Source organism: Escherichia sp. E14V7 (genome assembly GCF_004212225.1).
Lineage (GTDB): Bacteria > Pseudomonadota > Gammaproteobacteria > Enterobacterales > Enterobacteriaceae > Escherichia.
Window position 1 is genome coordinate 288,358 of record NZ_RHJJ01000001.1, and the last position, 57,671, is coordinate 346,028.

A 57,671-nucleotide genomic window follows, 5' to 3' on the forward strand; every position below is an offset into this window, starting at 1 on the left:
CGTGATGGCACTGGAGTTTGCTCCGGCACTGTTTGAACGTCTGGGCTGGAAAGTGTCGCTCAAGCGTCTGAACAAGGTGATGTTCTTCATCATCGCGCTCGGTGCGCTGCTGCCAACTATGCACCAGTCTTCAATGGGGTCGCTGATGATCTCGGCGGGCTACAAAGTGCATCCGTTGTGGCAGAGCTATGAAATGTTGCCGCTGTTCTCGCTGCTGACGGCGTTCATCATGGGCTTCTCGATTGTCATCTTTGAAGGTTCGCTGGTGCAGGCGGGTCTGCGTGGCAACGGTCCGGATGAAAAGAGCCTGTTCGTCAAGCTGACCAACACCATCAGTGTGTTGCTGGCGATTTTCATCGTGCTGCGCTTTGGCGAGCTAATCTACCGCGACAAGCTGTCGTTAGCGTTTGCCGGTGACTTCTACTCCGTGATGTTCTGGATTGAAGTCCTGCTGATGCTCTTCCCGCTGGTGGTTTTGCGTGTGGCGAAGCTGCGTAATGATTCCCGCATGCTGTTCCTGTCGGCACTGAGCGCGCTGTTAGGTTGTGCAACCTGGCGTCTGACCTATTCGCTGGTGGCATTCAACCCGGGCGGCGGTTACGCCTACTTCCCGACCTGGGAAGAACTGTTGATTTCTATTGGTTTTGTGGCTATTGAGATTTGCGCTTACATCGTACTCATTCGTCTACTGCCGATACTTCCTCCTTTAAAACAAAACGATCATAATCGTCATGAGGCGAGCAAAGCATGAGCCAGAGAATTACTATTGATCCGGTAACCCGAATTGAAGGGCATTTACGCATCGATTGCGAAATCGAAAATGGCGTCGTTTCGAAAGCATGGGCTTCCGGTACCATGTGGCGCGGCATGGAAGAGATCGTGAAAAACCGCGATCCGCGCGATGCATGGATGATTGTGCAACGTATCTGTGGCGTATGTACTACTACTCACGCGCTGTCTTCCGTCCGTGCGGCAGAAAGTGCGCTGAATATCGACGTTCCGGTTAACGCGCAATACATCCGTAACATCATTCTGGCTGCGCACACCACGCATGACCATATCGTTCATTTCTATCAGCTTTCGGCGCTGGACTGGGTGGACATCACTTCTGCATTGCAAGCTGATCCAACCAAAGCCTCCGAAATGCTGAAAGGCGTTTCGACCTGGCATCTGAACAGCCCGGAAGAGTTCACCAAAGTTCAGAACAAGATCAAAGATCTGGTTGCCAGCGGTCAGTTGGGTATTTTCGCCAATGGCTACTGGGGTCACCCGGCGATGAAACTGCCGCCGGAAGTGAACCTGATTGCGGTAGCGCACTACCTGCAAGCGCTGGAGTGCCAGCGTGACGCTAACCGCGTCGTGGCGCTGCTGGGCGGTAAAACGCCGCACATTCAGAACCTGGCGGTAGGTGGTGTCGCGAACCCGATCAACCTCGACGGTCTGGGTGTGCTGAACCTTGAGCGCCTGATGTACATCAAGTCCTTCATCGACAAGCTGAGCGACTTTGTTGAGCAGGTTTACAAGGTTGATACCGCCGTTATCGCCGCGTTCTACCCGGAATGGCTGACGCGCGGTAAAGGAGCGGTGAACTACCTGAGCGTGCCGGAATTCCCGACCGACAGTAAAAACGGCAGCTTCCTGTTCCCGGGCGGCTACATTGAGAATGCGGATCTGTCCTCGTATCGTCCGATCACTTCTCATTCCGATGAATACCTGATCAAAGGAATTCAGGAAAGCGCGAAGCACTCCTGGTATAAGGACGAAGCGCCGCAGGCTCCGTGGGAAGGTACCACCATTCCGGCTTATGATGGTTGGTCTGACGACGGTAAATATTCCTGGGTGAAATCACCGACTTTCTACGGCAAAACGGTAGAAGTGGGGCCGCTGGCTAACATGCTGGTAAAACTGGCGGCAGGTCGCGAGTCTACCCAGAACAAACTGAATGAAATCGTTGCGATTTATCAGAAACTGACTGGCAACACGCTGGAAGTGGCGCAGCTGCACTCTACGCTGGGCCGTATTATTGGTCGTACCGTTCACTGCTGCGAATTGCAGGATATCCTGCAAAACCAATACAGTGCACTGATCACCAATATCGGCAAAGGCGATCACACCACCTTTGTGAAGCCGAACATTCCGGCAACGGGTGAGTTCAAAGGTGTTGGCTTCCTCGAAGCGCCGCGCGGTATGCTCTCTCACTGGATGGTTATTAAAGACGGTATCATCAGCAACTACCAGGCGGTTGTTCCATCAACCTGGAACTCTGGTCCGCGTAACTTCAATGATGACGTCGGTCCGTACGAGCAGTCGCTGGTGGGTACACCGGTTGCCGATCCGAATAAACCGCTGGAAGTGGTGCGCACCATTCACTCCTTCGACCCGTGCATGGCCTGTGCGGTACACGTAGTGGATGCCGACGGCAACGAAGTGGTTTCAGTGAAGGTTCTGTAATGCGTATTTTAGTCTTAGGGGTCGGCAATATTTTGCTGACCGATGAAGCCATCGGTGTGCGGATTGTTGAAGCGTTAGAGCAACGATACATTCTGCCGGATTATGTTGAGATCCTCGATGGCGGCACGGCGGGAATGGAGCTGCTTGGTGACATGGCAAATCGCGATCATCTGATTATCGCCGATGCCATTGTCTCGAAAAAGAACGCGCCGGGAACGATGATGATCCTGCGGGATGAAGAAGTTCCGGCGTTGTTTACCAACAAAATCTCTCCGCATCAGCTTGGCCTGGCCGACGTCTTGTCGGCCCTGCGCTTCACCGGTGAGTTTCCGAAAAAGCTGACCCTGGTCGGCGTGATCCCGGAATCACTGGAGCCGCACATCGGCTTAACGCCGACGGTTGAAGCAATGATTGAACCTGCGCTTGAGCAGGTTCTGGCTGCGCTGCGCGAATCAGGCGTGGAAGCCATCCCACGGGAGGCGACTCATGACTGAAGAGATAGCAGGTTTCCAGACCTCCCCGAAGGCGCAAGTACAGGCAGCGTTTGAAGAAATTGCCCGGCGTTCGATGCACGATCTCTCTTTTCTGCATCCTTCAATGCCGGTGTATGTTTCCGACTTTACGCTGTTCGAAGGTCAGTGGACGGGGTGTGTGATCACCCCGTGGATGCTGAGTGCAGTTATCTTCCCCGGCCCGGATCAACTCTGGCCGCTGCGCAAAGTGAGTGAAAAAATCGGTCTGCAACTGCCGTATGGCACTATGACCTTTACCGTTGGCGAACTGGACGGTGTTTCTCAATATCTCTCCTGTTCGCTGATGTCGCCGCTTTCGCACAGCATGTCGATTGAAGAGGGCCAACGCCTGACGGATGACTGCGCGCGAATGATCCTTTCGCTGCCAGTCACTAATCCGGATGTACCACATGCAGGGCGTCGCGCCCTGCTGTTTGGTCGCAGGAGTGGCGAAAATGCATGAGTTGTCGCTTTGCCAGAGCGCCGTTGAGATTATCCAACGGCAGGCGGAGCAGCACGATGTTAAGCGCGTCACCGCCGTGTGGCTGGAAATTGGCGCGCTCTCCTGCGTTGAGGAGAGCGCCGTCCGTTTTAGTTTTGAAATTGTCTGCCAGGGAACGGTGGCGCAAGGGTGCGATTTACATATCGTCTATAAACCCGCCCAGGCCTGGTGTTGGGATTGCAGCCAGGTGGTGGAGATTCATCAGCACGATGCGCAGTGTCCGATCTGTCATGGCGAGCGGTTGCGTGTCGATACCGGCGATTCGCTGATCGTCAAAAGTATTGAAGTTGAATAACCGGAGTTAACAATGTGTATTGGCGTTCCAGGCCAGGTGCTGGCTGTCGGTGAAGATATTCACCAGCTTGCGCAGGTTGAAGTATGTGGTATCAAGCGCGACGTGAATATCGCCCTGATTTGCGAAGGTAACCCTGCCGATCTGCTGGGCCAGTGGGTACTGGTGCACGTCGGATTTGCCATGAGCATCATCGACGAAGATGAAGCCAAAGCCACATTAGACGCGCTGCGCCAAATGGATTACGACATTACCAGCGCGTGATGATTAAAGCCGGATGCTGTCGTAGGCCTGATAAGACGCGCGAGCGTCGCATCAGGCATTGTGCTCGATTGCCGGATGCGGCGTGAACGCCTTATCCGGCCTATATCGGTCTGGATGGCTTGCTGCGACGAACGCTAACCCTTACCCCTGACGCTTATCTTCCGTATTTGTCTCGAAATCACTGGCGTCATGGCGCTCATGCAACTGCTCGTTCAGCGGCCCGTTGGTGCGGTTAACAATACGCCCACGTTTCACTGCCGGACGTTCGCCCACTTCTTTCGCCCAGCGTTGCACGTGCTTATAACTGCCCGCATCAAGAAACTCTGCGGCATCATACACGCCGCCTAACACCACGTTGCCAAACCACGGCCAGATCGCCATATCCGCAATGGTGTACTCATCGCCCGCGACAAACTTATGCTGCGCCAGTTGCTTATCCAGCACGTCGAGCAGGCGCTTGGCTTCCATGGTAAAGCGGTTGATGGCGTACTCAATTTTCACCGGCGCGTAATGGTAAAAGTGACCAAAACCACCGCCGAGGAACGGTGCCGCGCCCTGTAACCAGAACAGCCAGTTCATCGTTTCAGTTCGCTTCGCCAGATCCTGCGGCAGAAAGTAGCCAAATTTCTCGGCCAGATAAAGCAGAATCGATCCTGACTCAAACACGCGGATCGGCGGGTTATGTGTATGATCGCGCAGAGCGGGAATTTTCGAGTTCGGGTTCACTTCGACAAAACCGCTGGAGAATTGATCGCCATCGCCAATGCGAATCAGCCACGCGTCGTACTCTGCGCCGGTGACGCCCAGCGCCAGCAGCTCCTCAAGCATAATCGTTACTTTCTGACCGTTCGGCGTTCCCAGCGAATAGAGTTGCAATGGGTGTTTGCCAACGGGCAGCGTTTTTTCATGTGTCGGACCAGAAACCGGGCGATTGATATTGGCGAACGCGCCGCCAGCGGATTTATCCCACGTCCAGACTTTCGCGGGCTGATAAGTATTGTCTGCCATAGTGAGTTGCCTTCTGAGTGGTAGTGTTGAAGCAGTGTAGCAGGTCACTTGCTGTACAGAATGTGAATTTTTTAACCCTTTGCGCCAGCCGCTGCGTTGAGGTGTATGATAAGTCTAACCTCTGTCCGGTTAATGTCGCTGAGCAGGTAATCAGAGCACAACAATTACGCCAACTGCTTAGGTTGTATTGTTAAAGGTAAAGTGATGAGCAAAGGAACGACCAGCCAGGATGCCCCGTTCGGGACGTTATTGGGCTACGCCCCCGGTGGTGTAGCAATCTACTCTTCAGATTACAGTTCTCTCGATCCGCAGGAATACGAAGATGACGCCGTATTCCGTAGCTATATCGACGACGAATATATGGGCCACAAATGGCAATGCGTTGAGTTTGCTCGCCGTTTTCTCTTTCTGAACTACGGTGTGGTCTTCACTGACGTGGGCATGGCGTGGGAGATTTTCTCGCTGCGCTTCCTGCGTGAAGTGGTTAATGACAACATTCTGCCATTGCAGGCATTTCCTAACGGTTCGCCGCGTGCGCCGGTCGCGGGCGCGCTTCTTATCTGGGATAAAGGCGGTGAATTTAAAGACACCGGCCATGTCGCCATCATTACCCAATTGCATGGCAACAAAGTCCGTATTGCGGAACAGAACGTGATTCATTCCCCGTTGCCGCAAGGGCAACAGTGGACGCGCGAGCTGGAGATGGTGGTAGAAAACGGCTGCTATACCCTCAAAGACACCTTCGATGACACCACTATTCTGGGCTGGATGATTCAGACGGAAGATACCGAATACAGCTTGCCACAGCCGGAAATTGCAGGCGATTTGTTGAAGATCAGCGGAGCGCGCCTGGAAGACAATGGCCAGTTTGACGGTAAATGGCTGGATGAAAAAGATCCGCTTCAAAACGCCTACGTGCAGGCGAACGGTCAGGTGATCAATCAGGATCCGTATCATTACTACACCATTACGGAGAGCGCCGAACAGGAGCTGGTTAAAGCCACCAACGAGCTGCACCTGATGTATCTTCACGCCACCGATAAAGTGCTGAAAGATGACAACCTGCTGGCGCTGTTCGACATTCCGAAAATCCTCTGGCCGCGTTTGCGCCTTTCTTGGCAGCGTCGTCGCCACCATATGATCACCGGTCGTATGGATTTCTGTATGGATGAACGTGGCCTGAAGGTCTATGAATACAACGCCGATTCAGCCTCTTGTCATACTGAAGCGGGCTTGATCCTCGAACGCTGGGCGGAGCAGGGCTATAAAGGCAATGGCTTCAATCCGGCGGAAGGGCTGATTAACGAACTGGCTGGCGCGTGGAAACACAGTCGCGCGCGTCCGTTTGTCCATATCATGCAGGACAAAGATATCGAGGAAAACTATCACGCGCAGTTTATGGAGCAGGCGCTGCAACAGGCGGGCTTTGAAACGCGTATCTTGCGCGGGCTAGATGAACTGGGCTGGGATGCTGCCGGACAACTGATTGATGGGGAAGGGCGACTGGTTAACTGCGTGTGGAAGACCTGGGCGTGGGAAACGGCGTTTGATCAGATTCGCGAAGTCAGCGACCGTGAGTTTGCCGCAGTACCGATTCGTACCGGTCATCCGCAAAATGAAGTGCGCCTGATCGACGTTCTGCTGCGTCCGGAAGTGCTGGTCTTTGAACCGCTGTGGACGGTGATCCCTGGCAACAAAGCGATTCTGCCAATTCTCTGGTCGCTGTTCCCGCATCATCGTTATCTGCTGGATACCGATTTCACTGTTAATGATGAACTGGTGAAAACCGGTTACGCCGTGAAACCGATTGCCGGTCGCTGTGGTAGCAATATCGACCTGGTCAGCCATCATGAAGAGGTGCTCGACCAAACCAGCGGTAAATTTGCCGAGCAGAAAAATATCTACCAGCAACTGTGGTGCCTGCCAAAAGTGGACGGTAAATACATTCAGGTATGTACCTTCACCGTGGGCGGCAACTACGGCGGGACGTGTTTGCGCGGCGATGAATCTCTGGTCATCAAAAAAGAGAGTGATATTGAGCCGTTAATTGTGCTGAAAGAGTAATAGACTTTTTCGCAAACCCGTGCTGATTATCAAAAATAATCAGCACGGAAAATCGTTCATGGAATGCTCAAAATATTGAATATTGAAATGCATTAAGTTAATAAATTCACAACATGAATGTATTAATGATTGAAATGATTCGCCATTAATTATTTCTTAAAATTTTGAATAGCAACTTATTATCTGATACTAAAGAAATAACACTCTTTTTATCGTTAAAAAATGATATTTCACTTTGCCCATGCCGTTAAAGTCACTGATAATGCGTCCGTTCGTAAATTCAAAATGGCGTAATCTAATATATGCTAAATTTATTTGTTGGCCTTGATATATACACAGGGCTTTTGTTATTACTTGCTCTGGCATTTGTGTTGTTCTACGAAGCAATCAATGGTTTTCATGACACGGCGAATGCGGTGGCAACCGTTATTTATACTCGTGCCATGCAGCCACAGCTTGCCGTGGTGATGGCGGCATTTTTTAACTTTTTTGGCGTATTGCTTGGCGGACTTAGCGTCGCCTATGCCATCGTCCATATGTTGCCAACTGATTTGTTGCTGAATATGGGGTCAACCCACGGTCTGGCGATGGTCTTTTCCATGCTGCTGGCGGCGATTATCTGGAACCTGGGAACGTGGTTCTTTGGTTTACCGGCCTCCAGTTCACACACATTGATTGGCGCGATTATCGGCATCGGCTTGACCAACGCGCTGTTAACCGGCTCGTCGGTGATGGATGCGTTAAACCTGCGTGAAGTGACCAAGATTTTCTCCTCGTTAATTGTCTCCCCCATCGTCGGCCTGGTCATTGCGGGTGGTCTGATTTTCCTGCTGCGCCGTTTCTGGAGCGGGACGAAAAAGCGTGACCGTATTCACCGCATTCCTGAAGATCGCAAAAAGAAAAAAGGCAAACGTAAGCCGCCATTCTGGACGCGTATTGCGCTGATTGTTTCCGCTGCGGGCGTGGCGTTTTCGCACGGCGCGAACGACGGGCAGAAAGGGATCGGCCTGGTGATGCTGGTGCTGGTGGGGATAGCGCCCGCTGGTTTCGTCGTCAATATGAATGCGTCTGGTTATGAAATTACCCGTACCCGCGATGCAGTGACTAACTTCGAACACTATCTGCAACAGCATCCTGAACTGCCGCAGAAGTTAATTGCGATGGAACCTCCATTGCCTGCGGCATCGACTGATGGCACGCAAGCGACGGAGTTTCACTGTCATCCGGCAAATACCTTTGATGCGATTGCGCGCGTCAAAACGATGCTGCCGGGTAATATGGAAAGCTACGAGCCGTTAAACGTAAGTCAACGCAGTCAGCTACGCCGTATTATGCTTTGCATCTCTGATACCTCTGCGAAGCTGGCGAAACTGCCAGGCGTTAGCAAAGAAGACCAGAGCCTGCTGAAAAAACTGCGCAGCGATATGTTAAGCACCATTGAATATGCTCCAGTGTGGATAATCATGGCGGTGGCTTTAGCACTCGGTATTGGCACCATGATTGGCTGGCGCCGTGTAGCGATGACCATCGGTGAGAAAATTGGTAAGCGCGGCATGACTTATGCGCAAGGGATGGCGGCGCAGATGACGGCGGCGGTATCTATCGGTCTTGCCAGTTATATTGGGATGCCTGTTTCCACAACTCACGTACTCTCTTCTGCGGTGGCGGGGACGATGGTGGTAGATGGCGGTGGGTTACAGCGTAAAACGGTAACCAGTATCCTGATGGCGTGGGTGTTTACCTTACCGGCGGCAATTTTTCTGTCTGGTAGTCTGTACTGGATTGCATTGCAGCTTATCTAACCTTCCTGTTAATGCCCGGTCCTGCGATCGGGCATTATCACTTCTGACTAGCGATAACCTCGCGCTGTCATAAAATCCATTATCGCTTTTTCCGCATCAACCAGCACTTGTTCCAGCGGTTGATTGGCATCGATATCAACCAGTTGCGCGCCTCCAAAGGTTAACTTTGGCGTTATGGCAATTTTCTTCGCCAGAGATTCTCGTTTGTGGTCAGGCTTACGCGCGCAGGCCACGTCCAGGGAGACATTGAGTTTGATGACCAGATCAGGCTTATGGCTCGCCATCCAGTGAAATGCTTTACGTTCCTGACTTGCCAGCCATGACACAAAACGACCACCTTCAACGTTAGGCGGGAACACCGTACCATCGTAAGCGCCAGGAATCTGGTCCTGTGGATAACGGTCGGTTAAAACAATTAACCCGCGACGACGACAGGCAAGCATATGACGAAAGCGCAGTAAGCGGCGGGCGACAAACGCTGTAATTACCAGCGCCGGAACTGGCCCAGGCAATTTTTTCGCTGTTTTCACTTTATTGCGTTCAATTGATTTATTAAGCGATTTTCCCATTAAGGGCAGTTTTACCACTGCACGACCGACATTTCCGGCTTGCTTTCCTAAATGAACTCTTTCTGCGGCACCATATTTTTCGACAACGGTAATGAGATGTTCACAAACCGTTGACTTGCCTGAACCATCACTACCAATAACGGCTATTAATGGAGGTGTTATAGACTGCATGAATATATCCTTAAATTTAAATATCCATCCCAAATATTTATCTGGTTAATATGTTTTAATGAAAGCGTAATTCAGGTCAATGTCACAATTAACCATTGTCACAATAAGGTTGAACGGATATTCTGAGCACGGACCACGTAATATTCAATACATTATTTGCTGCCGGGTTTTTCGTGAATCAACGTAATATGTCAATAATTAATTCCATGCCAGTGCGTGTTATTGCCATTGTGGGATGTGATGGTTCAGGTAAATCGACCCTCACGGCAAGCCTGGTGAATGAACTGGCAGCAATAATGCCAACAGAACAAATTTATCTTGGGCAGTCTTCCGGACGAATTGGCGAATGGATTTCACAGTTCCCTATAATTGGCGCCCCTTTTGGGCGTTATCTGCGGGGTAAGGCAGCTCATGTACATGAAAAGCCCTCAACACCGCCCGGCAATATTACCGCGCTGGTTATCTATCTGCTTTCCTGCTGGCGGGCGTACAAGTTTCGCAAAATGTTGAGAAAAAGCCAGCAAGGCTTTTTGTTGATTACCGACCGTTACCCGCAGGTTGAAGTCCCTGGCTTTCGTTTTGATGGCCCACAACTGGCTAAAACTGAAGGCGGTAATGGCTGGGTAAAAATGTTAAGGCAGCGCGAGCTGAAGCTGTACCAATGGATGGCGTCTTATTTGCCCGTATTGTTGATTCGTCTTGGCATTGATGAACAAACCGCGTTTTCGCGTAAACCTGACCATCAACTGGCGGCTTTACAGGAAAAAATCGCCGTTACGCCGCAACTGACTTTCAACGGCGCCAGGATCCTTGAACTGGATGGTCGGCAACCAGCCGATGAAATCCTGCAAGCGTCATTACGTGCAATTCACGCCGCACTTTCCTGATCACCAAAATGGATAGGGGATGATTTAAAGAATGGATGCACTACAAACGCAAGCTGTTAACAGCACTACCGCGCCGCAGCCCAGCTACATTCCGGGGCTAATTGCGGTGGTCGGGTGCGATGGCACCGGTAAATCTACTCTGACCACCGATCTGGTGAAATCATTGCAACAGCACTGGCAAACCGAGCGGCGCTATCTGGGGCTGCTCTCGGGCGAAGACGGTGACAAAATCAAACGATTACCGTTGGTTGGTGTCTGGCTGGAGCGGCGACTGGCGGCAAAATCCTCGAAAACCCAAAGCATGAAAACTCGCTCTCCGGCGCTCTGGGCGGCGGTGATTATGTACTGCTTCTCGCTGCGAAGAATGGCGAATCTGCGCAAGGTTCAGCGACTGGCGCAAAGCGGCGTTCTGGTGGTCAGCGATCGCTTTCCGCAGGCGGAAATTTCCGGTTTTTATTATGACGGGCCGGGGATTGGCGTCGAGCGCGCGACCGGGAAAATCAACCAATTTCTGGCGCAGCGCGAGCGACAGTTATACCAACAAATGGCGCAGTACCGTCCTGAATTAATCATTCGTTTGGGGATTGATATTGATACTGCCATTTCCCGCAAGCCTGACCATGACTATGCCGAATTGCAGGACAAAATCGGCGTCATGTCGAAGATTGGCTATAACGGCACAAAAATTTTAGAGATTGATTCCAGAGCGCCCTACAGCGAAGTGCTGGAACAGGCACTGAAAGCGGTTTCTCTGGTTGCCATCGTTTCTGACCGCCGAAGCTTGACTTAAGGCAGGCTGGATATTTTTCATTTTTCAACGATAAGGTCAGGCTGAATTGGCAGGTTTTAACATCAAACATTGGTTTGCAGATGGAGCCTTTCGCACCATTATTCGTAACAGCGCCTGGTTAGGTTCCAGTAATGTCGTGAGCGCCTTGCTGGGCTTACTGGCGCTTTCGTGCGCCGGTAAAGGAATGACGCCAGCGATGTTTGGCGTACTTGTCGTCATACAGTCTTATGCCAAGTCGATTAGTGATTTTATTAAGTTTCAGACATGGCAGTTGGTGGTGCAGTACGGAACGCCAGCATTAACCAACAATAATCCCCAGCAATTCCGCAATGTCGTCTCATTTTCCTTCTCGCTGGATATCGTCAGCGGCGCGGTGGCGATTGTCGGCGGCATTGCCTTACTGCCATTCCTTTCCCATTCATTAGGTCTGGATGACCAAAGTTTTTGGCTGGCGGCGCTCTATTGCACGCTCATTCCTTCAATGGCTTCCTCCACGCCGACCGGCATTCTGCGTGCGGTAGATCGCTTCGATTTGATTGCTGTACAGCAGGCGACGAAACCTTTTCTGCGTGCGGCGGGGAGCGTCGTAGCCTGGTATTTTGACTTTGGTTTTGCGGGTTTTGTTATCGCGTGGTACGCATCGAATCTGGTTGGCGGCACCATGTACTGGTGGTTTGCCGCGCGCGAATTACGCCGCAGAAATATCCATAACGCCTTCAAATTGAATCTGTTTGAGTCTGCCCGACACATCAAAGGCGCATGGAGTTTTGTCTGGTCAACCAACATTGCCCATTCCATTTGGTCGGCGCGTAATTCATGTAGCACGGTACTGGTGGGGATCGTATTAGGGCCAGCTGCTGCCGGGTTATTTAAAATCGCCATGACATTCTTCGATGCCGCAGGGACGCCCGCCAGTTTGTTGGGTAAGAGTTTTTACCCTGAAGTCATGCGCTTAGATCCACGAACTACCAGACCGTGGCTCCTGGGCGTGAAGTCTGGATTGCTGGCAGGTGGGATTGGCATTCTGGTGGCGCTGGCCGTGTTAATCGTTGGCAAGCCACTTATTTCACTGGTGTTTGGTGTTAAGTATCTCGAAGCGTATGACCTGATCCAGGTGATGCTCGGAGCCATTGTTATTTCGATGTTGGGCTTCCCACAGGAGTCATTATTGCTAATGGCGGGGAAACAGCGTGCTTTTCTCGTGGCGCAAACCATCGCCTCTATCGGCTACATCGTGTTGCTGTTCATGTTCTGCCATCTGTTTGGCGTGCTGGGGGCAGCATTTGCTTACTTCGGTGGGCAATGTCTTGATGTGGTGCTCTCGTTAATTCCGACATTAAAGGCGTTCTTTCAACGCCATTTATTGGCCTATAACGCAGTGGGAGAAAAATCCCAATGATGAAAAAATATTTTCCACTTGAGGTCAGTGAGCGTTTATTTATCGCGGTCGAAGAAGATGATGTTGTTGACGCTCAAGTTAGCTTACCACCAACGATCGCACTGCGTTGTTCATCGGAAATTATTCATGATAATTATGCATTATGCCTGAGATTCTGGTTGGACGGCGTCAATCGCAAGGCGTTACTCCACCTGACCCTGAAGCAGGCTAAAGGTGACCCTCTTACCGACGAAGAACGCAAACAGTATAAATACATGCGAGCGCGCTACAAGCATCTGCGTTTTGCGCAACGGCTGTATTTAAAGAAGCATCAGGCTGGTTTTTTATTTGGCAAAACGACCGTTTTTCTGGGGCGTTTTCAGGATGGTTTTCGTAACGGTAAGAAAAATATTGTGTCGTATTACGGCAACCTGTTACGTATTTATTTAAGCTCTCCTGTCTGGTGGCTGGTGAACTATTCATTACGCCATAGCCAGCTAGAAAGCGTTAATGGTTTTATCGCTTATCGGCAGAAGCAAATGCGCATCCTGAAAGAAATTATTGCCAGGCCGCAGCTAACCGGCAGGGAATTTCATGATGTGCGAAAAATCATCAGTCAGCAGGTTTCTTATTACGACACTCTAAGATCGCTTGATCCCGAAAATACAGAGGCGTTGCAGATTTCCCGCTTCCTGGCAGCCATTAATGGCCTGATGGGGGATAAGCACGACGACATGGTGGCGGATGATTTGGACAATCGCCAATCGTATGATGCGCCAGTGGCACTCGACAGCGATATTCGTCAGCGCTTAGAACTGCTAATTTCGCGTTTTCCGCTATAACCGGAGTAATGATGCCCTCTCGTCTGATTACTGCGCTGATATTTTCACTCTTCTCGTTCTGCGCCACTGCGCACAATTTCGTCATCGGAAAACCGGTCACACCTGTTTATATTCAGGACGGTGGCGAATTACTGCTCAAAAATGACGAAATTTACTATCAAAAGTGGAACAGCACGCAACTGAAAGGAAAAGTCCGCATTATTCAGTATATCGCTGGGCGAAAGTCAGCGAAGAAGAAGAACTCTCTGTTAATCAAAGCAGTAGAAACAGCAAACTTTCCTCAGGATCGTTTTCAGCCCACCACCATTGTGAACACCGATGATGCCATCTTTGGCACCGGCTATTTTGTGACAGGTAAAATTGAAAAAAATAAACGTCGTTATCCGTGGGCGCAATTCGTAATCGACGGCAGCGGTCTGGGGCGCGTTGCCTGGCAACTGCCGGAGCAGAGTTCAACCATTCTGGTGCTGAATAAATACGGGCAAATTCAGTGGGCAAAGGACGGCAGCCTGACGCCAGAAGAGGTTGATCAGGTCATTGCGTTGGCGCAGAAGCTGATCAATGAATAAAAAACTCAAAGGATTGAGGGCGTTAGTGAGATGAAGCTGGTTGAACACTACATCATGCGTGGTACACGCCGTCTGGTGCTGATTATCGTTGGTTTTTTGATCTTTATCTTCGCCAGTTACTCTGCACAGCGTTACCTGACCGAAGCAGCCAATGGGACTTTAGCGCTTGATGTAGTACTTAATGTTGTTTTCTACAAAGTGCTGATAGCGCTTGAAATGTTACTTCCAGTGGGCCTGTATGTGTCGGTTGGTGTGACACTTGGGCAGATGTATACCGACTCGGAAATTACCGCTATCTCTGCGGCGGGCGCCAGTCCCACACGTTTGTATAAAGCCGTTCTGTATCTGGCAATTCCATTAAGCATTTTTGTCACGCTGTTGTCGATGTATGGTCGGCCCTGGGCTTATGCGCAGATTTATCAACTGGAACAACAGTCGCAGTCGGAGCTGGATGTTCGCCAGTTGCGGGCAAAGAAATTTAACACTAACGATAACGGACGAATGATCCTTTCGCAGACGGTTGATCAAGACAATAATCGCCTGACTGACGCGCTGATTTACACCTCTACCGCCAATCGAACCCGCGTTTTCCGCGCCCGTTCGCTTGATGTTGTTGACCCCTCTCCGGAGAAGCCAACCGTTATGTTGCATACCGGCACGGCTTATATACTCGATCATCAGGGCAGTGACGACAACGAACAGATCTACCGTAATCTGCAATTACATCTTAATCCACTGGATCAAAGTGCCAACGTCAAACGTAAAGCAAAATCGGTCGCGGAACTGGCGCGCTCTGTATTTCCTGCCGATCATGCCGAACTGCAATGGCGACAAAGCCGTGGCCTGACAGCGTTGTTGATGGCTCTGCTGGCCATCTCTTTAAGTCGGGTAAAACCGCGGCAAGGGCGATTTTCAACGTTACTGCCACTGACGTTGCTGTTTGTTGCCATTTTTTATGGCGGCGACGTCTGCCGTACGCTGGTGGCTAACGGCGCTATTCCCCTCATTCCTGGTTTGTGGTTAGTGCCCGGACTCATGCTAATGGGCCTGTTGATGCTGGTCGCACGCGACTTCTCCTTGCTGCAGAAATTTTCCCGATGAATGTTTTCAGTCGCTATTTAATCCGTTACCTCTTTCTCGGTTTTGCCGCCGCCGCAGGGCTATTGCTGCCGCTTTTTACCACCTTCAACCTGATTAACGAACTGGATGATGTCAGTCCGGGCGGTTATCGCTGGACTCAGGCGGTGCTGGTGGTGCTGATGACCTTACCGCGCACACTGGTCGAACTTTCGCCGTTTATCGCCTTATTGGGTGGTATTGTTGGCCTGGGGCAGTTATCGAAAAACAGTGAGCTTACCGCCATTCGCAGCACGGGGTTTTCTATCTTCCGTATTGCACTGGTGGCGCTGGTTGCCGGGATATCGTGGACTGTTTCGTTAGGCGCGATAGATGAGTGGGTGGCGTCACCATTGCAGCAACAGGCGCTGCAAATCAAATCGACTGCCACCGCGTTGGGGGAGGACGATGACATTACCGGCAATATGCTGTGGGCCAGGCGCGGTAATGAATTTGTGACGGTAAAATCGCTAAACGAGCAGGGCCAGCCGGTGGGCGTGGAGATATTTCATTACCGCGACGATCTCTCGCTCGAATCCTACATTTATGCACGCAGTGCCACCATTGAAGACGACAAAACGTGGATCCTGCATGGTGTGAATCATAAAAAATGGCTGAATGGCAAAGAAACGCTGGAAACATTAGATAATCTTGCCTGGCAATCGGCCTTCACCAGTATGAATCTTGAAGAGTTATCGATGCCGGGGAATACTTTTTCTGTCCGTCAGCTTAATCATTACATCCATTATTTGCAGGAAACCGGGCAACCCAGCAGCGAATACCGCCTTGCACTGTGGGAAAAACTGGGGCAACCGATCTTAACCCTGGCGATGATTTTGCTGGCTGTACCGTTTACCTTTAGCGCCCCGCGCTCGCCAGGGATGGGTAGCCGTCTCGCTGTAGGCGTCATCGTTGGCTTACTCACCTGGATCAGCTACCAAATCATGGTCAATCTGGGATTGCTATTTGCGTTGAGCGTACCCGTTACCGCGCTCGGTTTACCGATAGCGTTTGTACTGGTGGCGTTGAGCCTGGTGTATTGGTATGACAGTCAACATTAAACCCGCCGTGGCGCAACACCACGGCGGGCTCACGTTACTGCTTCAGAGTAGCGAACGCCTGAATGATGGCATCAATTTGCTCGCGACTGTGGGCAGCATTAACGCTACAGCGCAGCAGCGTCATGCCCGCCGGCGCGGCAGGTGGCAGGATAAGATTCACATACACGCCCAGCGAAATAAGCTCACGCCAGATGCGTAAACCTTCCTCTTTCGAACTGATTATTACTGGCACTACTGGGCTAATATGTGAGCTTAACTCGTAACCCAGTTTTTGCAGACCGTCATACAGATGGTTGGCGTTATCCATCAGTTTTTGCCGCAGCTCTGGCTGAGTGGCAATGGTTCTTAACGACGAGCGCACGGTTGCAATGCAGGAAGGAGAAGGAGAGGCGGTAAAAATATACGGACGGCTGCCGTAGCGCAGCACTTCCATCGCTTCCGAACCCACGGCAAAACCACCAATCGAGGCCAGGCTTTTACTGAAGGTGCCAACGATAATATCCACATCATCTTCAACGCCGACAGCTTCAGCCAGTCCGCGCCCCGTTGCGCCTAACACGCCGAACGAATGCGCTTCATCGACAATTAAATATCCGCCGAGACGACGTTTGATATCAACAATTTCCGCCAGCGGCGCAACGTCACCGAGCATACTGTAGATGCCTTCAACGATGATAATCGCCTCTTTTGCCCGTTCACCGAGGCGAACCATGCGACGCTCCAGATCGTTGGCGTCATTATGGCGGAAACGAATAATTTCCGCGCCGCCGAGAGAACAGGCGTCATAAATACTGGCGTGGCTGTCGGCATCCAACAACACCACGGCGTTATGGTCGGCGAGTGCGCTGATGACGCCCAAATTAGCGGTATAACCGGTTGAAAAAACGATAGCGGTAGGGCGATTGAAAAACTCGGCAATCTCTTTCTCTAACGCCAGGTGCGGCGCATAACTGCCGTTTGCCATACGAGAACCGGTGGTGCCGGTGCCTTGGGCCGCTAACGCTGCCTGACCTTCGGAGATGGCATCATGATTAAAGGTTAAACCGAGATAATTATTGGTCCCGGCCAGAATCACTTTTTTATTGCCGATACGCCCTTCGGTGGCGGAATACACTTCATCAATACAGGTGCCAAACGGCGTTAACCCGTTATCGCTAAATTGCAGTCGCTCGCCCGCAAGACGCGCATATTTATCGTATAGCCCCATTATTTATTCTCCAGCCATGGAAGTAGTGTTTCCATTAATTGCACAGGGGTTTTGACATCCAGCAGAATATTAATAGGAATGGAAATATCAAATCTGTCTTCAAGCATCATTAAGAGATCCATCACTTTAATCGACTCCAGGCCGAGATCGTTGACGAGATCGCTGTCAGGCTTAATTTCCACACCGTTTTCGACCAAATCCTGTAAACAGGAAAGGATGTAATCCATTACTATTTCACGATTTACCATAGAAACGTTAACACACCTTTAAACAAGACAATCAAAATAGCCCGTTGCGTAATGCGTGTTCCAGGCTAATCCCGGGAAACCAATTAATATCTTCAGAAATACGGTTATTACTTGCCGACCAGTCGGCGTGGGTTAATTCACGAATTTTCGAGCGGGTCAGCATAGGTTCTTTACCTGCCAGGCGACTCAACGCGGTACTGACATCTGCAAGGCAGGTGAGCAACGGCAGAGGAATGCCGACCATCCGTACAGCTCCATGACGGGCGGCGGCGGCCAGTTGTTGCACGCGCTGCCAGTCATAGCCACCGGCGACACCATCACATAATTCATACGTTTGCGTCTGTACGGAATCGGTGCTTAACCACTGACCTACGGCTTGCGCGAAATCGGTGACGTGCAGGAAAGAGAGCTGTGTATCTGGTGCGCCCAGCCGTGGCAGCAGGCCACGCAGCATCCAGTCAAACAGTGGTTTTAACTCTTTATCGCCGGGGCCATAGACTGCTGTTGGGCGAAAAATGCCCAGCGTAATTTCGTCCGCCATTGCTGCCAGTCGTTGTTCGGCGAGGTGTTTGGATTTCGCGTACCAGGAGAGTTCGGGATGGCGCGCCGCCAGCGAAGAGATAAAAAGAAAACGTTGGCAAAAGCCGCTCTCTTTTGCCGCCTGCATCAGGCGCAGACTGCCGTCAACGTTACAGCGAGTAAAGATATCCTCTTTGTGTCCGCGTACTTGCCCGGCGCAATGGACCACAGCACCGGTACCAGCAACCAACTCGCTAAGTGAATGCGTATCTTCCAGCGAACCGCGCACCCAGGTAACGTTATCGTTATGGTGAGCACGGGAAGTACGCGTCAATGCGCGGACGTGAAAGCCGCGGGCGAGCAGATTATCGATAATATATTTACCGATAAACCCGGTAGCGCCCGTCACCGCGACAGTTTGATTCATGCGAGAGATTCCTGCACATGGAAACTGGCGGCAACGGCTTTCTGATAACGTTTTTTGGCTTCTGCGCGGGCGGGCTTGCCGGAAGATGTGCGAGGAATGCTGTGGGGCGGTAACAGGTCGATAGCCGCGGTTACGCCAAATTCGCTTTGTATCCGCGCCGCCAGCGAGTGGATAAGCTGCGTGCGGCGCTCTGCGTCGCTGATCCGACACTGGATCTGCAAAATGATTTTTTCCTGGGCGGTAACAAACGCAATGGCATCGCCAGAGTGAATTTCTGGCTCCTGTTCCGCAATGTATTCGATATCCTGCGGCCAGATATTACGCCCACGAATAATAATCAGGTCTTTAATGCGCCCGGTGACATACAGATAACCGTCCAGCAGATAGCCGAGATCGCCGGTATCTAACCAGCCCGTCGCGGTAATTTCGTCTTGTGAAGCCTGATCGCCAAAGTAACCGCTCATCAGGCTGGGGCCGGAGATGCAAATATGGCCCACCACACGTTCCGCTACTGGTATACCTGCTTCATTACGGATTTCAATGCCATGTTCCGGCAACGCCTTACCACAGTTGACGAAAGTTGATACGGCACGTGTTTCAACACCTGGCGTCACGGCTTTACCCTGATATTCAAGGATGTCGCGATCCACTTCGTTAACCACAACCCCCGAGGCTTCATCGGAGAAGCTGACGGCCAGCGCGTTCTCTGCCAGTCCGTAGCAGGGCATAAAGGTTTTATCGTCAAAGTTAACCTGACGGAAACATTCAGCGAACTGATGGAGCTGTTCTGCTGAGATGGGTTCTGCACCAATACCAGCGACGCGCCAGCAGGAAAGGTCCAGTTCAGCGAGATCTTTTTCATTCACGCGGCGCTGGCACAATTCATAGCCAAACGGCGGCGCAACGGAAACGGTGCCATGATTTTTACTGATCAATTTAAGCCATTGGAGCGGGCGCATGGCGAAATCCTGGGTACGTAAATAATCCACCGAAAGCTGCGTGGCGACAGGTGTCAGGAGAAAACCGACCAGCCCCATATCATGGTAGAAAGGCAGCCAGGAGACGCAGCGGTCGCCAGGGCGTAATTTAATGCCATCGTGGCTTATGGCGCGTAGATTAGCCATCACTTCGCGGTGAGTGATGATAACGCCACGGGGAAAACGGGTGCTGCCGGAGGTGTACTGGAGGTAGGCGATATCGTCTGGAACTGGACGCTGGAGTGCAACATCGGCTTCTGGTAATGCCTTAAACCAGGCGTGGCTTAAAACATGTAATTTGAGGTTGTCATGCGTCGCGGCATTGACCAGCGGCAACCATTCATCGCCAGTGATTATCGCGGCTGGTTGGCAGCTTGCCAGTAAACCTTGCAGTTTGGTGCTCCAGGAATCACGCTGACCGACGCCCATTGGAATCGCCAATGGTACGGCAACTAATCCAGCATACTGGCAGGCAAAAAATGCCTCGACAAATCCGCTACTGGTTTCGGCAATCAGCGCCACGCGATCGCCTTTTTTCAGGTTCAGCGATAGCAGCCGCTTTGCTCCTGTTTCGGCGCGCACTTTTAGTGTCTGATATTCCAATTTTTCTTCAAGTTGGCAACGCCTGTCATAAAAACTCATTCCGGCGCTTCCCAGCGCGGCATAGTCCAAAGCATCAACAAGCGTTGGAAAATCGGCATAGCGCATAGGCAGGGAATGCGTAAAAATTTTATTGGACATATACACCACGAAAAAATTGGATATCAAAAATAAAGTGACAATAATGCGGTGGATTATATATGCATAAAAGATAAATGAGATAGTATTTTCATTGGTGTGATATTGAACATTGATTAAAATAATACTTTAAATCTTAACTCTGTTTATTGTGAATAATATTTAATTTATGAATATATTAAGATAATGCCCTGGCGGGTCGCATTAAGTCCACAATAGTCATGTTGATCGGCTAACGGTAGCTCTGGTTTATCGTAATTATTCATAAATATTATTTTATTTTTCCTTGCATTCACCGAATGGATTTTTAAGGTGCCGTCCGTTGCTGTTTATTTTCAGCATTAATTATTTGTTATCCACTAAGATATGGAATGCGATCTGCTGATGATTAAAATTGAAAAAGTAATAAATAAAAACGACTTAAAAGCATTTATCGCTTTTCCGTCGTCACTTTATCCCGATGATCCGAACTGGATCCCTCCTTTATTCATTGAACGCAGCGAGCATCTGTCAGCGAAAAATCCGGGGACGGACCATATCATCTGGCAGGCATGGGTGGCGAAAAAAGAAGGGCAGGTAGTAGGGCGCATTACCGCGCAAATCGATACCTTACACCGCGAGCGTTACGGCGAAGATACTGGTCATTTCGGCATGATTGACGCCATTGATGACTCGCAGGTTTTTGCCGCGTTGTTTGGCGCAGCGGAAGCGTGGTTGAAGTCACAAGGTGCAAGCAAGATCAGCGGACCTTTTAGCCTGAATATCAATCAGGAAAGTGGATTACTGATTGAAGGTTTCGATACACCGCCCTGTGCGATGATGCCGCACGGTAAACCGTGGTATGCCGCGCATATTGAACAACTGGGTTATCACAAAGGTATTGATTTACTGGCGTGGTGGATGCAGCGAACCGATCTCACTTTCTCTCCGGCGCTAAAAAAACTGATGGATCAGGTGCGCAAAAAGGTGACCATTCGCTGTATTAATCGTCAGCGGTTTGCCGAAGAGATGCAGATCCTGCGTGAGATTTTCAACTCCGGCTGGCAGCACAACTGGGGATTTGTGCCGTTTACCGAACATGAATTTGCGACCATGGGCGATCAACTTAAGTATCTGGTGCCGGACGATATGATCTACATCGCCGAGATTGATTCTGCACCCTGCGCGTTTATTGTCGGCTTACCGAACATCAACGAGGCGATTGCCGATCTGAACGGATCGCTCTTTCCCTTCGGCTGGGCAAAATTGCTGTGGCGCTTGAAAGTCAGCGGTGTGCGGACCGCGCGAGTGCCGCTAATGGGGGTTCGCGACGAGTATCAGTTCAGCCGCATCGGCCCGGTGATTGCTCTGTTATTGATTGAAGCCTTACATGATCCGTTTGCTCGCCGGAAGATCGATGCGCTGGAAATGTCATGGATCCTCGAAACCAATACAGGCATGAATAACATGCTGGAACGCATTGGGGCGGAGCCGTACAAGCGTTACCGCTTGTATGAAAAGCAGATTTAACTCCAGCTAACTCTGGTTCATTTCCAGCGGCACCGCCGAACGAATCAAATGGTGGCCTTCCAGTTCGATATCGTGGAGATTCTTTTTCACGGTCATCACATGATCGCGGGCGGCGCGCTGGGCGACATGCGGGAGTCGCTGCAACACCGCGTTATAGATCCGCGCATGCTGGCGATCGATCTGCTTTTTTTGCTGTGGTCGATGGTAGAGATTATTCACGCTGGCAAACACCGAATTAAACATTAGATCGGTCAATGATTGCAGCGTAAACACCAGCACCTGATTGTGGGAAGCCTGACAAATGGCGAGATGGAAAGCATGATCCAGCTGTGCATGTTCGATCAGCGAAAGCTCTTTGTTGTGCTCACTGGCGGCGAGCATTTTTTCATAACAGCGGGTTATCAAAACAAAATCAGCCTGGGTTCCCAGCGTAGCCGCCAACCTTGCCGATTCGCCTTCCAGCAATGCGCGAACATCAAGCAGATCGTACAGCGTTCGCGGCTGCGTGCTGAACAGATGAATTAGCGGGCTGGTGTCCTGCACCCGATTAAGCCGCGCGACCCGAGAATCGCGACCCTGCGCTGTTTCAATAATCCCGCGCCCGCGCAGCACGGTCAGTCCTTCACGCAGTGCGGAACGCGAGAAGCCGAGCTTTTCACACAGTCGACGTTCTGAAGGAAGCGGCTGCCCGACCTTCAGCACGCCGTCGATAATTAACCGTTCGATACTTTCAGCAACTACTTCGCAAATAGGGCGACGTTCATCTTTCATTCCCGGACCTCGTGCACAGGTAGGACCAATTTTTCTGTTCTTAACTCGCAAAACACGCACATCACGTAAGTGATTATGTTACATCAATTTAACATTAAGTTAACCAATGCGAAGTCACAGAGCTGGAAAAAAAATGGTCTGACCGGTAGCTAAAGAGATAGACGAAAACGAAAAGCCCGCTTAATAACTGTTCACAGAAGCAGCGCGCAAAAATCAGCTGCCACACAACACAACAAAGCGAACCCTACTCATGAGCATCTTGTACGAAGAGCGTCTTGATGGCGCTTTACCCGATGTCGACCGCACATCGGTACTGATGGCACTGCGTGAGCATGTCCCTGGACTGGAGATCCTGCATACCGATGAGGAGATCACTCCTTACGAGTGTGACGGGTTGAGCGCGTATCGCACGCGTCCATTACTGGTTGTTCTGCCTAAGCAGATGGAACAGGTGACGGCGATTCTGGCTGTTTGCCACCGCCTGCGTGTGCCGGTGGTGACCCGTGGCGCGGGCACCGGGCTTTCTGGCGGCGCGCTGCCGCTGGAAAAAGGTGTGTTGTTGGTGATGGCGCGCTTTAAAGAGATCCTCGACATTAACCCCGTCGGGCGCCGTGCGCGCGTGCAGCCGGGCGTGCGTAACCTGGCGATCTCCCAGGCCGTTGCGCCGCATAATCTCTATTATGCACCGGACCCTTCCTCGCAAATCGCCTGTTCGATTGGCGGCAATGTGGCGGAAAACGCGGGGGGCGTCCACTGCCTGAAATATGGTCTGACCGTACATAACCTGCTGAAAATTGAAGTGCAAACGCTGGAAGGCGAGGCGTTGACGCTGGGATCGGACGCGCTGGATTCGCCTGGTTTTGACCTGCTGGCGCTGTTCACCGGATCGGAAGGTATGCTCGGCGTGACCACCGAAGTGACGGTAAAACTGCTGCCGAAGCCGCCCGTGGCGCGTGTGTTGTTAGCCAGCTTTGACTCGGTAGAAAAAGCCGGACTTGCGGTTGGTGACATCATCGCCAATGGCATTATCCCCGGCGGGCTGGAGATGATGGATAACCTGTCGATCCGCGCGGCGGAAGATTTTATTCATGCCGGTTATCCCGTCGACGCCGAAGCGATTTTGTTATGCGAGCTGGACGGCGTGGAGTCTGATGTACAGGAAGACTGCGAGCGGGTTAACGACATCTTACTGAAAGCGGGCGCGACTGACGTCCGTCTGGCACAGGACGAAGCAGAGCGCGTACGTTTCTGGGCTGGCCGCAAGAACGCCTTTCCGGCGGTGGGGCGCATCTCTCCCGATTACTACTGCATGGACGGCACCATCCCACGCCGCGCGCTGCCTGGCGTACTGGAAGGCATTGCCCGTTTATCGCAGCAATATGATTTACGTGTTGCCAACGTCTTTCATGCCGGAGACGGCAACATGCACCCGTTAATCCTTTTCGATGCCAACGAACCCGGTGAATTTGCCCGTGCGGAAGAGCTGGGCGGGAAGATCCTCGAACTCTGCGTTGAAGTTGGCGGCAGCATCAGTGGGGAACATGGCATCGGGCGCGAAAAAATCAATCAAATGTGCGCCCAGTTCAACAGCGATGAAATCACGACCTTCCATGCAGTCAAGGCGGCGTTTGATCCCGATGGTTTGCTGAACCCAGGGAAAAACATTCCCACGCTACACCGCTGTGCTGAATTTGGTGCCATGCACGTGCATCACGGTCATTTACCTTTCCCCGAACTGGAGCGTTTCTGATGCTACGCGAGTGTGATTACAGCCAGGCGCTGCTGGAACAGGTGAATCAGGCGATTAGTAATAAAACGCCGCTGGTGATTCAGGGCAGCAATAGCAAAGCCTTTTTAGGCCGCCCTGTCACCGGGCAAACGCTGGATGTGCGTTGTCATCGCGGCATTGTTAATTACGACCCGACCGAGCTGGTGATAACCGCGCGTGCCGGAACGCCGCTGGTGGCGATTGAAGCGGCGCTGGAGAGCGCCGGGCAAATGCTCCCCTGCGAGCCGCCGCATTATGGTGAAGAAGCCACCTGGGGCGGGATGGTCGCCTGCGGGCTGGCGGGGCCGCGTCGCCCGTGGAGCGGTTCGGTCCGCGATTTTGTCCTCGGCACGCGCATCATTACCGGCACAGGAAAACATCTGCGTTTTGGTGGCGAAGTGATGAAAAACGTTGCCGGATACGATCTCTCGCGATTAATGGCCGGAAGCTACGGTTGTCTTGGCGTGCTCACTGAAATCTCAATGAAAGTGTTACCGCGACCGCGCGCCACCTTGAGCCTGCGTCGGGAAATCAGCCTGCAAGAAGCCATGGACGAAATCGCCCAGTGGCAACTTCAGCCGCTACCCATTAGTGGCTTATGTTACTTCGACAACGCGTTGTGGATCCGTCTTGAAGGCGGTGAAGGATCGGTAAAAGCAGCGCGTGAACTGCTGGGTGGCGAAGAGGTTGTGGGTCAGTTCTGGCAGCAATTGCGTGAACAACAACTGCCGTTCTTCTCGTTACCAGGTACCTTATGGCGCATTTCATTACCCAGCGATGCGCCGATGATGGATTTACCCGGCGAACAACTGATCGACTGGGGCGGGGCGTTACGCTGGCTGAAATCGACAGCCGATGACAATCAAATCCATCGCATCGCCCGCAACGCTGGCGGTCATGCGACCCGTTTTAGCACCGGAGATGGTGGCTTTGCCCCGTTACCGGCTCCTTTATTCCGCTATCACCAGCAGCTTAAACAGCAGCTCGATCCTTGCGGCGTGTTTAACCCCGGTCGCATGTACGCGGAACTTTGAGGAGCAGGCTATGCAAACCCGGTTAACCGAAGAGATGCGGCAGAACGCGCGGGCGCAGGAAGCCGACAGCATCCTGCGCGCCTGTGTTCACTGCGGATTTTGTACCGCAACCTGCCCAACCTATCAGCTATTGGGCGATGAACTGGACGGGCCGCGCGGGCGCATCTATCTGATTAAACAGGTACTGGAAGGCAACGAAGTCACGCTTAAAACACAGGAGCATCTCGATCGCTGTCTCACTTGCCGCAATTGTGAAACCACCTGTCCTTCTGGTGTGTGCTATCACAATTTGCTGGATATCGGGCGTGATATTGTCGAGCAGAAAGTGAAACGCCCACTGCCGGAGCGAATGCTGCGCGAAGGATTGCGCCAGGTAGTGCCGCGTCCGGCGGTCTTTCGCGCATTGACGCAGGTAGGGCTGGTGCTGCGACCGTTTTTGCCAGAACAGATAAGAGCAAAATTGCCCGCCGAAATGGTGAAAGCTAAACCGCGTCCACCGCTGCGCCATAAGCGTCGGGTTTTAATGCTGGAAGGTTGCGCCCAGCCTACGCTTTCGCCCAACACCAACGCGGCAACTGCGCGAGTGCTGGATCGTCTGGGGATCAGCGTCACGCCAGCTAATGAAGCAGGCTGTTGTGGCGCGGTGGACTATCATCTTAATGCGCAAGAGAAAGGGCTAGCGCGGGCGCGAAATAATATTGATGCCTGGTGGCCCGCGATTGAAGCAGGTGCCGAGGCAATTTTGCAGACTGCCAGCGGCTGCGGTGCGTTTGTCAAAGAGTACGGGCAGATGCTGAAAAACGATGCGCTGTATGCCGATAAAGCGCGTCAGGTCAGTGAGCTGGCGGTCGATTTAGTCGAACTTTTGCGCGAGGAACCGCTGGAAAAACTGGCAATTCGCGGCGATAAAAAACTGGCCTTCCACTGCCCGTGTACCCTGCAACATGCGCAAAAGCTCAATGGCGAAGTGGAAAAAGTGTTACTTCGCCTGGGATTTACCTTAACCGACGTTCCCGACAGCCATCTGTGCTGCGGGTCGGCGGGAACGTATGCATTAACGCATCCCGATCTGGCGCGCCAGCTGCGGGATAACAAAATGAATGCGCTGGAAAGCGGCAAACCGGAAATGATCGTCACCGCCAACATTGGTTGCCAGACGCATCTGGCGAGCGCCGGTCGAACCTCTGTGCGTCACTGGATTGAAATTGTAGAACAAGCCCTTGAAAAGGAATAACAAAATGAAAACTAAAGTCATTCTTAGCCAGCAAATGGCGAGTGCAATTATTGCCGCAGGTCAGGAAGAGGCGCAGAAAAATAACTGGTCTGTTTCCATTGCTGTTGCCGATGACGGCGGTCATCTGCTGGCGTTAAGTCGCATGGACGATTGCGCGCCGATTGCGGCTTACATCTCCCAGGAGAAAGCGCGTACCGCCGCGCTGGGGCGTCGTGAAACTAAGGGCTATGAAGAGATGGTGAACAACGGACGTACCGCGTTCGTGACTGCGCCGTTACTGACGTCGCTGGAAGGCGGCGTACCGGTTGTTGTTGATGGGCAAATTATTGGTGCCGTGGGCGTTTCTGGTTTAACCGGAGCACAGGATGCGCAGGTCGCGAAAGCGGCAGCAGCGGTGTTGGCGAAATAAGCGAAAACGAGGAGATAAACAATGAGTCAAACCATAACCCAGGGCCGTTTACGCATTGACGCCAATTTTAAACGTTTTGTGGATGAAGAAGTTTTACCGGGAACAGGGCTGGACGCTGCGGCGTTCTGGCGCAATTTTGATGAGATCGTTCACGATCTGGCGCCAGAAAATCGTCAGCTACTGGCAGAACGCGATCGCATTCAGGCGACGCTGGACGAATGGCATCGCAGCAATCCGGGTCCGGTAAAAGACAAAGCGGCCTATAAATCTTTCCTGCGGGAACTGGGCTATCTCGTGCCGCAGCCTGACCACGTTACGGTGGAAACCACGGGCATCGACAGTGAAATCACCAGTCAGGCGGGGCCACAACTGGTGGTTCCGGCGATGAACGCCCGCTACGCGCTGAACGCGGCAAACGCTCGCTGGGGCTCACTGTACGATGCGTTATACGGCAGCGACATCATCCCACAGGAAGGGGCGATGGTCAGCGGCTACGATCCGCAGCGCGGTGAGCAGGTTATCGCCTGGGTTCGGCGTTTCCTTGATGAATCTCTACCGCTGGAAAACGGCAGCTATCAGGATGTGGTGGCGTTTAAGGTGGTCGACAAACAATTACGCATCCAGTTGAAAAATGGTAAAGAAACCACGTTACGTACTCCGGCACAGTTTGTCGGTTACCGTGGCAATGCCGCTGCGCCGACCTGCATTTTGCTGAAAAATAACGGCCTGCATATTGAGCTGCAAATCGATGCCAACGGGCGGATTGGCAAAGACGATCCGGCGCACATCAACGATGTTATCGTCGAAGCGGCCATCAGTACCATTCTCGACTGTGAAGATTCGGTCGCGGCGGTTGATGCGGAAGATAAAATCCTGCTGTACCGCAACTTGCTGGGCCTGATGCAGGGGACTCTGCAAGAGAAAATGGAGAAAAACGGTCGGCAAATCGTGCGTAAACTGAATGACGATCGTCAGTACACCGCCGCCGATGGCTCTGAAATTTCTCTGCACGGGCGCTCGCTGCTGTTTATCCGTAACGTAGGTCATTTGATGACCATTCCCGTAATTTGGGACAGCGAAGGCAATGAAATTCCGGAAGGTATTCTTGATGGCGTCATGACTGGCGCGATTGCCCTCTATGATTTAAAAGTGCAGAAAAACTCGCGCACTGGCAGCGTCTATATTGTGAAGCCGAAAATGCACGGTCCGCAGGAAGTGGCGTTCGCCAACAAACTGTTTACCCGCGTTGAGGCAATGCTCGGTATGGCACCGAATACCCTGAAAATGGGCATTATGGATGAAGAACGCCGGACCTCGCTGAACTTGCGTAGCTGTATCGCTCAGGCGCGCAACCGCGTGGCGTTCATCAATACCGGTTTCCTCGACCGTACTGGCGATGAGATGCATTCGGTGATGGAAGCTGGCCCGATGCTGCGTAAAAACCAGATGAAATCGACGCCGTGGATCAAAGCCTACGAGCGCAATAACGTGCTTTCCGGTCTGTTCTGCGGGCTGCGCGGTAAAGCGCAAATCGGCAAAGGCATGTGGGCAATGCCGGACCTGATGGCAGACATGTACAGCCAGAAGGGCGACCAGTTACGTGCCGGGGCAAACACGGCCTGGGTTCCGTCGCCAACTGCCGCTACGCTCCATGCGCTGCACTACCACCAAACCAACGTGCAGAGCGTGCAAGCCAACATTGCCCAGACCGAGTTCAATGCTGAATTTGAACCGCTGCTGGACGATCTGCTGACTATTCCGGTTGCTGAAAATGCTAACTGGTCGGCGCAAGAGATCCAACAAGAGCTGGATAACAACGTGCAGGGGATTCTGGGCTACGTGGTGCGCTGGGTGGAGCAGGGGATTGGCTGTTCAAAAGTGCCGGATATTCACAATGTGGCGCTGATGGAAGACCGTGCAACGCTGCGCATCTCCAGCCAGCATATTGCCAACTGGTTACGCCACGGCATCCTGACCAAAGAGCAGGTGCAGGCGTCGCTAGAGAACATGGCGAAGGTGGTTGATCAGCAAAACGCTGGCGATCCGGCTTATCGTCCGATGGCGGGGAATTTCGCTAACTCGTGTGCTTTTAAAGCTGCCAGCGATTTGATCTTCCTCGGCGTGAAACAGCCAAACGGTTATACCGAACCGTTATTACACGCCTGGCGTTTACGCGAAAAAGAAAATCATTAATAGCGTCAAAAAAAGCCCCGGCAAGATTTATTGTCGGGGCTATTATAGTAACTGCGGTAGTACATTTATCCCGGAAATAACCGGAGCGATTATCAGGGGTTAACAATATTAAATACCCGTAGCGCATCACTAGCGGGATTAAAACAACAATATGGACATCTTAACGATACTCTGCACCTGCGTGTGCGGAACAGAACCCCTTACCCGATATACTTGTTATGCCAGAGGTAGCAATTGCGTTAGCAGCGTACTGTTGCTGTAAAGTATAACGCCTATATTTTACAGTTCAGTCCTCTTTTGCTTATTACAACCTTAATCATATCAAGCATATAAAGATAATAAGAGACTGAACAATATGGTTACCTGGACTCAAATGTATATGCCGATGGGAGGACTGGGGCTATCCGCTCTGGTTGCCCTGATCCCAATAATATTCTTCTTCGTTGCACTTGCGGTATTACGTCTGAAAGGACATGTCGCCGGAGCAATAACCCTTATATTATCTATCCTGATTGCGATATTCGCCTTTAAAATGCCGATTGATATGGCATTTGCTGCTGCGGGCTATGGCTTTATTTATGGATTATGGCCTATTGCCTGGATTATTGTCGCGGCGGTATTCCTGTATAAATTAACCGTTGCCAGCGGCCAGTTCGATATTATCCGCAGCTCGGTTATCTCCATCACCGACGATCAGCGTTTGCAGGTGTTACTGATTGGTTTCTCCTTTGGCGCGTTGCTGGAAGGGGCGGCTGGCTTTGGTGCTCCGGTGGCGATTACCGGTGCGCTGCTGGTGGGCTTGGGCTTCAAACCGCTATACGCGGCGGGGCTGTGTCTGATTGCCAACACTGCGCCGGTGGCGTTTGGTGCGTTGGGTGTGCCAATTCTGGTCGCCGGTCAGGTAACGGGAATCGATCCGTTCGACATTGGCGCAATGGCGGGACGTCAGTTACCGTTCCTGTCGGTTCTTGTACCGTTCTGGCTGGTAGCAATGATGGACGGCTGGAAAGGGGTGAAAGAGACGTGGCCAGCGGCGCTGGTTGCAGGGGGAAGCTTCGCTGTCACTCAGTTCTTTACCTCTAACTATATTGGTCCGGAACTGCCGGATATTACTTCGGCGCTAGTGAGTATCGTCTCACTCTCTTTATTCCTTAAAGTCTGGCGACCGAAAAATACCGAAACGGCAATCAGCATGGGGCAATCCGCTGGTGCGATGGTGGTAAATAAACCGTCTTCTGGCGGTCCCGTGCCTTCAGAATATAGTCTGGGGCAAATCATTCGTGCGTGGTCACCGTTTTTAATCTTAACGGTACTGGTCACCATCTGGACCATGAAACCGTTTAAAGCGTTATTTGCTCCGGGCGGCGCGTTTTATTCGCTGGTGATTAATTTCCAGATCCCTCATTTGCATCAACAAGTCTTGAAAGCGGCCCCCATTGTCGCCCAGCCGACGCCAATGGACGCGGTGTTTAAATTCGACCCGCTCTCTGCTGGCGGCACCGCTATTTTCATTGCAGCGATTATCTCTATCTTCATCCTCGGCGTGGGGATCAAGAAAGGTATTAGTGTCTTTGCCGAAACGCTAATTAGCCTGAAGTGGCCGATACTGTCGATTGGCATGGTGCTGGCATTTGCCTTCGTGACCAACTATTCCGGTATGTCTACCACGCTGGCGCTGGTACTGGCGGGTACTGGTGTGATGTTCCCGTTCTTTTCGCCATTCCTCGGCTGGCTGGGGGTATTCCTTACCGGCTCGGACACTTCCTCTAACGCCCTGTTTGGTTCACTGCAATCAACCACGGCGCAGCAAATCAACGTCTCTGACACTCTGCTGGTGGCAGCAAATACCAGCGGCGGCGTAACTGGCAAGATGATCTCCCCACAATCTATCGCCGTGGCCTGCGCCGCGACGGGCATGGTGGGCCGAGAATCTGAACTGTTCCGCTACACCGTGAAGCACAGTCTGATTTTTGCCAGCGTTATCGGCATTATCACGCTGTTGCAGGCGTATGTGTTTACCGGGATGTTAGTTTCGTAAGTCAATAATGCCGGATGATCGTCAATATCATCCGGCTTCTTTCTATTCTCGTTTCATTATCCTGGCTAAATAATTGCAAAATCATTTCGTGGTTTATTATCCATGTATAAATAATATTTTATGTTCAGATAACTCGCTAAATAATTAAGGGGTTGAGAATATCTATTTTTTTGTCACGCAAAACAAGTCTGTATTAATTGTGTTCGCTTGATGAGCAAACACCGTGCTATCTGTTGCTTTTGCAATCGCAATCGTTAAAACTATCAACAACTTGGGATAGTTACATTGTGAATAATTGTTACTTTTTTGTTTGTTGAATCATTTTATAAATACCCCGTCTGACATCGAATAGGGGATATTCTTATAAATTTCACCTGTTTCGTTATCAATAATGCAGTTTTTTTAAGAATGGAGGAAGTTATTAGAGAAGCTAAAACATAAAACTATTTCCCCAGTTACGAATTTTTTAACTATATTTTGTCACTTGCGTTATTAATGAATAAGAAATTTAAATATAAAAAATCGCTTTTAGCGGCTATTTTAAGCGCAACCTTATTAACCGGTTGTGACGGCGGCGGTTCAGGTTCTTCCTCCGATACTCCGCCTGTAGATTCTGGAACTGGGTCTTTGCCGGAAGTGAAACCCGATCCAACGCCAACCCCGGAGCCGATGCCGGACCCGGAACCTACGCCGGATCCGACACCTGATCCAGAGCCAACACCAGAACCGGAGCCAGAACCTGTTCCTACGAAAACCGGTTATCTGACCCTGGGCGGAAGCCAGCGGGTAATCGGTGCTACCTGTAATGGTGAATCCAGCGACGGCTTTACTTTTACACCTGGCGAGAACGTTACTTGCGTGGCAGGTAACACGACAATTGCCACCTTCAACACTCAGTCAGAAGCTGCGCGTAGCCTGCGTGCGGTTGAAAAAGTGTCGTTTAGCCTTGAGGATGCGCAAGAACTGGCGGGGTCTGATGACAAGAAAAGCAATGCCCTCTCGCTGGTAACCTCCATGAACAGTTGTCCGGCTAATACAGAACAGGTTTGTCTGACGTTCTCCTCGGTGATCGAGAGTAAACGCTTCGACTCGCTGTATAAGCAAATCGATCTGGCACCGGAAGAGTTCAAAAAGCTGGTCAATGAAGAGGTGGAAAACAATGCTGCGACTGATAAAGCGCCATCCACTCATACTTCACCGGTCGTGCCAGTCACCACACCGGGAACAAAACCGGATCTGAACGCTTCCTTCGTGTCGGCTAACGCGGAACAGTTTTATCAGTATCAACCTACGGAAATCATTCTCTCCGAAGGCCGACTGGTAGATAGCATGGGCAATGGTGTGGTTGGCGTAAATTACTACACCAGCTCAGGCCGTGGCGTAACTGGCGAAAACGGCAAATTCAACTTCAGCTGGGGCGAAACCATCTCCTTTGGTATCGACACCTTTGAACTGGGCTCAGTACGCGGCAATAAGTCGACCATTGCGTTGACTGAGCTGGGCGACGAAGTTCGCGGCGCGAATATTGATCAGCTTATTCATCGTTACTCCCAGGCCGGAAAAAATGATGAGCGTGAAGTGCCGGACGTAGTGCGTAAGGTCTTTGCCGAGTATCCCAACGTGATCAACGAGATTATTAATCTCTCGTTATCCAATGGCGAGGCGTTGAGCGAAGGCGATCAAACCTTTGAGCGGACAAACGAATTTCTTGAGCAGTTTGAATCCGGGCAGGCTAAAGAGATTGATACGGCGATTTGTGACTCCCTTGGGGGCTGCAACTCTCAGCGTTGGTTCTCGTTGACAGCACGCAATGTTAACGAAGGTCAGATTCAGGGCGTAATCAACAAGCTGTGGGGTGTGGATAAAGATTACAAATCTGTGACGAAATTCCACGTCTTCCATGACTCTACCAACTTCTATGGCAGCACCGGTAATGCGCGCGGTCAGGCAGTGGTGAATATCTCCAACGCGGCCTTCCCGATTCTGATGGCGCGTAATGATAAAAACTACTGGCTGGCCTTCGGCGAAAAACGCGCCTGGGATAAAAACGAGCTGGCGTACATTACTGAAGCGCCTTCTCTTGTGGTACCTGAAAACGTTACGCGCGATACCGCGACCTTCAACCTGCCATTTATCTCGCTGGGGCAAGTCGGCAAAGGTAAGCTGATGGTTATCGGTAACCCGCACTACAACAGCATTCTGCGTTGTCCGAATGGTTATAGCTGGGAAGGCGGTGTTGATAAAAGCGGTCAGTGTATGCGTAACAGTGATTCAAATGACATGAAGCACTTTATGCAGAACGTGTTGCGCTATCTGTCCGACGATAAATGGACGCCGGACGCGAAAGCCAGCATGACCGTAGGCACCAACCTGGATACCGTCTATTTCAAACGTCATGGTCAGGTTACAGGAAACAGTGCTGAGTTCGGCTTCCATCCGGATTTCGCGGGTATCTCCGTTGAGCATTTAAGTAGCTATGGCGATCTCGATCCGCAGAAAATGCCGCTGCTGATCCTTAACGGCTTTGAGTATGTGACTCAGGTGGGGGGCGATCCCTATGCAGTGCCTCTGCGTGCAGATACCAGCAAACCGAAGCTGACCCAGCAGGATGTGACCGATCTGATCGCCTATCTGAACAAAGGCGGTTCGGTGCTGATCATGGAAAACGTGATGAGCAATCTTAAGGAAGAGAGCGCGTCTGGCTTTGTGCGTCTACTGGATGCCGCGGGTCTGTCAATGGCACTGAACAAGTCGGTGGTGAATAACGATCCGCAGGGTTATCCGGATCGCGTTCGTCAGCAGCGCGAAAAAGGTATCTGGGTATATGAACGTTATCCGTTTGTCGATGGAAAACCGCCGTATACCATTGATGAAACAACGAAAGAAGTTATCTGGAAATACCAGCAAGACAACAAGCCTGATGACAAGCCGAAACTGGAAGTGGCCAGCTGGCTGGAAGATGTCGATGGCAAACAGGTCAAACGCTATGCCTTTATCGATGAGGCGGAGCATGAAACAAACGAATCTCTGGAGGCGGCCAAGGCAAAAATCATTAAGGCATTTCCTGGATTAGAGGTGTGTAAGGATCCTGACTACCACTACGAGGTCAACTGTCTGGAATACCGTCCTGGCACAAACGTTCCGGTTACTGGTGGCATGTATGTTCCGCGCTATACGCAACTGAATCTCAGCGCCGACACTGCGAAAGCGATGGTGCAGGCGGCGGATTTAGGCACCAACATTCAGCGTCTGTATCAGCATGAGCTCTACTTCCGGACCAATGGTCGCAAAGGTGAGCGTCTGAGCAGCGTCGATCTGGAACGTCTGTACCAGAACATGTCGGTCTGGCTGTGGAATGAAATTGAATACAGCTATGACAGCAGCAAGGATGACGAGCTGGGCTTTAAAACGTTCACCGAGTTCCTGAACTGCTACGCCAACGATGCTTACACCAAAGGTACGCTGTGCTCCGCAGAGCTGAAACAATCGCTGATCGATAACAAGATGATCTACGGTGAAGGCAGCAAAGCGGGCATGATGAACCCGAGCTATCCGCTCAACTATATGGAAAAACCGCTGACACGCCTGATGCTGGGTCGTTCCTGGTGGGATCTGAACATCAAAGTTGATGTCGAGAAGTATCCGGGAGCGGTATCGGCAGCGGGGCAGGAGGTTACTGAAAGCATCAGCCTGTACTCGAGTCCGACCAAATGGTTTGCGGGTAACATGCAGTCTACAGGCCTGTGGGCTCCGGCTCAGCAGGAAGTCAGCATTAAGTCCAATGCGAACGTTCCTGTGACTGTCACCGTGGCGCTGGCCGACGACCTGACCGGACGTGAGAAGCATGAAGTTGCTCTGAACCGTCCGCCAAAAGTGACGAAAACCTATGATCTGGATGCTCAAGGCACGGTGACCTTCAAGGTGCCTTACGGTGGTCTGATTTATATCAAGGGCAACAGCTCAAAGAATGAGTCAGCCAACTTCACCTTTACCGGTGTGGTAAAAGCGCCGTTCTATAAAGACGGCGAATGGAAAAACGATCTGAACTCCCCTGCGCCGCTGGGCGAACTGGAGTCTGCGTCGTTCGTCTATACCACGCCGAAGAAGAACCTGAATGCCAGCAATTACACGGGCGGCCTGAAACAATTCGCTAAAGATCTGGATACCTTTGCCAGCTCGATGAATGACTTCTACGGTCGCAATGAAACGAGCGGCAACCACCGGATGTTTACCTATGAAGCATTGACGGGTCATAAACATCGTTTCACCAACGATGTGCAGATCTCCATCGGTGATGCGCACTCTGGTTATCCGGTAATGAACAGCAGCTTCTCGACGAACAGCACCACGCTGCCGACGACGCCGCTGAACGACTGGCTGATCTGGCACGAAGTAGGGCACAACGCTGCAGAAACGCCGCTGACTGTTCCTGGCGCAACTGAAGTGGCGAACAACGTGTTGGCGCTGTACATGCAGGATCGCTATCTCGGCAAGATGAACCGTGTCGCTGACGATATTACCGTCGCGCCGGAATATCTGGACGAGAGCAACGGTCAGTCATGGGCGCGCGGCGGTGCGGGTGACCGTCTGCTGATGTACGCACAGTTGAAGGAATGGGCAGAGAAAAACTTTGATATCAAGAAATGGTATCCAGAGGGTACTCCTCTGCCAGAGTTCTACAGCGATCGTGAAGGGATGAAAGGCTGGAACCTGTTCCAGTTGATGCATCGTAAAGCACGCGGCGATGATGTTGGTGACAAGACCTTTGGTGGCAAGAATTACTGTGCTGAATCCAATGGTAACGCTGCCGACACGCTGATGCTGTGTGCCTCCTGGGTCGCTCAGACGGATCTTTCGGAGTTCTTTAAGAAATGGAATCCGGGTGCGAATGCTTACCAGTTGCCGGGAGCGAGCGAGATGAACTTCGAGGGCGGTGTGAGCCAGTCGGCTTACAAGACGCTGGCGTCGCTTGATCTGCCGAAACCGCAGCAAGGGCCGGAAACCATTAACAAGGTTACCGAGCATAAGATGTCTGCCGAGTAAGCCTGTATGCCGGATAAGGCGCTCGCGCCGCATCCGGCATGAAATAAGGCGCATTGGGTTAACACATTTGTCCGATGCGCAAGCTTATCGGGCCTACAGAGAGGGAAAGCCGCGATTATTTGCGTTAGCAGACACCCGTAGGCCGGATAAGGCGCTCGCGCCGCATCCGGCATGAAATAAGGCGCATCGGGTTAACACATATGCCCGATGCGCCAGCTTATCGGGCCTACAGACGGGGAAAGCCGCGATTATTTGCGTTGGCAGATACCTGTAGGCCGGATAAGGCGTTCACGCCGCATCCGGCATGAAATAAGGCGCACCGGGCCTGGAGGGAAAGCCGCGATTATTTGCGTTTGCAGTCACCCGTAGGCTGGATAAGGCGTTCACGCCGCATCCGGCAAGTTACAACAAATAACCTTTAACCATGCTTTTTGATGTGTTTCAGCAATACCCCGCGGCGATGCCCGTCCTGGCAACCGTCGGAGGATTAATCATCGGCAGTTTTTTGAATGTGGTGATTTGGCGTTACCCTATCATGCTGCGCCAACAAATGGCGGAGTTTCACGGTGAAATGCCGAGTGCGCAGTCAAAAATAAGCCTTGCGCTGCCGCGTTCGCACTGTCCGCATTGCCAGCAGACCATCCGGATACGTGACAACATTCCGCTGCTCTCCTGGCTGATGCTCAAAGGGCGCTGCCGCGACTGTCAGGCGAAAATCAGCAAGCGTTATCCGCTGGTCGAGTTATTGACGGCACTCGCTTTTTTGCTTGCGAGTCAGGTGTGGCCGGAAAGTGGATGGGGGCTGGCGGTGATGATATTATCCGCCTGGCTGATTGCCGCGAGTGTCATCGACCTCGATAACCAATGGCTCCCCGATGTTTTTACTCAGGGCGTATTGTGGACAGGACTGATTGCGGCATGGGCGCAGCAGAGTCCGTTAACGCTACAAGACGCAGTCACCGGCGTACTGGTGGGGTTTATCTCTTTTTACTCCCTGCGCTGGATAGCCGGAATAGTTCTGCGTAAAGAAGCATTAGGCATGGGCGATGTATTACTCTTCGCCGCTTTAGGTGGCTGGGTGGGGGCGTTGTCGCTGCCCAATGTTGCTTTAATCGCATCATGCTGCGGCCTGATATATGCCGTTATTACAAAGAAAGGATCAACGACGCTGCCTTTTGGACCGTGTTTAAGTCTGGGCGGTATAGCAACACTTTATCTACAGGCATTGCTTTAATGATAACAACGTCATTATCGAAGTGACATTTTTACTCTTATTAATAACCTTAGAGATTATTAACCATGTCGATAAAAAAGATGCCAGGGAGGGTATTAATATCGCTATTGTTGAGCGTTACAGGATTATTAAGTGGCTGCGCCAGCCATAATGAAAACGCCAGTTTACTGGCGAAAAAACAGGCGCAAAATATCAGTCAAAACCTGCCAATTAAATCTGCGGGATATACCTTAGTGCTGGCGCAAAGTAGTGGCACGACGGTAAAAATGACCATTATCAGCGAAGCGGGTACACAAACCACGCAGACGCCTGACGCCTTTTTAACCAGCTATCAACGACAAATGTGCGCTGACCCGACGGTGAAATTAATGATCACTGAGGGAATTAATTACAGCATAACGATTAATGATACACGTACAGGTAACCAGTATCAGCGGAAACTGGATCGTACCACCTGTGGAATAGTCAAAGCATAACGTCGGGTATATAAATTGGCGCGGGTTGTTTTTCGTGACGCACGAATTTATCTCATTCAATGGCTGACAAAAATTCGTCACACTCTTAGCCAGAGACAATCTTTTCATACAGACAAAGAGCATCTGCGCAAAATTGCACGCGGGATGTTCTGGCTGATGCTGCTTATTATTTCTGCAAAAATGGCGCATTCACTCTGGCGCTATATCTCCTTTTCTGCGGAATATACGGCGGTTTCTCCATCGGCGAATAAATCGACCCGTGCGGGTGCAAAACTATTCGATAAAAAAGATGTGCAATTAATCAGCCAGCAAAACTGGTTTGGCAAATATCAGCCCGTCGCCGCGCCGGTAAAACAACCCGAACCTGCGCCTGTGGCAGAAACGCGTCTTAACGTGGTGCTGCGCGGGATCGCCTTTGGTGCCAGACCCGGCGCGGTTATTGAAGAAGGCGGCAAACAGCAGGTCTATTTACAGGGGGAACGGCTTGGCTCTCACAACGCGGTGATTGAGGAAATCAACCGCGACCATGTGATGCTGCGCTATCAGGGAAAAATAGAGCGCCTGAGTCTGGCTGAAGAGGAGCGTTCCACCGTAGCCGTGACCAACAAAAAAGCCGCCAGTGACGAAGCAAAGCAAGCTGTTGCTGAGCCTGCTGTCAGTGCGCCCGTTGAGATCCCGGCTGCCGTGCGTCAGGCGCTGGCGAAAGATCCGCAGAAAATTTTTAACTATATCCAGCTTACGCCTGTGCGTAAGGAGGGGATTGTCGGTTATGCAGTGAAGCCGGGGGCAGATCGTTCTCTGTTCGATGCCAGCGGTTTCAAGGAAGGCGATATCGCCATTGCGCTAAATCAGCAGGATTTCACTGATCCACGAGCAATGATTGCTCTGATGCGGCAGTTACCTTCAATGGATTCCATTCAACTTACGGTTTTACGCAAGGGTGCGCGCTACGACATTTCCATCGCGCTGCGCTAACCGCATTTAATCCAGGAGAATCATTCATCGTGTTTTGGCGTGATATTACGTTGTCGGTCTGGCGTAAGAAGACAACTGGCCTCAAAACAAAAAAGCGTTTACTGCCGCTGGTGTTGGCAGCGGCATTATGTAGTTCACCGGTCTGGGCGGAAGAAGCCACTTTCACCGCTAATTTTAAAGATACCGACCTGAAATCGTTCATCGAAACCGTCGGCGCTAACCTTAATAAGACCATCATTATGGGGCCGGGCGTACAGGGGAAAGTGAGTATTCGCACCATGACCCCGCTCAATGAACGCCAGTATTACCAGCTATTCCTTAACCTGCTGGAAGCGCAGGGGTATGCCGTTGTGCCGATGGAAAACGACGTGCTGAAGGTGGTGAAATCCAGCGCCGCAAAAGTTGAGCCGCTGCCGCTGGTCGGTGAAGGCAACGACAACTACGCGGGCGATGAAATGGTCACCAAAGTAGTGCCGGTACGTAATGTGTCGGTACGCGAGCTGGCGCCGATTCTGCGCCAGATGATTGACAGTGCGGGGTCCGGCAACGTCGTCAATTACGATCCCTCCAACGTGATTATGCTTACCGGACGCGCTTCAGTCGTGGAGCGCCTGACGGAAGTGATCCAGCGCGTGGATCACGCAGGAAACCGCACCGAAGAGGTGATCCCGCTGGATAACGCCTCGGCTTCGGAAATCGCCCGTGTGCTGGAAAGCCTGACTAAAAATAGCGGCGAGAACCAGCCTGCAACGCTGAAATCACAGATTGTCGCTGATGAACGCACCAACAGCGTGATTGTCAGTGGTGACCCCGCCACGCGAGACAAAATGCGCCGCCTGATCCGTCGCCTGGACTCAGAAATGGAGCGCAGCGGCAACAGCCAGGTGTTCTATCTCAAATACAGCAAAGCCGAAGATTTGGTCGATGTGCTGAAGCAGGTCAGCGGCACGCTCACGGCGGCTAAAGAAGAGGCGGAAGGCACGGTCGGTAGCGGGCGTGAGGTTGTCTCCATCGCCGCCAGCAAACACAGTAATGCCCTGATTGTTACTGCGCCGCAGGACATCATGCAGTCGCTGCAAAGCGTGATTGAACAACTGGATATTCGCCGTGCTCAGGTGCATGTCGAGGCGTTGATCGTGGAAGTTGCCGAAGGCAGCAATATCAACTTCGGCGTGCAGTGGGCGTCGAAAGATGCCGGATTAATGCAGTTTGCTAACGGTACGCAGATCCCTATCGGTACGCTGGGGGCGGCGATTTCTCAGGCGAAACCGCAGAAAGGCTCCACGGTGATCAGCGAAAACGGTGCCACCACCATTAACCCGGATACCAACGGCGATCTCTCCACGCTCGCCCAGCTTCTTTCTGGCTTTAGCGGTACGGCGGTTGGCGTGGTGAAAGGCGACTGGATGGCGCTGGTACAGGCGGTCAAAAACGACTCCAGCTCGAACGTCCTCTCCACTCCGAGTATCACCACACTGGACAACCAGGAAGCCTTCTTCATGGTGGGCCAGGATGTTCCGGTATTAACCGGATCTACCGTTGGTTCCAATAACAGCAATCCTTTCAACACGGTAGAGAGGAAAAAAGTCGGCATCATGCTGAAAGTTACGCCGCAGATTAACGAAGGAAACGCGGTACAGATGGTGATTGAGCAGGAAGTCTCGAAGGTGGAAGGACAGACCAGCCTCGACGTCGTGTTTGGCGAGCGCAAACTGAAAACCACCGTGCTGGCTAACGATGGTGAGCTGATCGTGCTTGGCGGTCTGATGGATGACCAGGCGGGAGAAAGCGTGGCGAAAGTGCCGCTGCTGGGCGATATCCCATTGATTGGTAACCTGTTTAAATCGACGGCGGATAAAAAAGAAAAACGTAACCTGATGGTGTTTATCCGCCCGACCATTCTGCGTGACGGTATGGCGGCAGACGGTGTATCGCAGCGCAAATATAACTATATGCGTGCCGAACAGATCTATCGTGATGAGCAAGGCTTAAGCCTGATGCCGCACACTGCGCAGCCGGTACTGCCAGCGCAAAACCAGGCATTGCCGCCGGAAGTACGCGCGTTCCTCAATGCCGGGAGAACGCGTTAATGGTGCCTGAAGCACAGGAAACCACCGCTAACACCGTGCGTCTGCCCTACAGTTTCAGCCGTCGGTTTAGCCTAGTGGCATGGTGCGAAGCGTCGCTGGAGATCCTCCATGTTCATCCGTTGTCGCTCTCTGTGTTGCAGGAGCTGCAACGGGGGCTGAACGCGCCCTTTACGCTGCGGCAAATCGACGAGGCCGAATTTGAACAGCGGCTGAATGCGGTCTGGCAGCGGGACTCTTCCGAGGCCCGCCAGCTGATGGAAGATCTCGGTTCCGCCGAAGACTTCTTTACCCTCGCTGAAGAACTGCCAGAAACGGAAGATCTGCTGGAAAGTGACGACGATGCGCCGATCATCAAACTGATCAACGCCATGCTGGCAGAGGCGATTAAAGAAGGCGCTTCGGATATTCACATCGAGACATTTGAAAAGAGTCTGGTGATCCGTTTTCGTGTTGACGGCACATTACATGAAATGCTGCGCCCGGGGCGCAAACTGGCCTCGCTGCTGGTATCGCGTATCAAGGTGATGGCGCGGCTGGATATCGCCGAAAAGCGCGTACCGCAGGATGGACGCATTGCGCTGCTGCTGGGCGGTCGGGCGATTGACGTGCGTGTCTCCACTATGCCCTCTGCCTGGGGCGAGCGCGTGGTGCTGCGACTGCTGGACAAAAACCAGGCCCGCCTGACGCTGGAGCGTCTGGGTTTAAGTCAGCAACTGACAGTGCAGTTGCGCCAGCTGTTACACAAACCGCACGGCATCTTTCTGGTGACGGGGCCGACGGGTTCTGGCAAAAGCACCACGCTGTATGCCGGATTGCAGGAGCTGAACAACCATTCGCGCAACATTCTGACAGTTGAAGACCCCATCGAATACATGATTGAAGGGATCGGTCAGACGCAGGTCAACACCCGCGTCGGCATGACCTTCGCTCGTGGGCTGCGCGCGATTTTGCGTCAGGACCCGGATGTGGTGATGGTCGGTGAAATCCGCGATACCGAAACCGCAGAAATCGCCGTTCAGGCGTCATTGACCGGACACCTGGTACTTTCCACGCTGCATACCAACACGGCGGTGGGGGCGATCACGCGTTTGCAGGATATGGGCGTTGAGCCTTTCCTGCTCTCTTCCAGTTTGACGGGCGTGATGGCGCAGCGACTGGTTCGCACGTTGTGCACCGACTGCCGCCAGGCCCTGCCTGCCACTGACGAAGAAAAACGCCTGCTGGGGATTACCGACGCCCGTACCGTCACTCTGTACCATCCGCAGGGCTGCCCCGCCTGTAATCACAAAGGTTTTCGCGGACGTACCGCCATCCATGAGCTGATCGTGGTGGACGCCACATTGCGTGATTTGATCCACCGTCAGGCCGGGGAACTGGAGTTGGAACGTTATGTCCGGCAACACTCTGCGGGCATCCGCAGCAACGGCATTGAGAAAGTGCTCGCCGGAGAAACCTCACTCGATGAAGTGCTGCGGGTCACGATGGAGGCGTAATGGCACTGTTTTACTATCAGGCGCTGGAGCGTAATGGTCGCAAAACCAAAGGCATGATTGAGGCGGATTCCGCGCGTCATGCCCGTCAGTTGTTGCGCGCTAAAGAGCTTTTCCCCGTGCACATTGAAGCACGGATGAATGCTTCGACAGGGGGAATGTTGCAGCGTCGGCGACATGCACATCGACGCGTGGCGGCGGCAGATCTGGCGCTGTTCACGCGCCAACTGGCAACGCTGGTGCAGGCAGCAATGCCGCTGGAAACCTGCTTACAGGCGGTCAGTGAGCAAAGTGAAAAACTGCATGTAAAAAGCCTCGGAATGGCGCTGCGCAGCCGGATTCAGGAAGGTTATACCCTGTCGGACAGCCTGCGCGAACATCCTCGCGTCTTTGATTCTCTGTTTTGTTCGATGGTAGCTGCCGGAGAAAAATCCGGGCATCTCGATGTGGTGCTCAATCTCCTGGCAGATTACACCGAACAACGCCAGCGCCTGAAATCACGCCTGCTGCAGGCTATGCTCTATCCGTTGGTACTGCTGGTGGTGGCAACGGGCGTGGTCACTATTTTGCTGACGGCGGTGGTGCCGAAAATTATCGAACAGTTTGATCATCTCGGACACGCGCTGCCCGCCTCCACCCGCGCGCTTATCGCCATGAGTGACGCGTTACAGGCCAGCGGTGTTTACTGGCTGGCTGGTCTGCTGGGGCTTCTGGTGTTGGGGCAACGGCTACTCAAAAATCCTGCTATGCGCCTGCGCTGGGACAAAACCGTGCTGCGCCTGCCCGTGACGGGGCGTGTTGCGCGCGGGCTGAATACGGCGCGGTTTTCCCGCACATTAAGCATCCTCACCGCTAGCAGTGTTCCGCTACTGGAAGGCATTCAGACCGCTGCCGCTGTGTCGGCAAATCGCTATGTCGAGCAACAACTGCTGCTGGCGGCAGATCGCGTCCGCGAAGGAAGCAGTCTGCGCGCTGCGCTGGCGGAGTTGCGCCTGTTCCCGCCGATGATGCTGTACATGATCGCCTCCGGCGAACAGAGCGGCGAGCTGGAAACCATGCTTGAACAGGCCACAGTTAACCAGGAGCGGGAATTTGATACCCAGGTGGGGCTGGCGTTGGGGCTGTTTGAGCCTGCGCTGGTGGTGATGATGGCGGGCGTGGTGCTGTTTATCGTCATCGCCATCCTCGAGCCGATGCTGCAACTGAACAATATGGTTGGAATGTAATTTACGGAGTTATCACATGAATTCGTTATCCCGCACACAAAAACCACGGGCAGGTTTTACCCTGCTGGAAGTGATGGTAGTGATTGTTATTCTTGGCGTCCTGGCAAGTCTGGTGGTGCCTAACCTGTTGGGCAACAAAGAGAAAGCGGATCGGCAAAAAGCCATCAGCGATATCGTGGCGCTGGAAAACGCGCTGGATATGTACCGACTGGATAACGGGCGTTATCCGACTACCGAGCAGGGGCTTGAGGCGCTGATCCAGCAGCCAGCCAATATGGCGGATTCCCGCAACTACCGTACCGGTGGATACATCAAACGACTGCCAAAGGATCCGTGGGGCAATGATTATCAGTATCTCAGCCCGGGTGAAAAAGGACTGTTTGATGTTTATACCCTGGGGGCGGATGGTCAGGAAAACGGGGAAGGCGCTGGCGCAGATATCGGTAACTGGAATTTGCAGGAGTTTCAGTAATCAGTGCCTGAACGCGGATTCACTCTTCTGGAAATCATGCTGGTGATTTTTCTTATCGGCCTTGCCAGTGCGGGCGTGGTACAGACTTTTGCGACCGATTCTGAATCGCCCGCGAAAAAAGCGGCGCAGGATTTTCTGACTCGCTTTGCGCAGTTTAAGGACAGGGCAGTGATCGAAGGGAAAACACTCGGTGTGTTAATCGACCCGCCTGGCTATCAGTTTATGCAGCGTCGTCACGGGCAGTGGTTGCCCGTTTCTGCGACCCGGTTATCAGCACAGGTTACGGTGCCGAAACAGGTGCAGATGCTGTTACAACCCGGAAGTGATATCTGGCAGAAGGAATATACGCTGGAGCTGCAACGTCGCCGCCTGACGCTGCACGATATTGAACTGGAGCTGCAAAAAGAGGCGAAAAAGAAGACGCCGCAGATCCGTTTTTCGCCTTTTGAACCCGGTACGCCGTTTACTCTGCGCTTCTACTCGGCGGCGCAAAACGCATGTTGGGCGGTAAAACTGGCGCACGATGGCGCGTTATCCCTCAATCAATGTGATGAGAGGATGCCATGAAGCGCGGGTTTACCTTGCTGGAAGTGATGCTCGCGCTGGCGATTTTTGCGCTGGCTGCCACGGCGGTGTTACAGATCGCCAGCGGCGCGCTGAGTAATCAGCAAGTTCTTGAGGAGAAAACGGTAGCGGGCTGGGTAGCTGAAAACCAGACCGCGCTGCTCTACCTGATGACCCGCGAGCAGCGGGCGGTCAGGCACCAGGGCGAGAGCGATATGGCAGGAAGCCGCTGGTACTGGCGAACCACACCGTTGAATACAGGCAACGCGCTACTTCAGGCGGTGGATATTGAAGTCAGCCGTCACGAAGACTTTTCGTCGGTGATTCAGTCACGACGCGCCTGGTTTAGCGCCGTGGGAGGCCAACAGTGAGAGGGACTCGCGCTGGTTTCACGTTACTGGAAATGCTGGTGGCAATTGCCATTTTTGCCTCGCTGGCACTGATGGCGCAGCAGGTGACAAACGGCGTCACGCGCGTGAATAGCGCCGTCGCCGAACACGATCAAAAACTAAATCTCATGCAGCAAACGATGAGTTTTTTAAACCACGATCTGACCCAAATGATGCCGCGTCCGGTAAGAGGCGAACAGGGCCAGCGTGAACCAGCGTTACTGGCGGGCGCTGGCGTGCTGGCGTCTGAGAGTGAAGGGATGCGCTTTGTGCGCGGCGGCGTGGTCAATCCGTTGATGCGTCTGCCGCGCAGTAATCTGCTCACCGTCGGTTACCGCATTCATGATGGTTATCTCGAACGGTTGTCCTGGCCGCTGACCGATGCAGCAGGCAGCGTGAAGCCAACAACGCAAAAGTTGATTCCGGCGGATTCGCTCCGTTTGCAGTTCTATGATGGTACGCGCTGGCAGGAGAGCTGGTCGTCAGTACAGGCGATCCCTGTGGCGGTGCGTATGACCCTGCACTCGCCGCAATGGGGCGAGATTGAACGAATCTGGTTGTTACGCGGGCCGCAATTATCATGATCACCTCACCACCAAAACGCGGAATGGCACTGGTCGTGGTGCTGGTATTGCTGGCGGTTATGATGCTGGTAACTATCACGCTTTCAGGGCGGATGCAGCAACAACTTGGGCGAACGCGCAGCCAGCAGGAGTACCAGCAGGCGCTGTGGTACAGCGCCAGTGCAGAAAGCCTGGCGTTGAGCGCGCTCAGTCTGAGCCTGAAAAATGAAAAACGTGTGCATCTGGCACAGCCGTGGGCTTCCGGCCCTCGTTTTTTCCCACTGCCGCAGGGGCAAATCGCCGTCACTCTGCGTGACGCACAGGCCTGCTTTAACCTGAATGCCCTTGCTCAGCCGACAACGGCGTCGCGACCGCTCGCGGTGCAACAACTGATTGCCCTGATCTCGCGCCTCGATGTGCCTGCTTATCGGGCCGAACTGATAGCCGAAAGCCTGTGGGAGTTTATTGACGAGGACCGCAGCGTGCAGACGCGTCTGGGCCGTGAAGATAGCGAGTATCTCGCCCGTTCGGTGCCGTTCTACGCCGCGAATCAACCGCTGGCGGATATCAGTGAGATGCGCGTGGTACAGGGAATGGACGCCGGGCTTTATCAAAAACTGAAACCGCTGGTCTGTGCGCTGCCGATGACCCGCCAGCAAATCAACATCAATACATTAGACGTCACGCAAAGTGTGATTCTTGAGGCGCTGTTTGACCCGTGGTTAAGCCCTGTTCAGGCGCGGGCGTTATTACAACAACGTCCGGCGAAGGGCTGGGAAGATGTCGATCAGTTTCTTGCACAGCCGCTACTTGCTGACGTCGATGAGCGTACTAAAAAACAGCTAAAAACCGTCCTGAGCGTGGACAGCAATTACTTCTGGCTGCGTTCAGATATCACCGTGAATGAGATTGAACTGACGATGAACTCGTTAATTGTCCGCATGGGCCCACAACACTTTTCTGTTCTCTGGCATCAGACAGGAGAAAGTGAGTGAGTTCCATGCTTGAGATTTTTTTCCCGCTTTGCGCCTCCGACCCCATCCGTTGGCAGCACCGTACCGCCGATGTGGAGTACGGCACCTGGCCTGACGTTGCTGACGAACGTCTCCAGCAATGGCTGCAAACTGATGCGATTCGACTCTACATCCCCGGCGAATGGATCAGCGTCTGGCAGGTTGAACTGCCTGATGTTGCCCGCAAGCAGATACCGACTATTCTGCCCGCCTTACTGGAAGAAGAGCTGAATCAGGATATCGACGAACTGCATTTCGCCCCGTTGAAAATCGACCAGCAACTGGCAACCGTGGCAGTGATTCACCAACAGCATATGCGCAACATTACGCAGTGGTTGCAGGAAAACGGCATCACCCGCGCTACCGTCGCGCCAGACTGGATGTCTATTCCTTGTGGATTTATGGTTGGCGATGCGCAACGGGTTATCTGCCGCATCGATGAATGCCGGGGATGGAGCGCCGGGCGGGCGCTGGCTCCGGTCATGTTCCGCGCCCAGCTCAATGAGCAGGATTTACCGCTTTCGCTAACCGTGGTCGGTATTGCACCGGAAGAGCTATCTGCATGGTCTGGCGCAGACGCCGAACGCCTGACCGTTACGGCCCTGCCCGCCATTACCACTTATGGCGAACCGGAAGGGAACTTGCTGACAGGGCCATGGCAGCCTCGTGTCAGCTACCGAAAACAGTGGGCGCGCTGGCGGGTGATGATTCTGCCGATATTGCTGATTCTGGTTGCGCTGGCAGTGGAACGGGGCGTGACGTTATGGAGCGTCAGCGAACAGGTGGCGCAAAGTCGTGCTCAGGCAGAGAAACAGTTCTTAACGTTGTTCCCGGAGCAGAAGCGGATTGTGAATTTACGCTCTCAGGTGACGATGGCGCTGAAAAAATATCGCCCGCAGGCCGACGATACCCGGCTGCTCTCAGAATTGTCAGCGATCGCCAGCACCCTGAAAACGGCGTCACTTTCCGACATCGAGATGCGTGGTTTCACCTTTGATCAAAAACGTCAGACGCTTCACCTCCAGCTGCGGGCAGCGAGCTTTGCCAGTTTCGACAAACTGCGTAGCGCACTGGCGGCAGATTATGTTGTGAAACAGGACGCGTTACAGAAAGAGGGTGATGCGGTTTCCGGCGGCGTAACGTTGCGGAGGAAATAACATGTTACGCGATAAATTTATTCACTATTTTCAGCAATGGCGTGAACGCCAGTTAAGCCGTGGCGAACACTGGCTGACACAACACCTGGCGGGGCGTTCGCCGCGTGAAAAAGGCATGTTGCTGGCAGCGGCAGTGTTCCTGTTTAGCGCCGGATATTACGTCCTCATCTGGCAGCCTTTGAGCGAACGGATTGAGCAACAGGAGACGATGTTGCAACAGCTGGTGGCGATGAACTCCCGGATGAAGAGCGCCGCGCCGGATATTATTGCGGCGCGAAAATCCGCCACGACAACGCCTGCACAGGTATCGCGGGTCATCAGTGACAGTGCTTCCGCGCACTCGGTGGCCATCAAGCGGATAGCCGAACGCGGGGAGAATATTCAGGTCTGGATAGAACCGGTGGTGTTTAATGATCTGCTGAAATGGTTAAACGCGCTGGATGAAAAGTATGCGCTGCGGGTGACACAAATTGATGTCAGTGCAGATGAAAAGGCTGGAATGGTGAGCGTGCAGCGACTGGAGTTGATAAGAGGATAAGTGTTCCAGTAAATTCCCTGTGAAATTAAGCCCGAAAGGTGAGTGTATAATCTTCTTATCCGCTCACCGAATTGAATATTTTTGCAATAAGAAATATCCCATTCCTCTCATCACTGAATGTTCTGCAAAACAACAGATACGAGTTCTCTCCTGAAACAGCCCGGCGTCCTATAAATATGCTTACGTGTGGCAATACATCATGATTATTAATAGATGTAATAAATCATTGAGTGACAATTGATAGGTCAAAACATATAGGATAATTCTTGTGTGATCTGTATTTTGTGTAGCCTAGAAATTACTAAAATTCCTGGATACAATCAGAAGGGAAATTTTAAATAAGCAAAATAATTTCCACAGAAACTATCCGTCGATTTGAAACAATGTCTGCTCAGGTATATCTACTGAGGGATGGTGTTGGCTGTAATGCTGGTTAAAATAAACACACTAAATAATCAAGACATATATTTTAATCGACAACAATAATTGCTATCGGGATTATTTACGTGACTTAAATAACATCTTTTAAATGTGATGAAAATCACAAATATGGCCGCAAAGAGGGTGCTGAAGATATAAATAAGAAGTACATGAGTGAATTTTAAATAGGGAAATAGTTTCCTGGTAAACAATTTATTGGTAATAAATTACGTGCGTTCTGGTGTAAAACAGATTGCAGGTGCAGCTATGTATAAAATTTATAGGTGATATTATAACCCAGTAGTTAACAGTAAAGATAAAAATAATTTCTCGTGAAATTAACACTCATTTTAAATAAGTGTGTTCCGGAGTAATCCAGAATGCATGGTGCTTTACGTCTTTTTACCCATAGAGGCTAAGTAAAAAGAGTTACGCATAATTTCCTGAGAAATTAACTCTACATTCTAAAACGGCCAGTTTTCTGAAATTACCAGAAGACCGAATACATTCATGCCTGAAGAATGGATTAGAAGAAATGGGATGGAAATAGAACAATTTATCCCAGCAGAAATAATTTCTGCTGAAATTGTTTGCGGTTATTAAAAATAGCCCAACCGTCTGAACGAAATTTATCCAATTACAAACAAGTATTACCTCCAGTGTATTGGTAGCTGTTAAGCCAAGGGCGGTAGCGTACCTGAAGAGATTAGGATCACATCATCAAATGGCAAGAAGTGGATTTGAGGTCCAGAAAGTCACCGTAGAGGCATTATTTCTACGAGAAATACGAACACGCTTTGGTAAGTTTCGTCTGGGGTATTTGTGGGCGATTCTCGAACCCTCCGCGCATTTGCTGATACTGTTGGGTATTTTGGGGTACGTTATGCACCGCACGATGCCAGACATCTCGTTCCCGGTGTTTTTACTTAATGGCCTGATTCCCTTTTTTATCTTTAGCAGTATTAGCAAACGTTCTATTGGTGCTATTGAAGCGAACCAGGGGTTGTTTAATTATCGTCCAGTAAAACCTATCGATACGATCATTGCGCGCGCTCTGCTTGAGACGCTGATTTACGCTGCCGTTTATATTCTGCTTATGCTTATTGTCTGGATGGCAGGTGAATATTTCGAGATAACAAATTTTTTACAACTTGTAGGCGCTTGGGGTCTGCTAATCATACTTTCATGCAGCATTGGCTTAATATTTATGGTCGTTGGTAAAACCTTCCCTGAAATGCAAAAGGTCCTGCCGATACTGGTTAAGCCGCTGTATTTCATCTCCTGCATCATGTTCCCTCTACACTCGATTCCAAAGCAATACTGGTCATATCTACTTTGGAACCCATTGGTACATGTGGTGGAGCTAAGCCGCGAGGCCGTTATGCCTGGCTATATTAGCGAAGGCGTGAGTCTGAACTACCTGGCAATGTTCACATTGATAACTCTGTTCATTGGTCTGGCGTTATACCGAACTCGTGAGGAGGCAATGCTGACATCATGATTAAGATTGATAATTTGACGAAGTCTTATCGCACGCCCACGGGGCGGCATTATGTTTTTAAAAATTTGAATATTATTTTTCCTAAAGGATATAACATTGCCCTGATTGGTCAAAATGGAGCCGGTAAATCAACTTTACTTCGGATAATTGGTGGTATAGATCGTCCTGATAGTGGGAACATTATTACAGATCATAAAATTTCATGGCCCGTTGGATTGGCTGGTGGATTTCAGGGAAGTTTAACCGGTCGTGAAAATGTTAAATTTGTTGCCCGACTATATGCAAAACGCGATGAGTTAAATGAGAAGGTTGGTTTTGTTGAAGAGTTTTCCGAACTCGGAAAATATTTCGATATGCCCATTAAAACTTATTCTTCTGGCATGAGGTCGAGGTTAGCTTTTGGATTAAGTATGGCTTTTAAATTCGACTATTATCTTATTGATGAAGTCACTGCTGTTGGAGACGCAAAGTTTAAAAAGAAATGTTCAGACATATTCGATAAAATAAGAGAAAAATCTCATTTAATAATGGTGTCACATAGTGAACGAGCTTTAAAGGAGTATTGTGATGTTGCTTTTTATCTTAACAAAGAGGGACAAGGTAAATTTTATGGAAATGTTACGGAAGCCATTACTGATTACAAAAAAGACCTATAGTGGTTACATTCCAATATAATGCCTTGGCAATATTTAACTGAGACATATCATGAGTAAAAAGTTAATAATATTTGGTGCGGGTGGTTTTTCAAAATCTATAATTGACAGCTTAAATCATAAACATTATGAGTTAATAGGATTTATCGATAAATATAAAAGTGGTTATCATCAATCATATCCAATATTAGGTAATGATATTGCAGATATTGAGAATAAGGATAATTATTATTATTTTATTGGGATAGGCAAACCATCAACTAGGAAGCACTATTTAAACATCATAAAGAAACATAATCTACGCTTAATTAACATTATAGATAAAACGGCTATTCTATCACCAAATATCATATTGGGTGATGGGATTTTTATTGGTAAAATGTGTATACTCAACCGTGATACAAGAATACATGATGCCGTTGTAATAAATACTAGGAGTTTAATTGAACATGGTAATGAAATAGGCTGCTGTAGCAATATCTCTACTAATGTTGTACTTAATGGTGATGTTTCTGTCGGAGAAGAAACTTTTGTTGGTAGCTGTACTGTTGTAAATGGCCAGTTGAAGCTAGGTTCAAAAAGTATTATTGGTTCTGGGTCGGTTGTAATTAGAAATATACCAAGTAATGTTGTAGTTGCTGGGACTCCAACAAGATTAATTAGGGGGAATGAATGAGTAATATATATATCGTTGCTGAAATTGGTTGCAATCATAATGGTAGTGTTGATATTGCAAGAGAAATGATATTAAAAGCCAAAGAGGCTGGTGTTAATGCAGTAAAATTCCAAACATTTAAAGCTGATAAGTTAATTTCTGCTATTGCACCTAAGGCAGAGTATCAAATAAAAAACACAGGAGAATTAGAATCTCAGTTAGAAATGACAAAAAAGCTAGAAATGAAGTATGACGATTATATCCATCTAATGGAATATGCATCCAGTTTAAATTTAGATGTTTTTTCTACCCCTTTTGACGAAGACTCTATTGATTTTTTAGCATCTTTAAAACAAAAAATATGGAAAATCCCTTCAGGTGAGTTATTGAATTTACCGTACCTTGAAAAAATAGCCAAGCTTCCAATTCCTGATAAGGAAATAATAATATCAACAGGAATGGCAACTATTAATGAGATAAAACAGTCTGTTTCTATCTTTATAAATAATAAAGTTCCAGTTAATAATATTACAATATTACATTGCAATACTGAATATCCAACGCCCTTTGAAGATGTAAACCTTAATGCTATTAATGATTTGAAAAAACACTTTCCTATGAATAACATAGGCTTCTCTGATCATTCTAGCGGATTTTATGCAGCTATTGCGGCGGTGCCTTATGGAATAACTTTTATTGAAAAACATTTTACTTTAGATAAATCTATGCCTGGCCCAGATCATTTGGCCTCAATAGAACCTGATGAACTGAAACATCTATGTATTGGGGTCAGGTGTGTTGAAAAATCTTTAGGTTCAAATAGTAAAGTGGTTACAGCTTCAGAAAGGAAGAATAAAATCGTAGCAAGAAAGTCTATTATAGCTAAAACAGAGATAAAAAAAGGTGAGGTTTTTTCAGAAAAAAATATAACAACAAAAAGACCTGGTAATGGTATCAGTCCGATGGAGTGGTATAATTTATTGGGTAAAATAGCAGAGCAAGACTTTTTTCCAGATGAATTAATAATTCATAGCGAATTCAAAAATCAGGGGGAATAATGAGAACAAAAATTATTGCGATAATTCCAGCCCGTAGTGGATCTAAAGGGTTGATAAATAAAAATGCTTTGATGCTGATAGATAAACCTCTTCTTGCTTATACAATTGAGGCTGCCTTGCAGTCCGAAATGTTTGATAAAGTAATTGTGACAACTGACTCCGAACAGTATGGATCAATAGCAGAGTCATATGGTGCTGATTTTTTGCTGAGACCGGAAGAGCTAGCAACTGATAAAGCATCATCATTTGAATTTATAAAACATGCGTTAAGTATATATACTGATTATGAGAACTTTGCTTTATTACAACCAACTTCACCCTTTAGAGATTCTGCCCATATTATTGAAGCTGTAAAGTTATATCAAACTTCAGAAAAATACCAATGTGTTGTTTCTGTTACTAGAAGCAATAAACCATCACAAATAATTAGACCATTAGATGATTACTCGACATTGTCTTTTTTTGACCTTGATTATAGTAAATATAATCGAAACTCAATAGTAGAATATCATCCGAATGGAGCTATATTTATAGCTAATAAGCAGCATTATCTTCATACAAAGCATTTTTTTGGTAGGCATTCACTAGCTTATATTATGGATAAGGAAAGCTCTTTAGATATAGATGATAGAATGGATTTCGAACTTGCAATTACCATTCAGCAAAAAAAAAATAGACAGAAAATACTTCATCAAAACATACATAATAGAATCAATGAGAAACAAAATGAATTTGATAGTGTAAGTGATATAACTTTAATTGGACACTCGCTGTTTGATTATTGGGATATAAAAAAAATAAATGATAGAAAAGTTAATAACTTAGGTATCGCTGGTATAAACTCGAAGGAGTACTATGAGTATATTATTGAGAAAGAGCTGATTGTTAACTTCGGAGAGTTTGTTTTCATCTTTTTTGGAACTAATGATATAGTTGCTAGTGATTGGAAAAAAGAAGACACATTGTGGTATTTGAAGAAAACATGCCAGTATATAAACAAGAAAAATGCTGCATCAAAAATTTATTTATTGTCTGTTCCTCCTGTTTTTGGGCGTATTGACCGAGATAATAGAATAATTAATGATTTAAATTCTTATCTTCGAGAGAATGTAGATTTTGCGAAGTTTATTAGCTTGGATCACGTTTTAAAAGATTCTTATGGCAATCTAAATAAAATGTATACTTATGATGGGTTACATTTTAATAGTAATGGGTATACGGTATTAGAAAACGAAATAACGGAGATTGTTAAATGAAAAAAATATTATACGTAACAGGCTCTAGAGCTGAATATGGAATAGTTCGGAGACTTTTGACAATGCTAAGAGAAACTCCAGAAATACAGCTTGATTTGGCGGTTACAGGAATGCATTGTGATAATGCGTATGGGAATACAATACATATTATAGAACAAGATAATTTTAATATCATAAAGGTTGTGGATATAAATATCAATACAACTTCACATACTCACATTCTTCATTCAATGAGTGTTTGCCTCAATTCGTTTGGTGATTTTTTTTCAAATAACACATATGATGCGGTTATGGTTTTAGGCGATAGATATGAAATATTTTCAGTCGCTATCGCAGCATCAATGCATAATATTCCATTAATTCATATTCATGGTGGTGAAAAGACATTAGCTAATTATGATGAATTTATTAGGCATTCAATTACTAAAATGAGTAAACTCCATCTTACTTCTACAGAAGAGTACAAAAAACGAGTAATTCAGCTAGGTGAAAAGCCTGACTGTGTGTTTAATATTGGTTCTCTTGGTGCAGAAAATGCTCTTTCATTGCATTTACCAAACAAGCAGGAGTTGGAACTAAAATATGGTTCACTGTTAAAACGGTACTTTGTTGTAGTATTCCATCCTGAAACACTTTCCACGCAGTCGGTTAATGATCAAATAGATGAGTTATTAACAGCGATTTCTTTTTTTAAAAATACTCACGACTTTATTTTTATTGGCAGTAACGCTGACACTGGTTCTGATATAATTCAGAGGAGAGTAAAAGATTTTTGCAAAGAGTATAAGTTCAGATATCTGATTTCTATTCGTTCAGAAGATTATTTGGCAATGATTAAATACTCTTGTGGGCTAATTGGGAACTCCTCCTCTGGTTTAATTGAGGTTCCATCTTTAAAAGTTGCAACGATTAACATTGGTGATAGGCAAAAAGGTCGTGTTCGTGGAGCCAGTGTAATAGATGTACCTGTTGAAAAAAATGCAATCGTCAGAGGGATAAACATATCTCAAGATGAGAAATTTATTAGTGTTGTACAGTCATCTAGTAATCCTTATTTTAAAGAAAATGCTTTAATTAATGCTGTTAGAATTATTAAGGATTTTATTAAATCAGAAAATAAAGATTACAAAGATTTTTATGACATCCCAGAATGTACTACCAGTTATGACTAGAAAAAAAGTGCTTTGTTTTGTCTTTCGTTATGATTCTCATTTTTTAGCTTTGAAAAATATTTTTGAGCAGATAGATATTGATTCATATGATTTATTTTTTTGCTGCCTAGACAATTCGCTACAAGACTTTGTAAAAAAAAATTTAGATGAAAAGATAGTTGTATTCTATCCTGATGACTTTGTTTATTTTTTTACTTTCATTGATATTGATTTTATTTTTTGTTCAACCGGTGGGAGGGATCTTCATGAAATTGTTAATACTGTAAGAACGAAAAATACAATAATTATATCTTGTTTTCCTGGCATTGTCCTCACTTCTCAGATAGAAGCTTTTATTTCAAAATCTAATAGTCACTATTTGCTTATTAACTCCCCTAAAGATATTAAAACGTATAAAAAAATTTGTAAAATAATAGGGGTTCCTTTTAATGGAGTTCTTTTTGGTCCACCATGGATTAAAAATGTCAATATCAATGCAAAAAGTGAGAATGCTTGTCTTATCGTTGATCAAGTTAATGAGCCCTTGATGCCAATAAAGAGGATAGAATATGCTCGTTTTTTGATTAGAGTAATTAAGAAACATCCGCATATGAATTTTATTTTTAAATCTCGAAATCCTCTTATATCACCAGACTCAATTGTTTTTGATATTAAGGAATACATTGAACGCTTCGATTTGAAAAATATAACATTTAGTAATGATAATATTGATTCTTTAGTTTCTAAAGTTGAATGTTGTATTACAATATCTTCTTCGGCCGCAATATATTGTCTGGCTAATAAAATTAAGGTTTATTTAATAAATGGGTTTAATCATTCCTGTAATGGGCAATGTTATTTTTCAAGGTCTGGACTTATTGTTGACTATAATAAGTTTAATTTTAAACACATTCCACGCATTAAAAAAAAATGGATGAAGGAGAACCTTTATTACTCCAAGGATATTCAAAATAAGATTTTGAATGATATTTTAAAAATGCCGTCAAATGTTAAAGTTGAAACTGTTGAGATTAAAAGATCTACATTAATTATATTGTTTTTGATCTTTTTAAATTTCTTTTTATCATTAGGACCAAAAAAAATAAAAACATTGAAAAAAATCCATAAGGTTTTATTAAGGTATAAGAAAGATGATATTTGATGCTAATTTAAAGAAGTTGAGGAAATTATTTGTAAATCCAATTGGATTTTTCCGTGATTCATGGTTTTTTAACTCTAAAAATAAGACTGAAAAGCTACTATCACCGTTAAAAATAAAAAGTAAAAATATTTATATAATTAGTAATCTAGGGCAATTAAAAAAAGCGGAGTCATTTGTACAAAAATTTAGTAAGAGAAGTAATTATCTTATTATTTTGGCGACTGAAAAAAATACTGAGATGCCAAGAATTATTGTTGAGCAAATAAATAATAAATTATTTTCTTCATACAAGGTACTATTTATTCCAACTTTCCCAAATGTTTTTTCACTTAAAAAGGTTATATGGTTTTATAACGTATATAATTATTTGGTTTTAAATTCAAAAGCTAAAGATGCTTATTTTATGAGCTATGCGCAACATTATGCAATCTTCGTATATTTGTTCAAAAAAAATAATATAAGATGTTCATTAATTGAAGAGGGGACAGGGACTTATAAAACCGAAAAAGAAAACCCATTAGTAAATATTAATTTTTATTCGGAGATTATTAATTCAATTATCTTGTTCCATTATCCAGATTTGAAATTTGAAAATGTATACGGTACATATCCAATTTTGCTTAAGAAAAAATTTAATGCGAAAAAATTTGTTGAGTTTAAAGGTGCTCCATCAGTTAAATCATCAACTAGAATAGATAATGTTATCCATAAATATTCTATAACTAGAAATGATATAATATATGCAAATCAAAAATATTTGATTGAACATACCTTGTTTGCGGATTCGTTAATTTCTATCTTACTTAGAATAGATAAGCCTGATAATGCAAGAATATTTATAAAACCGCACCCTAAAGAGCCTAAAAAAAATATTAATGCAATTCAAAAGGCAATAAAAAAAGCAAAGTGTCGTGACATAGTTCTTATAACAGAACCAGACTTTTTAATAGAACCAGTAATAAAAAAAACAAAAATAAAACACTTAATTGGATTAACATCATCTTCTTTGGTATATGCACCTTTAGTTTCTAAAAGATGTCAGTCTTATTCAATAGCACCTCTTATGATAAAATTGTGTAATAATGACAAATCCCAAAAAGGTATTAATACACTACGTCTTCATTTTGATATTTTAAAGAATTTTGATAATGTTAAAATATTATCTGATGATATAACATCTCCCTCTTTGCATGATAAAAGGATTTTCTTGGGGGAGTAATAAAAAGCTGACTTTT

Annotated in this window: 51 protein-coding genes (1 of these 51 running past the window's edge); 44 read left to right on the forward strand and 7 right to left on the reverse strand. The window is 49.2% G+C overall.

From position 1 onward, the window contains the following. The 6 genes in view from hybB to hybG are tightly spaced (at most 12 nt apart) and all read left to right on the forward strand, a layout consistent with a single transcriptional unit that may run on beyond the window. Nucleotides 1-751, forward strand: the 3' portion of a protein-coding gene (gene hybB / locus D9741_RS01430) for a Ni/Fe-hydrogenase cytochrome b subunit (RefSeq protein WP_000017694.1). Its footprint begins 428 nt before the window's first position; only the last 751 of its 1,179 coding nucleotides appear in the window; the start codon falls outside the window, past its left edge; it ends in the stop codon at nucleotides 749-751. Continuing rightward, a complete protein-coding gene (gene hybC, locus D9741_RS01435; protein ID WP_000083065.1) occupies nucleotides 748-2,451 on the forward strand; it encodes a hydrogenase 2 large subunit in 1,704 nt (567 codons plus the stop codon). Before hybB ends, hybC begins: the two co-directional genes overlap by 4 nt. Next, nucleotides 2,451-2,945 carry a HyaD/HybD family hydrogenase maturation endopeptidase gene (locus D9741_RS01440; RefSeq protein ID WP_001221940.1) on the forward strand — a complete coding sequence of 165 codons (495 nt, stop codon included), beginning with the start codon at nucleotides 2,451-2,453 and terminating at the stop codon, nucleotides 2,943-2,945. Before hybC ends, D9741_RS01440 begins: the two co-directional genes overlap by 1 nt. Beyond that, nucleotides 2,938-3,426, forward strand: a complete 489-nt coding sequence (gene hybE / locus D9741_RS01445; protein WP_000134014.1) for a hydrogenase-2 assembly chaperone — start codon at nucleotides 2,938-2,940, stop codon at nucleotides 3,424-3,426. Before D9741_RS01440 ends, hybE begins: the two co-directional genes overlap by 8 nt. Next, nucleotides 3,419-3,760, forward strand: a complete 342-nt coding sequence (gene hypA / locus D9741_RS01450) for a hydrogenase maturation nickel metallochaperone HypA (RefSeq protein ID WP_000544956.1) — start codon at nucleotides 3,419-3,421, stop codon at nucleotides 3,758-3,760. Before hybE ends, hypA begins: the two co-directional genes overlap by 8 nt. Nucleotides 3,761-3,772: 12 nt before the next feature. Beyond that, nucleotides 3,773-4,021: a hydrogenase maturation factor HybG gene (gene hybG, locus D9741_RS01455; protein ID WP_000334896.1), complete on the forward strand. Its 249-nt coding sequence runs from the start codon at nucleotides 3,773-3,775 to the stop codon at nucleotides 4,019-4,021. 141 nt (nucleotides 4,022-4,162) lie between these two features. Here hybG and yghU read toward each other — a convergent pair whose 3' ends face one another. Then, nucleotides 4,163-5,029, reverse strand: coding sequence for a glutathione-dependent disulfide-bond oxidoreductase (gene yghU / locus D9741_RS01460; RefSeq protein WP_126665286.1), 867 nt, complete (start codon nucleotides 5,027-5,029; stop codon nucleotides 4,163-4,165). Nucleotides 5,030-5,233: 204 nt separating this feature from the next. Here yghU and gss point away from each other — a divergent pair, with 204 nt between their 5' ends. Beyond that, the gene (gene gss / locus D9741_RS01465) at nucleotides 5,234-7,093 is read left to right on the forward strand and encodes a bifunctional glutathionylspermidine amidase/synthase (RefSeq protein ID WP_130218136.1); all 1,860 of its coding nucleotides are present in this window, start codon (nucleotides 5,234-5,236) and stop codon (nucleotides 7,091-7,093) included. Between the two features lie 302 nt (nucleotides 7,094-7,395). Next, nucleotides 7,396-8,895, forward strand: coding sequence for an inorganic phosphate transporter PitB (gene pitB, locus D9741_RS01470; protein ID WP_130218134.1), 1,500 nt, complete (start codon nucleotides 7,396-7,398; stop codon nucleotides 8,893-8,895). Nucleotides 8,896-8,942: 47 nt separating this feature from the next. Here the strand turns inward: pitB and D9741_RS01475 are convergent, their stop codons facing one another. Next, nucleotides 8,943-9,635: a dTMP kinase gene (locus tag D9741_RS01475; RefSeq protein WP_130208019.1), complete on the reverse strand. Its 693-nt coding sequence runs from the start codon at nucleotides 9,633-9,635 to the stop codon at nucleotides 8,943-8,945. Nucleotides 9,636-9,808: 173 nt separating this feature from the next. On the opposite strand from D9741_RS01475, the gene D9741_RS01480 reads away from it, so the two are divergent. Genes D9741_RS01480 through lptG form a run of 7 tightly spaced genes read left to right on the forward strand, consistent with a single transcriptional unit; the run spans nucleotide 9,809 to nucleotide 16,278 of the window. Continuing rightward, the gene (locus tag D9741_RS01480) at nucleotides 9,809-10,522 is read left to right on the forward strand and encodes a dTMP kinase (protein WP_130218132.1); all 714 of its coding nucleotides are present in this window, start codon (nucleotides 9,809-9,811) and stop codon (nucleotides 10,520-10,522) included. Nucleotides 10,523-10,553: 31 nt separating this feature from the next. Continuing rightward, nucleotides 10,554-11,312 carry a hypothetical protein gene (locus D9741_RS01485; RefSeq protein ID WP_130218130.1) on the forward strand — a complete coding sequence of 253 codons (759 nt, stop codon included), beginning with the start codon at nucleotides 10,554-10,556 and terminating at the stop codon, nucleotides 11,310-11,312. A 46-nt stretch (nucleotides 11,313-11,358) separates the two neighbouring features. Next, nucleotides 11,359-12,711, forward strand: a complete 1,353-nt coding sequence (locus D9741_RS01490; RefSeq protein ID WP_130218128.1) for a lipopolysaccharide biosynthesis protein — start codon at nucleotides 11,359-11,361, stop codon at nucleotides 12,709-12,711. After that, nucleotides 12,708-13,532 carry a hypothetical protein gene (locus tag D9741_RS01495; RefSeq protein WP_130218126.1) on the forward strand — a complete coding sequence of 275 codons (825 nt, stop codon included), beginning with the start codon at nucleotides 12,708-12,710 and terminating at the stop codon, nucleotides 13,530-13,532. The genes D9741_RS01490 and D9741_RS01495 overlap by 4 nt, the downstream gene beginning before the upstream one ends. 11 nt (nucleotides 13,533-13,543) lie before the next feature. Continuing rightward, nucleotides 13,544-14,101, forward strand: coding sequence for a YtfJ family protein (locus D9741_RS01500; RefSeq protein ID WP_130218311.1), 558 nt, complete (start codon nucleotides 13,544-13,546; stop codon nucleotides 14,099-14,101). Nucleotides 14,102-14,131: 30 nt separating this feature from the next. Then, on the forward strand, nucleotides 14,132-15,202 hold the full coding sequence (lptF, locus tag D9741_RS01505) for an LPS export ABC transporter permease LptF (protein ID WP_130218124.1): 1,071 nt from the start codon (nucleotides 14,132-14,134) through the stop codon (nucleotides 15,200-15,202). Next, nucleotides 15,199-16,278, forward strand: coding sequence for an LPS export ABC transporter permease LptG (gene lptG / locus D9741_RS01510; RefSeq protein WP_130218122.1), 1,080 nt, complete (start codon nucleotides 15,199-15,201; stop codon nucleotides 16,276-16,278). The genes lptF and lptG overlap by 4 nt, the downstream gene beginning before the upstream one ends. A 34-nt stretch (nucleotides 16,279-16,312) precedes the next feature. On the opposite strand, the gene D9741_RS01515 is transcribed toward lptG, so the two are convergent. From D9741_RS01515 to D9741_RS01530, 4 genes are read right to left on the reverse strand one after another with little or no spacing between them, the layout of a single operon-like run. Continuing rightward, on the reverse strand, nucleotides 16,313-17,485 hold the full coding sequence (locus D9741_RS01515) for an aminotransferase class I/II-fold pyridoxal phosphate-dependent enzyme (protein ID WP_130218120.1): 1,173 nt from the start codon (nucleotides 17,483-17,485) through the stop codon (nucleotides 16,313-16,315). Beyond that, entirely contained in the window at nucleotides 17,485-17,733 is a 249-nt protein-coding gene (locus D9741_RS01520; protein WP_001697422.1) for an acyl carrier protein, read from the reverse strand. The genes D9741_RS01515 and D9741_RS01520 overlap by 1 nt, the downstream gene beginning before the upstream one ends. A gap of 31 nt (nucleotides 17,734-17,764) precedes the next feature. Next, nucleotides 17,765-18,679 carry an NAD-dependent epimerase/dehydratase family protein gene (locus tag D9741_RS01525; protein ID WP_130218118.1) on the reverse strand — a complete coding sequence of 305 codons (915 nt, stop codon included), beginning with the start codon at nucleotides 18,677-18,679 and terminating at the stop codon, nucleotides 17,765-17,767. Then, entirely contained in the window at nucleotides 18,676-20,397 is a 1,722-nt protein-coding gene (locus tag D9741_RS01530; protein ID WP_240725537.1) for a fatty acyl-AMP ligase, read from the reverse strand. Before D9741_RS01530 ends, D9741_RS01525 begins: the two co-directional genes overlap by 4 nt. A 363-nt stretch (nucleotides 20,398-20,760) precedes the next feature. On the opposite strand from D9741_RS01530, the gene yghO reads away from it, so the two are divergent. Further along, the gene (yghO, locus tag D9741_RS01535; protein WP_205712857.1) at nucleotides 20,761-21,903 is read left to right on the forward strand and encodes a protein YghO; all 1,143 of its coding nucleotides are present in this window, start codon (nucleotides 20,761-20,763) and stop codon (nucleotides 21,901-21,903) included. Between the two features lie 6 nt (nucleotides 21,904-21,909). Here yghO and glcC read toward each other — a convergent pair whose 3' ends face one another. Further along, the gene (glcC, locus tag D9741_RS01540) at nucleotides 21,910-22,674 is read right to left on the reverse strand and encodes a transcriptional regulator GlcC (RefSeq protein ID WP_130208005.1); all 765 of its coding nucleotides are present in this window, start codon (nucleotides 22,672-22,674) and stop codon (nucleotides 21,910-21,912) included. 250 nt (nucleotides 22,675-22,924) lie between these two features. Here glcC and glcD point away from each other — a divergent pair, with 250 nt between their 5' ends. The 28 genes from glcD to D9741_RS01690 all read left to right on the forward strand — a co-directional run bounded on the left by glcD (nucleotide 22,925) and on the right by D9741_RS01690 (nucleotide 57,655). Then, complete coding sequence (gene glcD / locus D9741_RS01545; RefSeq protein WP_130218114.1) at nucleotides 22,925-24,424, forward strand: glycolate oxidase subunit GlcD; 1,500 nt, start codon at nucleotides 22,925-22,927, stop codon at nucleotides 24,422-24,424. After that, on the forward strand, nucleotides 24,424-25,476 hold the full coding sequence (gene glcE, locus D9741_RS01550; RefSeq protein WP_130218112.1) for a glycolate oxidase subunit GlcE: 1,053 nt from the start codon (nucleotides 24,424-24,426) through the stop codon (nucleotides 25,474-25,476). Before glcD ends, glcE begins: the two co-directional genes overlap by 1 nt. A gap of 10 nt (nucleotides 25,477-25,486) precedes the next feature. Next, nucleotides 25,487-26,710, forward strand: a complete 1,224-nt coding sequence (gene glcF, locus D9741_RS01555) for a glycolate oxidase subunit GlcF (protein WP_130218110.1) — start codon at nucleotides 25,487-25,489, stop codon at nucleotides 26,708-26,710. Nucleotides 26,711-26,714: 4 nt separating this feature from the next. Continuing rightward, nucleotides 26,715-27,119 carry a GlcG family protein gene (locus D9741_RS01560; protein ID WP_000853256.1) on the forward strand — a complete coding sequence of 135 codons (405 nt, stop codon included), beginning with the start codon at nucleotides 26,715-26,717 and terminating at the stop codon, nucleotides 27,117-27,119. Nucleotides 27,120-27,140: 21 nt separating this feature from the next. Further along, complete coding sequence (glcB, locus tag D9741_RS01565; protein WP_130218107.1) at nucleotides 27,141-29,312, forward strand: malate synthase G; 2,172 nt, start codon at nucleotides 27,141-27,143, stop codon at nucleotides 29,310-29,312. 355 nt (nucleotides 29,313-29,667) lie between these two features. Further along, nucleotides 29,668-31,350, forward strand: a complete 1,683-nt coding sequence (gene glcA / locus D9741_RS01570; RefSeq protein ID WP_130218105.1) for a glycolate permease GlcA — start codon at nucleotides 29,668-29,670, stop codon at nucleotides 31,348-31,350. A 495-nt stretch (nucleotides 31,351-31,845) separates the two neighbouring features. Then, nucleotides 31,846-36,393, forward strand: coding sequence for a lipoprotein metalloprotease SslE (gene sslE, locus D9741_RS01575; RefSeq protein ID WP_130218103.1), 4,548 nt, complete (start codon nucleotides 31,846-31,848; stop codon nucleotides 36,391-36,393). A gap of 424 nt (nucleotides 36,394-36,817) precedes the next feature. Then, nucleotides 36,818-37,627, forward strand: coding sequence for a prepilin peptidase PppA (gene pppA / locus D9741_RS01590; RefSeq protein ID WP_130218101.1), 810 nt, complete (start codon nucleotides 36,818-36,820; stop codon nucleotides 37,625-37,627). 65 nt (nucleotides 37,628-37,692) lie between these two features. Continuing rightward, nucleotides 37,693-38,103 carry a type II secretion system pilot lipoprotein GspS-beta gene (gene gspS2, locus D9741_RS01595; protein ID WP_001504708.1) on the forward strand — a complete coding sequence of 137 codons (411 nt, stop codon included), beginning with the start codon at nucleotides 37,693-37,695 and terminating at the stop codon, nucleotides 38,101-38,103. Nucleotides 38,104-38,118: 15 nt separating this feature from the next. Further along, on the forward strand, nucleotides 38,119-39,078 hold the full coding sequence (gene gspC / locus D9741_RS01600; protein ID WP_130218099.1) for a type II secretion system protein GspC: 960 nt from the start codon (nucleotides 38,119-38,121) through the stop codon (nucleotides 39,076-39,078). A 29-nt stretch (nucleotides 39,079-39,107) separates the two neighbouring features. Next, nucleotides 39,108-41,168, forward strand: coding sequence for a type II secretion system secretin GspD (gspD, locus tag D9741_RS01605; RefSeq protein ID WP_130218097.1), 2,061 nt, complete (start codon nucleotides 39,108-39,110; stop codon nucleotides 41,166-41,168). Next, nucleotides 41,168-42,661 carry a type II secretion system ATPase GspE gene (gspE, locus tag D9741_RS01610; RefSeq protein ID WP_130218095.1) on the forward strand — a complete coding sequence of 498 codons (1,494 nt, stop codon included), beginning with the start codon at nucleotides 41,168-41,170 and terminating at the stop codon, nucleotides 42,659-42,661. Before gspD ends, gspE begins: the two co-directional genes overlap by 1 nt. Next, nucleotides 42,661-43,884, forward strand: a complete 1,224-nt coding sequence (gspF, locus tag D9741_RS01615; RefSeq protein WP_130218093.1) for a type II secretion system inner membrane protein GspF — start codon at nucleotides 42,661-42,663, stop codon at nucleotides 43,882-43,884. Before gspE ends, gspF begins: the two co-directional genes overlap by 1 nt. Before the next feature lie 16 nt (nucleotides 43,885-43,900). Then, the gene (gene gspG / locus D9741_RS01620; RefSeq protein ID WP_001087296.1) at nucleotides 43,901-44,356 is read left to right on the forward strand and encodes a type II secretion system major pseudopilin GspG; all 456 of its coding nucleotides are present in this window, start codon (nucleotides 43,901-43,903) and stop codon (nucleotides 44,354-44,356) included. Nucleotides 44,357-44,359: 3 nt separating this feature from the next. Then, on the forward strand, nucleotides 44,360-44,923 hold the full coding sequence (gspH, locus tag D9741_RS01625; protein ID WP_130218091.1) for a type II secretion system minor pseudopilin GspH: 564 nt from the start codon (nucleotides 44,360-44,362) through the stop codon (nucleotides 44,921-44,923). Then, nucleotides 44,920-45,291 carry a type II secretion system minor pseudopilin GspI gene (gene gspI, locus D9741_RS01630; protein WP_000820131.1) on the forward strand — a complete coding sequence of 124 codons (372 nt, stop codon included), beginning with the start codon at nucleotides 44,920-44,922 and terminating at the stop codon, nucleotides 45,289-45,291. Before gspH ends, gspI begins: the two co-directional genes overlap by 4 nt. Beyond that, nucleotides 45,288-45,893 carry a type II secretion system minor pseudopilin GspJ gene (gspJ, locus tag D9741_RS01635; protein ID WP_130218089.1) on the forward strand — a complete coding sequence of 202 codons (606 nt, stop codon included), beginning with the start codon at nucleotides 45,288-45,290 and terminating at the stop codon, nucleotides 45,891-45,893. The genes gspI and gspJ overlap by 4 nt, the downstream gene beginning before the upstream one ends. Then, entirely contained in the window at nucleotides 45,890-46,867 is a 978-nt protein-coding gene (gene gspK, locus D9741_RS01640; protein WP_000633209.1) for a type II secretion system minor pseudopilin GspK, read from the forward strand. Before gspJ ends, gspK begins: the two co-directional genes overlap by 4 nt. Further along, nucleotides 46,864-48,042 (forward strand): type II secretion system protein GspL, encoded by a 1,179-nt coding sequence (gene gspL / locus D9741_RS01645; RefSeq protein ID WP_130218087.1) that lies wholly within the window; start codon nucleotides 46,864-46,866, stop codon nucleotides 48,040-48,042. Before gspK ends, gspL begins: the two co-directional genes overlap by 4 nt. 1 nt (nucleotide 48,043) lies before the next feature. Further along, nucleotides 48,044-48,580, forward strand: a complete 537-nt coding sequence (gene yghD / locus D9741_RS01650) for a GspM family type II secretion system protein YghD (protein ID WP_130218085.1) — start codon at nucleotides 48,044-48,046, stop codon at nucleotides 48,578-48,580. Nucleotides 48,581-49,724: 1,144 nt separating this feature from the next. Continuing rightward, nucleotides 49,725-50,501, forward strand: a complete 777-nt coding sequence (locus D9741_RS01655) for an ABC transporter permease (RefSeq protein WP_130218083.1) — start codon at nucleotides 49,725-49,727, stop codon at nucleotides 50,499-50,501. Further along, the gene (locus D9741_RS01660) at nucleotides 50,498-51,157 is read left to right on the forward strand and encodes an ABC transporter ATP-binding protein (protein WP_130218081.1); all 660 of its coding nucleotides are present in this window, start codon (nucleotides 50,498-50,500) and stop codon (nucleotides 51,155-51,157) included. The genes D9741_RS01655 and D9741_RS01660 overlap by 4 nt, the downstream gene beginning before the upstream one ends. A 49-nt stretch (nucleotides 51,158-51,206) precedes the next feature. Then, nucleotides 51,207-51,830 (forward strand): acetyltransferase, encoded by a 624-nt coding sequence (locus D9741_RS01665; RefSeq protein ID WP_130218079.1) that lies wholly within the window; start codon nucleotides 51,207-51,209, stop codon nucleotides 51,828-51,830. Next, entirely contained in the window at nucleotides 51,827-52,867 is a 1,041-nt protein-coding gene (gene neuB / locus D9741_RS01670; RefSeq protein WP_130218077.1) for an N-acetylneuraminate synthase, read from the forward strand. The genes D9741_RS01665 and neuB overlap by 4 nt, the downstream gene beginning before the upstream one ends. Further along, nucleotides 52,867-54,123, forward strand: a complete 1,257-nt coding sequence (locus D9741_RS01675; RefSeq protein WP_130218075.1) for a GDSL-type esterase/lipase family protein — start codon at nucleotides 52,867-52,869, stop codon at nucleotides 54,121-54,123. Before neuB ends, D9741_RS01675 begins: the two co-directional genes overlap by 1 nt. Further along, nucleotides 54,120-55,295: a UDP-N-acetylglucosamine 2-epimerase gene (gene neuC / locus D9741_RS01680; RefSeq protein ID WP_130218073.1), complete on the forward strand. Its 1,176-nt coding sequence runs from the start codon at nucleotides 54,120-54,122 to the stop codon at nucleotides 55,293-55,295. Before D9741_RS01675 ends, neuC begins: the two co-directional genes overlap by 4 nt. After that, the gene (locus D9741_RS01685; protein ID WP_130218071.1) at nucleotides 55,288-56,436 is read left to right on the forward strand and encodes a DUF6716 putative glycosyltransferase; all 1,149 of its coding nucleotides are present in this window, start codon (nucleotides 55,288-55,290) and stop codon (nucleotides 56,434-56,436) included. Before neuC ends, D9741_RS01685 begins: the two co-directional genes overlap by 8 nt. Continuing rightward, nucleotides 56,426-57,655, forward strand: a complete 1,230-nt coding sequence (locus D9741_RS01690; RefSeq protein WP_130218069.1) for an alpha-2,8-polysialyltransferase family protein — start codon at nucleotides 56,426-56,428, stop codon at nucleotides 57,653-57,655. Before D9741_RS01685 ends, D9741_RS01690 begins: the two co-directional genes overlap by 11 nt. Nucleotides 57,656-57,671 lie beyond the last annotated feature (16 nt).

Excerpts from the sequence above, each read along its gene's own strand:
- hybC (WP_000083065.1), top strand. The coding sequence starts at position 748 with ATGAGCCAGAGAATTACTATTGATCCGGTAACCCGAATTGAAGGGCAT.
- D9741_RS01440 (WP_001221940.1), top strand. The coding sequence starts at position 2,451 with ATGCGTATTTTAGTCTTAGGGGTCGGCAATATTTTGCTGACCGATGAA.
- hybE (WP_000134014.1), top strand. The coding sequence starts at position 2,938 with ATGACTGAAGAGATAGCAGGTTTCCAGACCTCCCCGAAGGCGCAAGTA.
- hypA (WP_000544956.1), top strand. The coding sequence starts at position 3,419 with ATGCATGAGTTGTCGCTTTGCCAGAGCGCCGTTGAGATTATCCAACGG.
- hybG (WP_000334896.1), top strand. The coding sequence starts at position 3,773 with ATGTGTATTGGCGTTCCAGGCCAGGTGCTGGCTGTCGGTGAAGATATT.
- yghU (WP_126665286.1), bottom strand. The coding sequence starts at position 5,029 with ATGGCAGACAATACTTATCAGCCCGCGAAAGTCTGGACGTGGGATAAA.
- gss (WP_130218136.1), top strand. The coding sequence starts at position 5,234 with ATGAGCAAAGGAACGACCAGCCAGGATGCCCCGTTCGGGACGTTATTG.
- pitB (WP_130218134.1), top strand. The coding sequence starts at position 7,396 with ATGCTAAATTTATTTGTTGGCCTTGATATATACACAGGGCTTTTGTTA.
- D9741_RS01475 (WP_130208019.1), bottom strand. The coding sequence starts at position 9,635 with ATGCAGTCTATAACACCTCCATTAATAGCCGTTATTGGTAGTGATGGT.
- D9741_RS01485 (WP_130218130.1), top strand. The coding sequence starts at position 10,554 with ATGGATGCACTACAAACGCAAGCTGTTAACAGCACTACCGCGCCGCAG.
- D9741_RS01495 (WP_130218126.1), top strand. The coding sequence starts at position 12,708 with ATGATGAAAAAATATTTTCCACTTGAGGTCAGTGAGCGTTTATTTATC.
- D9741_RS01500 (WP_130218311.1), top strand. The coding sequence starts at position 13,544 with ATGCCCTCTCGTCTGATTACTGCGCTGATATTTTCACTCTTCTCGTTC.
- lptF (WP_130218124.1), top strand. The coding sequence starts at position 14,132 with ATGAAGCTGGTTGAACACTACATCATGCGTGGTACACGCCGTCTGGTG.
- lptG (WP_130218122.1), top strand. The coding sequence starts at position 15,199 with ATGAATGTTTTCAGTCGCTATTTAATCCGTTACCTCTTTCTCGGTTTT.
- D9741_RS01515 (WP_130218120.1), bottom strand. The coding sequence starts at position 17,485 with ATGGGGCTATACGATAAATATGCGCGTCTTGCGGGCGAGCGACTGCAA.
- D9741_RS01520 (WP_001697422.1), bottom strand. The coding sequence starts at position 17,733 with ATGGTAAATCGTGAAATAGTAATGGATTACATCCTTTCCTGTTTACAG.
- D9741_RS01525 (WP_130218118.1), bottom strand. The coding sequence starts at position 18,679 with ATGAATCAAACTGTCGCGGTGACGGGCGCTACCGGGTTTATCGGTAAA.
- D9741_RS01530 (WP_240725537.1), bottom strand. The coding sequence starts at position 20,397 with ATGTCCAATAAAATTTTTACGCATTCCCTGCCTATGCGCTATGCCGAT.
- yghO (WP_205712857.1), top strand. The coding sequence starts at position 20,761 with ATGGAATGCGATCTGCTGATGATTAAAATTGAAAAAGTAATAAATAAA.
- glcC (WP_130208005.1), bottom strand. The coding sequence starts at position 22,674 with ATGAAAGATGAACGTCGCCCTATTTGCGAAGTAGTTGCTGAAAGTATC.
- glcD (WP_130218114.1), top strand. The coding sequence starts at position 22,925 with ATGAGCATCTTGTACGAAGAGCGTCTTGATGGCGCTTTACCCGATGTC.
- glcE (WP_130218112.1), top strand. The coding sequence starts at position 24,424 with ATGCTACGCGAGTGTGATTACAGCCAGGCGCTGCTGGAACAGGTGAAT.
- glcF (WP_130218110.1), top strand. The coding sequence starts at position 25,487 with ATGCAAACCCGGTTAACCGAAGAGATGCGGCAGAACGCGCGGGCGCAG.
- D9741_RS01560 (WP_000853256.1), top strand. The coding sequence starts at position 26,715 with ATGAAAACTAAAGTCATTCTTAGCCAGCAAATGGCGAGTGCAATTATT.
- glcB (WP_130218107.1), top strand. The coding sequence starts at position 27,141 with ATGAGTCAAACCATAACCCAGGGCCGTTTACGCATTGACGCCAATTTT.
- glcA (WP_130218105.1), top strand. The coding sequence starts at position 29,668 with ATGGTTACCTGGACTCAAATGTATATGCCGATGGGAGGACTGGGGCTA.
- sslE (WP_130218103.1), top strand. The coding sequence starts at position 31,846 with ATGAATAAGAAATTTAAATATAAAAAATCGCTTTTAGCGGCTATTTTA.
- pppA (WP_130218101.1), top strand. The coding sequence starts at position 36,818 with ATGCTTTTTGATGTGTTTCAGCAATACCCCGCGGCGATGCCCGTCCTG.
- gspS2 (WP_001504708.1), top strand. The coding sequence starts at position 37,693 with ATGTCGATAAAAAAGATGCCAGGGAGGGTATTAATATCGCTATTGTTG.
- gspE (WP_130218095.1), top strand. The coding sequence starts at position 41,168 with ATGGTGCCTGAAGCACAGGAAACCACCGCTAACACCGTGCGTCTGCCC.
- gspF (WP_130218093.1), top strand. The coding sequence starts at position 42,661 with ATGGCACTGTTTTACTATCAGGCGCTGGAGCGTAATGGTCGCAAAACC.
- gspG (WP_001087296.1), top strand. The coding sequence starts at position 43,901 with ATGAATTCGTTATCCCGCACACAAAAACCACGGGCAGGTTTTACCCTG.
- gspI (WP_000820131.1), top strand. The coding sequence starts at position 44,920 with ATGAAGCGCGGGTTTACCTTGCTGGAAGTGATGCTCGCGCTGGCGATT.
- gspK (WP_000633209.1), top strand. The coding sequence starts at position 45,890 with ATGATCACCTCACCACCAAAACGCGGAATGGCACTGGTCGTGGTGCTG.
- yghD (WP_130218085.1), top strand. The coding sequence starts at position 48,044 with ATGTTACGCGATAAATTTATTCACTATTTTCAGCAATGGCGTGAACGC.
- D9741_RS01655 (WP_130218083.1), top strand. The coding sequence starts at position 49,725 with ATGGCAAGAAGTGGATTTGAGGTCCAGAAAGTCACCGTAGAGGCATTA.
- D9741_RS01660 (WP_130218081.1), top strand. The coding sequence starts at position 50,498 with ATGATTAAGATTGATAATTTGACGAAGTCTTATCGCACGCCCACGGGG.
- D9741_RS01665 (WP_130218079.1), top strand. The coding sequence starts at position 51,207 with ATGAGTAAAAAGTTAATAATATTTGGTGCGGGTGGTTTTTCAAAATCT.
- neuB (WP_130218077.1), top strand. The coding sequence starts at position 51,827 with ATGAGTAATATATATATCGTTGCTGAAATTGGTTGCAATCATAATGGT.
- D9741_RS01675 (WP_130218075.1), top strand. The coding sequence starts at position 52,867 with ATGAGAACAAAAATTATTGCGATAATTCCAGCCCGTAGTGGATCTAAA.
- neuC (WP_130218073.1), top strand. The coding sequence starts at position 54,120 with ATGAAAAAAATATTATACGTAACAGGCTCTAGAGCTGAATATGGAATA.
- D9741_RS01685 (WP_130218071.1), top strand. The coding sequence starts at position 55,288 with ATGACTAGAAAAAAAGTGCTTTGTTTTGTCTTTCGTTATGATTCTCAT.
- D9741_RS01690 (WP_130218069.1), top strand. The coding sequence starts at position 56,426 with ATGATATTTGATGCTAATTTAAAGAAGTTGAGGAAATTATTTGTAAAT.